Raw genomic sequence first — 56372 nt, forward strand, 5'->3', positions numbered from 1 at the left:
CTGCGCGAGGCGATTGCCAGCTACGACACCGCCCGCATCCAGGAAATCCTGTTTGCGACGATGCCGGAATTCTCGCCAATCGAACAGGATGCTTACATTTCATCCGCTAAAGTCGTGCCTTTTCCGGCACGTGAGGCCAACAGGCACCAATGAGCAAGCGAATTCGCAAAGCAGTTTTCCCGGTGGCAGGATTGGGGACGCGTTTTTTGCCAGCAACCAAGACTGTGCCGAAGGAGATGCTGCCGATCATTGATCGGCCGCTGATCCAGTACGCGGTGGATGAGGCGATCGAAGCCGGCTGTGACACGCTGGTGTTCATCACCAACCGCTACAAGCACGCCGTTGCCGACTATTTCGACAAGGCGTACGAGCTGGAGCAGAAGCTTGAGCGCGCTGGCAAGCAGGAGCAGCTGGAACTGATCCGGCACGTGCTCCCCAATGGTGTGCGCGCGATCTTCGTGACCCAGGCCGAGGCGCTGGGCCTCGGGCACGCGGTGCTGTGTGCCAGGTCGGTGATCGGTGACGAGCCGTTTGCCGTACTGCTGCCCGACGACCTGATCTGGAACCGCGGTGCGGGCGCGCTGAAGCAGATGGCCGACCTCAACGAAGCCAGTGGCGCCAGCGTGATCGCGGTGGAAGACGTGCCGCACGATAAGACCGCCAGTTACGGCATCGTCGCCACCGACGCGTTCGATGGCCGCAAGGGCCGTATTTCGCAGATCGTCGAGAAGCCGAAGCCGGAGGACGCGCCGAGCGACCTGGCGGTGGTGGGCCGTTACGTGCTCAGCCCGAAGATCTTCGAGCTGCTGGAACAGACCCAGACCGGTGCCGGCGGCGAGATCCAGCTGACCGATGCGATTGCCGAGCTGCTGAAGACCGAAGAAGTCGATGCCTATCGTTTCGAGGGCACCCGCTTCGACTGCGGCACGCACCTGGGTCTGGTGGAGGCGACGATCCGCTTCGCGCTGGACAACCCGAAGCTGGCTGGCCCGGCGCGGGAGAAGCTGGCGGCGATGCTGGCGGAATAAGGGTTTTATCAAGCGCTCCGTGCGGCGCCTTGATTGATACGTGGGGGAGGGGGCGGATGGCCCTCTCCAAAACACGCCAAAGCCCTTCCATGGTGCCAACGGTTTTGGAGAGGGCCATCCGCCCCCTCTCGACAGTTTCCGTGCGGCGCGGACGGGAAGGGCGGAATCAAAGGCAGAAGCAAAAGCAAAAAGGCAGCCACTGGCTGCCTTTTTTCGTGGGTTGGGGTCAGATCCCTTTGCGCAGCAAAGGGGTCTGACCCCAGCCTTTGACCCTGCCTTTGCTCATCCCTCCGCCGCGGGGAGGCTGGAAGGGCCGGGTTGGCAGGGCTGCCCGGGACCGTTGGCGCCATGGATGGCGCCATCGAGCCCCCATGGAAGGGTTCACGGCGTGTCCCGGGCAGCCCTGCCAACCCGGCCCACGCCATGAAGCCCAACGAGGCAACGCCTTGAACCTTACAGCGCCTCGAAAATACCCGCCGCACCCATGCCGGTGCCGATGCACATCGTCACCATGCCGTACTTCTGCTGGCGACGACGCAGGCCGTGCAGCAGGGTTGCGGTACGGATCGCGCCGGTCGCACCCAGCGGGTGGCCCAGGGCAATCGCGCCGCCCAGCGGGTTGACCTTGGCCGGGTCCAGGCCGCAGTCGCGGATCACCGCCAGCGACTGCGCGGCGAAGGCTTCGTTGAGCTCGATCCAGTCCAGCTGGTCCTGGGTCAGGCCGGCCTGCTTCAGTGCCTTCGGGATCGCGGCGATCGGGCCGATGCCCATCACTTCCGGACGCACGCCGGCCACCGAGAAGCTGACGAAACGGGCCAGCGGGGTCAGGCCGTAATCCTTGATCGCCTGCTCCGAGGCCAGCAGCACGGCACCGGCGCCGTCGCTCATCTGCGACGAGTTGCCGGCGGTGACGGTGCCGCCGAACTGGCCGTTGCGGAACACCGGGCGCAGCTTGGCCAGGCCTTCGGCCGAGGAGTCCGGGCGGGGGCCTTCGTCGGTGTCGGCGATCTTGTTGCGGGTGATGATGCGCTGGCCGTCGGCCAGGTCCGGCAGGTGCGAGACGATCTCGTACGGGCTGATCTCGTCCTTGAACTCGCCGTTCTGGATCGCGGCCATGGCCTTCTGGTGCGAGGCCAGGGCAAAGGCGTCCTGGTCTTCGCGCGAGACCTTCCACTCTTCGGCGACCTTCTCGGCGGTGATGCCCATGCCGTAGGCGATGGCAACGTGGTCGTTGTCGAACACGCTCGGCGCCATGGCGATCTTGTTGCCCATCATCGGCACCATCGACATCGACTCGGTGCCGCCGGCCAGCATCAGGTCGGCGTTGCCCAGGCGGATCGCGTCGGCGGCCTGCGCCACGGCCTGCAGGCCGGAGGAGCAGAAGCGGTTCACGGTCTGTGCGGCGATGGTGTTCGGCAGGCCGGCCAGCAGCACGCCGATGCGGGCCACGTTCATGCCCTGCTCGGCTTCCGGCATGGCGCAACCGATGATGGCGTCATCGATGCGGTTGACGTCCACGCCCGGGGCCTGGGCGACGACGCTGCGCAGCACGTGCGCAAGCATGTCGTCGGGGCGGGTGTTGCGGAACATGCCCTTGGGCGCCTTGCCAACCGGGGTACGGGTGGCGGCGACGATGTAGGCGTCCTGGATTTGCTTGGTCATTGCAGTGATCTCTTGAATTTTTTAGCCGGAGTGCCGACCAACGGTCGGCACCCACCGGAAGCAGGGATGGGCGATCAGTTACGCAGCGGCTTGCCGGTCTTCAGCATGTGCGCGATGCGGGCCTGGGTCTTTTCCTGCTGGGCCAGTTCGACGAAGTGCTTGCGCTCGAGGGTCAGCAGCCACTCTTCGTCGACCAGGGTGCCGCGGTCGACCTTGCCACCGCACAGCACGGTAGCGATGCGCTCGGCGATCTCGTAGTCGTACGGGCTGATGAAGCGGCCTTCCAGCATGTTGACCAGCATCATCTTGAAGGTGGCGATACCCACGTCACCGGCCACCTGGATGCGGCGTGCCGGCAGCGGCGGGCGGTAACCCGCTTCGGCCAGGGCGCGTGCTTCGGCCTTGGCGATGTGCAGGGCCTCGTAGCTGTTGAACACCACCTTGTCGGTGCTGCGCAGCAGGCCCAGTTCCTTGGCGTTGACCGCCGAGTTGGACACCTTGGCCATCGCCACGGTCTCGAAGGTCTTCTTCAGTTCGGCGAACACGTCGCCGCCCGGGCCCGCGGCCTGCGAGGCGCGCACGGCCAGTTCCTTCAGGCCACCACCGGCCGGCAGCAGGCCGACGCCGGCCTCGACCAGGCCGATGTAGCTTTCCAGGAAGGCCACGGTCTTGGCGCTGTGCATCTGGAACTCGCAGCCGCCACCCAGGGCCAGGCCGCGCACGGCGGCCACCACTGGCACCAGCGAGTACTTGATGCGCTGGCTGGTGCGCTGGAAGTTGGCAACCATTTCTTCGAACTGGTCGACCTTGCCGGCCTGCAGCAGGCCCAGCGCGCCGGCCAAGTCGGCACCGGCGGAGAAGGGTTCCTTCTGCTGCCAGATCACCAGGCCCTGGAAGTCCTTCTCGGCGCGGCTCACGCATTCCTGCAGGCCGTCCAGCACCTGGTCGGACACGGTGTTCATCTTGGTCTTGAAGCTGACCACGGCGATGCCATCACCGTCGTGCCACATGCGCAGGCCGTCGTTCTCGAACACGGTCTCGCCCGGCGCGAACGTCTCGCCCAGCAGCGGATCGGGGAAGCGCTGGCGCTGGTACACCGGCAGCGACGAGCGCGGCAGCTTGGCGTTGCGCGACGGGCTGTAGCTGCCTTCGGCGGCATGCACGCCGTCGCGGCCATCGAACACCCAGTCCGGCAGCGGCGCGTTGCTCATGCTCTTGCCGGCGACGATGTCATCGGCGATCCACTGCGCCACCTGCTTCCAGCCGGCGGCCTGCCAGGTCTCGAACGGGCCCAGCGACCAGCCGTAGCCCCAGCGGATGGCCAGGTCGACGTCGCGCGCGGTCTCGGCGATGTCGGCCAGGTGGTAGGCGCTGTAGTGGAACAGGTCGCGGAAAGTCGCCCACAGGAACTGCGCCTGCGGGTGCTGGCTCTCGCGCAGCTTGGCGAACTTCTCGGCCGGGTTCCTGATCTTCAGGATCTCGACCACTTCCGGCGCGGCAGCGCGATCGGCCGGACGGTAGTCCTGCTTCTCCAGGTCCAGCACCACGATGTCCTTGCCGACCTTGCGGAAGATGCCGGCACCGGTCTTCTGGCCCAGCGCGCCCTTGGCGATCAGCGCGTCCAGCCACTTCGGCGACTTGAAGAATTCATGCCACGGGTCATTCGGCAGGGTGTCGCCCATGGTCTTGATGACGTGGGCCATGGTGTCCAGGCCGACCACGTCGGAGGTGCGGTAGGTGGCCGACTTCGGGCGGCCGACCAGCGGACCGGTCAGGCCGTCCACTTCATCGAAGCCCAGGCCGAACTGCTGGGTGTGGTGGATGGTGGACAGGATCGAGAACACGCCGATGCGGTTGCCGATGAAGTTCGGGGTGTCCTTGGCGTACACCACGCCCTTGCCCAGGGTGGTGACCAGGAACTCTTCCAGGCCTTCCAGCACGGCGGCGTCGGTGGTGGTGGCCGGGATCAGCTCGGCCAGGTGCATGTAGCGCGGCGGGTTGAAGAAGTGCACGCCGCAGAAGCGGTGGCGCAGCTGCTCGGGCAGCACGTCGGCCAGCTTGTTGATGCCCAGGCCCGAGGTGTTGGAGGCCAGCACCGCGTGGTCGGCCACGAACGGCGCGATCTTCTTGTACAGGTCCTGCTTCCAGTCCATGCGCTCGGCGATGGCCTCGATGATCAGGTCGCAGTCCTTCAGCTGCTCCAGGCCGGACTCGTAGTTGGCCGGAGTGATGGCTTCGGCCAGCGACTTGCTGGCCAGCGGTGCCGGGCTCAGCTTGCCCAGGTTGGCGATCGCCTTCAGCACGATGCCGTCGGCCGGACCCTCCTTGGCGGGCAGGTCGAACAGCACGGTGTCGACGCCAGCGTTGGTGAGGTGGGCAGCGATCTGGGCACCCATGACGCCGGCACCCAGCACGGCGGCGCGGCGGACTAGCAGGGAATTGGACATGGTGTAGGGCCTTTGTTGGTCAGCAGTTACTGGGTGGAATCAAAGGGAAGCGGGCAGGGCGCTGGCGCGAGCGGCGGCGCGGAACCCGGCTTCGGCGAAATGGATCAGTTCGTGGGCGGCATGGGCACGATGCGCCGCTTCAGTGACACCGGCGGGACGCTTGATCAGCCCGAAGTCGGCCATGGCATAGGTGAGCGAGCCGGCCAGGAAATCCAGGCGCCAGTACAGCTCTTCCTTGCTCAGGTCGGGTACGCACTCGCCGATGGCCTTGCCGAACGCACGCAGCACATGGCCGTAGTGGTCGGACAGGAACTTGCGCAGGTTGTCGTTCTTCTCGGCGTAGGCGCGGGCGATCACGCGCACGAAGGCACCGCCGTTCTGGCGGTCCTGGGCCAGCGCCAATGCCGGCTCGACGAAGGCGGCCAGCACCGGGCGCAGCTGCCCGGGGTGTTCGCTGCGGGCGCGTTCGAGCTGCGACAGGCGGGCGCCGGTCATCTCGTCCATGCGGCGGCGGAACACCTCGTTGACCAGGTTCTCCTTGGAGCCGAAGTGGTAGTTGACCGCTGCGATGTTGACGTCGGCCTGGCTGGTCACCTGGCGCAGCGAAGTGCCGGCGAAGCCGTGCTGTGCGAACAGCTCCTCGGCCGCGCCGAGAATGCGGTCCTTGGTCGAGAAGTGGGCGGGTTTGGCCATCGGCGGGCGGACCTTAATCAAACGATTGTTTGATACTAGGACCAGACGGTAGCGTATGGCATTTTGCAGTGCAGCAAAAATGGCCCGGACGGTCAGAATCCACTCAGCTGGGTGAATGGGGTAGGGGTCGGATCCCCGCAGGGGCTCCGACCCCGACACTGGGCCCGGAATGGGGTCAGAGCCCCTGTGGGGATCTGACCCCTGCCATGAGGGTTTGCCGGCCGGCGACCGGCACTACCATGCCGCCGCTTTATCTTTTACAATTCGCCTACGTTTATCAGGCTAAGCCCGCGTCCCGACGCGGGTTTTTTTCATGTTACCCTTCGGGCCATCAGCGGCCCGATTCCATTGGAGACATCCCATGGCGCTGGAGCGCACCCTTTCGATCATCAAGCCGGACGCCGTTGCCAAGAACGTCATCGGCGAAATCTACGCCCGCTTCGAGAAGGCCGGCCTGAAAGTCGTGGCCGCCAAGTACAAGCAGCTGTCGCGCCGTGAAGCCGAAGGCTTCTACGCCGTGCACCGCGAGCGTCCGTTCTTCAACGCGCTGGTCGAGTTCATGATCTCCGGCCCGGTGATGATCCAGGCCCTGGAAGGCGAGAACGCCGTCCTGGCCCACCGCGACCTGCTGGGCGCCACCAACCCGAAGGAAGCCGCGCCGGGCACCATCCGCGCCGACTTCGCCGAATCCATCGATGCCAACGCCGCCCACGGCTCGGACTCGGTCGAGAATGCCGCGATTGAAATCGCCTACTTCTTCGCCGCCACCGAAGTCGTTTCGCGCTGAGAGTAATGCCGTGAACGAGGTCGTACAGTCCCCCGCCATCCAGCCGCTGCCGAAGTCGGCACCCACGGCTGGCAAGCAGAACCTGCTCGACCTCGATCGCGCGGGCCTGGAGAAGTTTTTCGTCGAGGTTCTCGGCGAAAAGAAGTTCCGTGCCCACCAGGTGATGAAGTGGATCCACCATCGCTACGTCACCGATTTCGATGAAATGACCGACCTCGGCAAGGTCCTGCGCGCCAAGCTGCAGGCCCATGCCGAGGTGCTGGTTCCGAACATCGTGTTCGACAAGCCCTCCGCCGACGGCACCCACAAGTGGCTGCTGGCGATGGGCGTGGATGGCAAGAACGCCATCGAGACCGTGTACATCCCGGACAAGACCCGCGGCACGCTGTGCGTGTCCTCGCAGGTCGGTTGCGGCCTGAACTGCACGTTCTGCTCCACCGCCACCCAGGGCTTCAACCGCAACCTGACCACCGCCGAGATCATCGGCCAGGTATGGGTTGCCGCGCGCCACCTGGGTAACGTGCCGCACCAGATGCGCCGCCTCACCAATGTGGTGATGATGGGCATGGGCGAGCCGCTGATGAATTTCGACAACGTCGTGCGCGCCATGAGCGTGATGCGCGACGACCTGGGCTACGGCCTGGCCAACAAGCGCGTGACCCTGTCGACCTCCGGCCTGGTGCCGCAGATCGACCGCTTGTCCGCCGAGAGCGACGTGTCGCTGGCGGTGTCGCTGCATGCGCCGAACGATGCGCTGCGCGAAACCCTGGTGCCGCTCAACAAGAAGTACCCGATCGCCGAGCTGATGGCCTCGTGCGCACGCTACCTGCGCGCCAACAAGCGCCGCGAATCGGTCACCTTCGAATACACCCTGATGAAGGGCATCAACGACAAGCCCGAGCATGCCCGCGAATTGGCCCGCCTGATGCGCCAGTTCGACAACGCGGTGCAGGCCAAGGATTCGGGCAAGGTCAACCTGATTCCCTTCAATCCGTTCCCGGGCACCCGCTACGAGCGTTCGGAAGAAGCGCACATCCGCGCCTTCCAGAAGATCCTGCTCGACAGCAACGTGCTGACCATGGTCCGCCGCACCCGTGGCGACGACATCGACGCCGCCTGTGGCCAGCTCAAGGGCCAGGTGATGGACCGCACCCGCCGCCAGGCGGAGTTCAACAAGACGCTGCAGGCGGGGAAGGGGAGCGATGCCGCGGCCTGACCGCCTCTGGCTGGCGCTTCTCGCAGGCGTGCTGGCCGTTGCGGTCGGCGGCTGCAAATCCCATCCCAAGGCCAAGCTCGGCCCGAGCCAGGCGCCGGTCTACTCGGTGGGTGACCCGGAAAGCGTGCGGCGCGAAGTGCGCTGGCGCGACCTGTTGACGCTGGCGACCCGCGACATGCAGGTCGGCAATCTCGATGCCGCCGAGCGCAAGGTGCGCGAAGCACTGAAGCTGGCGCCCGAGGCGCCCGATGCGCTGGTGCTGCAGGCCGGCATCGATGACCGTCGTGGCCGCACCCGCCAGGCCGGCGAGAACTTCCGCAAGGCCGCCGAACTGGCGCCGCAGCGCGGCGACGTGCTCAACAACTACGGTGCCTGGCTGTGCCAGCAGGGCCAGCCGGCCGAATCGCTGGTCTGGTTCGACCGCGCGTTGCAGGCGCCGGGTTATGCCACCCCGGGCGAAGCCCAGGCCAATGCCGGCAGCTGCGCACTGGATGTGGGCCAGCTTGAACGTGCCGAACGCGACCTGCGTGCCGCGCTCGTGGCGGCCCCGGCCAACCCGGTCGCGCTGGAGTCGATGGCCCAGCTGAGCTACCGCCAGGGCCGCTACATGGAGGCCCGGGCCTTCGCCGAACGTAGGATTGCGGCTGCACCCGCAACGCGTTCCGTGTTACAACTTGCGTCTCAAATCGAAGTGAAGCTGGGCGATCGGGCGGCATCTGATCGTTATCTGCAGCGGATTCGACAGGAATTTCCGCAGGACGCGGGCTCCTAACTCCAGGGTTGATGCATTGTGATTGATGACCAGACTGTGAGCGCTCTCGAGACTGCGGCCGGCTGCGGCACCCGCCTGCGCCAGGCCCGCGAAGCGGCCGGACTGACCCTCGAAGATGTCGGCTCGCGCCTGCGCATGCCGGTCCAGGTGGTCAAGTCGCTGGAAGAGGAACAATGGCAGAAGCTGGGGGCGCCGGTGTTCGTGCGTGGCCAGCTGCGCAGCTATGCGCGCCTGCTCGACGTGGATGTCGGCCAGCTGCTGGAACAGGCCCAGGTCGGCCCGGTGGTTCCGCCCACCCTGGTCAGCCATACCCATACCCCGCGTGCGCGCCGCATCGCCGAGAACCTCGGCCGGCGCGTGCTGTATGTCGGCATCACCGCCGTGCTGGCGGTGCCGGTGTGGTTCGCCACCCGTGGCCACTTCGACGGCAGCGCGACCCCGTCGCCGAGCACCGCCTCGCTGGATGTGATCCCGGCCGCCGTGCCGGTCACCCCGTCCACGGCCGGTGCCGAGGCTGTCGCGCCGGCCGAAGCGGCCACTGCCCCGGCCAGCAAGCCCGCGGCCACCCCGTACGTGGCCTCGCTGGCCCCGGTGCCGCGCCCGGCGCCGGCTCCGGCGGCTGCCGGCAACGCGCTGGAAATGCAGTTCAGCGGCGACAGCTGGGTCGACATCGGCGGCCCGGACGGCAGCACCGTCGAGAAGGCGCTGATCAGGTCCGGCGAGACCCGCAGCTTCACGCCGGGCCAGGTGACCCGGGTGACCCTGGGCAACGCCTCGGCGGTCCAGGTTCAGCAGAACGGCGCTATCGTCGATCTGACCCCCTACCAGCGAGCCAACGTGGCACGCTTTCAGGTATCCTCTGAAGGCTCCGTTGTCCCGGTTTCGCACTGAGGCGCGGTTTCACCACCTTCGATAATCCCAATGGTCCCTCCCGACGGGCGGGGCGAGAGTACGCATGGCGATCGACGATCTGCTCGACGAGCACGAACAAAGTGAACGCGTCCGCAGCTGGCTGCGGAAGAATGGCGCCAGCATCCTCGGTGGCGTAGTCATCGCCATCGGTGCCATTGCTGGCTGGCAGTGGTACCAGAAGGATCAGGGCGGCAAGCTGGCCTCGGCCAATGTCGAGTACCAGAAGGCCCTGCAGGGCCTGCAGCAGAACAAGCTTGACGACGCCGCCAAGGCGGTCAAGGCGCTCGAAGCCGGCCCGTCCAGCATCTACGGCGACCTCGCGGCGCTGCAGCTGGCCAAGGCCCAGGTCGACGCCGGCAAGAATGAAGAGGCACTGGCGACCCTGCGCAATGTGAAGGTCGAAGGTGACCTGCAGCGCGTGGTCGACCAGCGTGTGGCCCGCCTGCTGGTGGCCACCGGCAAGAGCGACGAGGCCATCAAGCTGCTGGGCAGCGCGACCGACAGCAGCAGCCTGGAAATCCATGGCGATGCGCTGATGGCGCAGGGCAAGCGTGATGAGGCCCGTGCACAGTACGAGAAGGCGCTGAAGACGCTGGACGTGGCAGCGCCGCAGCGGCGCCTGCTGGAAACCAAGGTTATGGACGCCGGCGGCACCGTCGCCGCCCCTGCGGAGTCGGTTTGATGAGTCAGAAGGTCATGATCACCCGCGTCGCCACCGTGCTCCTGATGGGCATGGCCCTGACCGGCTGCAGCACCATGAAGGGCTGGTTCGCCGGCAAGGACGCGGCCGCGAAGAAGGCACAGGAACCGGCTGAGCTGGTCAAGTTCGAGCCGACCGTGAAGGTCAGCAAGGCCTGGTCGGTCAACCTCGGCAAGGGCGAGCGCCGCATCGGCGTGCGCCAGGGCCCGGCGGTCGCCAACGGCCACGTGTTTGCTGCCGCGATCACCGGTGGCGTGCACGCCATCGACCTGCAGACCGGCAAGAAGGTCTGGACCTGGGAGCCGAAGAAGGAAAAGAAGAAGGCCAAGCTGCGCCTGTCCGGCGGCCCGGGTGTCGGTGAGAACCTGGTCGTGATCGGCACGCTGGATGGCCAGGTCATCGCGCTGGATATCAACGATGGCAGCGAGAAGTGGCGCGCCCGTGTTCCGGGTGAAGTCATCGCCGCGCCGGCCGTGGCCCAGGGCATGGTCTACGTGCGCAGCAACGACGGCCGCGTTACCGGCTTCGATGCCGGCAACGGCACCCAGAAGTGGTTCAACCCGAGCGAGCTGCCGGCGCTGACCGTGCGTGGCAACGCGCCGGTGGTGACCGGCCCGGGCGTGCTGTTCATCGGCAAGGACGAGGGCGCGGTTGCGGCCCTGGCCCAGCAGGATGGCCGCACGCTGTGGGAACAGAACCTCGGCAACGGCGAAGGCCGCACCGAGCTGGAGCGCATGGCCGACGTCGACGGCGCTCCGGTGCTGGAGGGCAACACCCTCTACGTGAGCAGCTTCAAGAACCAGACCATGGCCATCGAAGGCCCGACCGGTCGCCCGCTGTGGGCGCGCGACCATGGCGGTGCCGGTGGCGTGGCGGTGTCGTCGGGCAACGTGTTCGTCACCGACAACAAGGGCGGCGTGTTCGGCCTGGACAAGGCCAGCGGCGCGGCCATGTGGTCGCAGACCGCGCTGGCCCGTCGTTCGCTGACCGGCCCGGCGCTGCACGGCGACTACGTGGTGGTCGGCGACTACAAGGGATACGTGCACTGGTTGCAGGCGTCCGATGGTGCGATGGCGGCACGGGCAAAAAGTGGCGGCGACGCCCTGCTGGCCCAGCCGGTCGTCGCAGACGGGGTGCTGCTGGTGCAGAACGTTGATGGCAAGCTGACCGCCTTCCGGTTGGCAAATTAAAAATTGGAGTAATCGCGATGCTGCCTTTGGTCGCCCTGGTTGGACGGCCGAATGTCGGCAAGTCGACTATTTTCAATGCGCTTACCCGCACCCGTGACGCGCTGGTCCATGACCAGCCCGGCGTCACCCGCGACCGCAACTACGGTGTCTGCCGGCTGGACGAGGACAATCATTTCCTCGTCGTCGACACCGGCGGTATCGCGGAAGAGGAAGAGGGTCTGGCAGGGGCTACCACCCGCCAGGCCCGCGCCGCTGCGGCGGAAGCCGACCTGATCCTGTTCGTGGTCGACGCCCGTGAGGGTACCTCGGCGATGGACGACGAGATCCTGGCCTGGCTGCGCAAGCTGTCGCGCCCGACGCTGCTGCTGATCAACAAGATCGACGGCACAGACGAGGACACCGTGCGTTCGGAGTTCGCCCGCTACGGCTTCGGCGAGATGCTGACCGTGTCGGCCGCGCATCGCCAGGGCCTGGACGACCTGCTGGACGAAGTGATCCAGCGCCTGCCGGAAGAAGGCAGCGGCGAAGAGCTGGACAACGATCCGAACCGCATCCGCATCGCCTTCGTCGGCCGCCCGAACGTGGGCAAGTCGACCTTGGTCAATCGCATCCTCGGCGAGGAGCGCATGATCGCCTCCGACGTGCCGGGCACCACCCGCGACTCGATCGCGGTGGACCTGGAGCGTGACGGCCGCGAGTACCGCCTGATCGATACCGCCGGCCTGCGCCGTCGGTCGCGCGTGGACGAGGTCGTCGAGAAGTTCTCGGTGGTCAAGACCATGCAGTCGATCGAGCAGTGCCAGGTGGCCGTGCTGATGCTCGACGCCACCGAAGGCGTGACCGACCAGGACGCCACCGTGCTCGGTGCCGTGCTCGATGCCGGCCGCGCGCTGGTGATCGCCATCAACAAGTGGGATGGCCTGACCGAGTACCAGCGCGAGCAGGCTGAAACCATGCTGTCGCTGAAGCTGGGCTTCGTGCCGTGGGCAGAGTCGGTGCGCATCTCGGCCAAGCATGGTTCGGGCCTGCGTGAGCTGTTCCGCGCGGTGCACCGCGCGCACGAATCGGCGAACAAGACCTTCACCACCAGCGAAGTGAACAAGGCGCTGGAAGTGGCCTACGAGACCAATCCGCCGCCGACCATCCGCGGCCATGTCTCCAAGCTGCGCTACGTGCACCCGGCCGGTTCCAACCCGCCGACCTTCATCGTGCACGGCACGCGCCTGAAGGAACTGCAGGAGTCGTACAAGCGCTACCTGGAGAACTTCTTCCGCAAGCGCTTCAAGCTGATCGGCACGCCGGTGAGCTTCATCTTCCGCGAGGGTACCAACCCGTACGAGGGCAAGAAGAACGTCCTCACCGAGCGGCAGGTCAAGGCCAAGCGGCGCTTGATGAAGCACGTCAAGGGCAAGTGATTCACGAGAAGGCGGCCGCAGGGCCGCCTTTTTCGTTGCGGAGAATGGGGTCAGATCCCATTTCCTCCGGAAAAGGGATCTGACCCGGGGGCAGGGCGGGCGCTACCGCAGGCCTGCGGTGGACCCGTAGAGCCGAGCATAGGCTCGGCTCTACAGATGCTGGTCAAGGCGGCCTGCCGCCACGTGCGCGATAATGCCGCCATGAGCATCCAAGAGCTTTCCCCCGCGCAGGCACGCGAGCGCCTGGCCCATGGCGCGGTGCTGATCGATGTGCGCGAAGCGCACGAACGGGCCGGCGGGATGGCCGAGGGCGCGCGCGGCGTGGCCAAGGGCGAGCTGCAGGCCGACCCGGCCGCGCATCTGCCGCGGCATGACCAGGAGATCCTGCTGATCTGCCAGAGCGGCAAGCGCTCGGCCGATGCCGCGCAGTTCCTGCTGGAGGCCGGCTACACCCACGTGGCTTCCGTGACGGGCGGCACCGTGGCCTGGCGCGAGCAGTCGCTGCCGCTAGTGCAGCCGCTGGCCAGTGCTGCCGACCGTGACTTCTTTGATCGCTATTCGCGCCACCTGCTGCTGCCGCAGGTGGGCGAGGCCGGGCAGCGCCGGCTGCAGCAGTCGCGCGTGCTGGTGCTGGGCGCGGGTGGGCTGGGCGCACCGGCTGGGTTCTACCTGGCCGCCGCCGGGGTAGGGCACCTGCGCTTCGCCGACCACGACCGCGTGGAGCGCAGCAACCTGCACCGCCAGATCGTGCATACCGAAGCCAGCGTCGGCCAGTTCAAGGTCGATTCGGCGCGCGAGCGGCTGCTGGCGTTGAACCCGTCGATCGACGTCGAGGCGGTGCCTGAGCGGGTCACGTCCGAGAACGTGGATGCGCTGCTGGAGGGCGTGGACGTGGTGCTGGATGGGTCGGACAACTTCCCGCTGCGCTACCTGCTCAACGACGCCTGCATCAAGCACGCCACGCCGCTGGTGTATGCCGCCATCGAGCGCTTTGACGGCCAGGTAAGCGTGTTTGACGCTGGCCGCCAGCGCGGCGTGGCGCCGTGCTACCGCTGCCTGTTCCCGGAGCCACCGCCGCCGGAGTTCGCGCCGAACTGCTCCGAGGCCGGTGTGCTGGGTGTGCTGCCGGGATTGGCTGGTGTGCTGCAGGCCACCGAAGTGCTGAAGCTGCTGCTGGGCATCGGCGAGCCGCTGGTCGGCCGACTGCTGCGCTTCGACGCGCTGGGCATGCGCTTCCGCGAGACCGGCATCCGGCCGGACCCGCAGTGCCCGGTGTGCGCGCCGGGCGTGCCGTTCCCGGGATATATCGATTACGCCGCGTTCTGCCGGGGTGGGTGAGGCTGGCCGGCGAATGCCTTGGTAGATGCCGACCTTGGTCGGCGTTTTCGTGCCAACCAAGGTTGGCACCTACCGAAGCGGGTGCATGGGCTCGGGATCCGGCATCCGGCCGGACCCGCATTGCGCGGTGTGCGCACCGGGCGTGCCGTTCCCGGGGTATATCGATTACGCCGCGTTCTGCCGGGGTGGGTGAGGCTGGCCGGCGAATGCCTTGGTAGATCCGACCTTAGTCGGCGTTTTCGTGCCAACCAAGGTTGGCACCTACCGAAGCGGGTGCATGGGTTCGGGATCCGGCATCCGGCCGGACCCGCATTGCGCGGTGTGCGCGCCGGGCGTGCCGTTCCCGGGATATATCGATTACGCCGCGTTCTGCCGGGGTGGGTGAGGCTGGCCGGGGCGTCATCCGCGCATGGCGTGGATCTACTGTAGAGCCGAGCCCGTGCTCGGCTGCTTTTCGCACATAGCAGAAGCAGCCGAGCGTGGGCTCGGCTCTACAGTCACGTGCATGGTTTCGGGACGATGCGCGGGGTTTCTCCTGGCATCGTTCTACTTCCAAGACAATCCGGCGCAACATGCGTGCTATTGCCGTCATCGGCATTGCTCTATTGTTGAACGCGATTCTGGATCTTGGGGAACACACCGCATGGCGGTAGAAGCAGCGACCAGCGAGCTGGTCAAGGTCGTCGCCCTGTTGGGCGCGGCGGTGGTGATGGTGCCTTTGTTCCGTCGGGCCGGCCTGGGCTCGGTACTGGGCTACTTCGCCGCTGGCCTGGCGATCGGACCGTTCGGGCTGGGCTGGTTCTCCGACCCGCAGGCGATCCTGCATACCGCCGAGCTCGGCGTGGTGATGTTCCTGTTCGTGATCGGCCTGGAAATGCGGCCCTCGCACCTGTGGAGCCTGCGCAAGGAAATCTTCGGGCTGGGCACGCTGCAGATCGTCACCTGTGCGCTGGTGCTGACCAGCATCGCCAAGCTGTTCGGGTTGCCGTGGCAGGTGGCTTTCATCGGTGCCACCGGCTTTGTGCTGACCTCCACCGCAGTGGTGATGCAGTTGCTGGCCGAGCGCGGTGACATCGCGCTGCCGTCGGGGCAGAAGATCGTCTCCATCCTGCTGTTCGAGGACCTGCTGATCGTGCCGTTGCTGGCGCTGGTGGCCTGGATGGGTCCGAGCGCGGGCAGCGCCGACGGCGAAGGCTCACGCTGGCTGTCGGTAGCGATCGGCGTCGGCGCCATCGTCGGCCTGGTGCTGGTCGGCCGCTTCCTGCTCAATCCGCTGTTCCGCGTGCTGGCCGAATCGAAGGCGCGCGAGGTGATGACCGCCGCCGCGCTGCTGGTGGTGCTGGGCGCGGCGCTGCTGATGCAGCTGTCCGGCCTGTCGATGGCGATGGGCGCGTTCCTCGCGGGCGTGCTTCTGAGCGAGTCGACCTTCCGCCACCAGATCGAGGCGGACATCGAACCGTTCCGCGGCATCCTGCTGGGCCTGTTCTTCCTCAGCGTGGGCATGGCGCTGGACCTGGGCGTGGTGGCTGGCAACTGGCAGCTGATCCTCGGCCTGGTGCTAGCGCTGATGGTGGCCAAGGCGCTGTGCATCTACGTGGTCGCGCGCATCATGGGCAGCGACCACGCGCAGGCGCTGGACCGGGGCGTGCTGATGGCGCAGGGCGGCGAGTTCGCCTTCGTGCTGTTCTCCGCTGCTGCCTCAGCCGGCGTGATCAACCTGGAGATCAATGCCAACTTCACCGCCGTGGTGGTGCTGTCGATGGCGCTGACCCCGCTGGTGGTGCTGGTCTACAAGCGCATCGCGCCGAAGCCGACGGTGAACATGGACGGCGTGGACGAGGCCGAGGGCCTGTCCGGTAGTGTGCTGCTGATCGGCTTCGGCCGCTTCGGCCAGGTCGCCAGCCAGTCGCTGCTGGCGCGCGACGTGGACGTGACCATCATCGACAACGACGTGGAGATGATCCAGAGCGCCGCGCGCTTCGGTTTCAAGATCTACTACGGCGACGGTACGCGACTGGACGTGCTTCATGCCTCGGGCGCGGCCACCGCGCGTGCGATTGCGGTGTGCGTGGACAAGGCCGAGGCCGCCGACCGCATCGTCGAACTGGTGTCGCACGAGTTCCCGCAGGCCAAGCTGATGGTGCGCTCGTTCGACCGCGAGCATTCGCTGCGGCTGATCCATGCCGGTGTCGATTTCCAGATCCGCGAGACGTTTGAATCGGCGGTGTTGTTCGGCCAGGCCGCGCTGGTGGAACTGGGTGCGGATGAAGACGACGCGGTGGAGATTGCCGAGCAGATCCGGCGCCGCGATGCCGAGCGGTTCGAGCTGGAGATTGCCGGTGGTGGCTTGAATGCCGGCGCCAAGATGGTGTTCGGCAATTCAGGCCAGGGCGTGCCGACGCCGACGCCGTTCACCGCGCCGAAGCGGGCGAGCAAGACGTTGAACCCGCAGGACGTGCCGGAAGAGGAAGAATAACGTTTGCGGGTCGGATCCCTTTCCAGCGGAAAGGGCTCTGACCCGCTACGTCGTGCTGGGGTCAGAGCCCTTTGCCCGTGGCAAAGGGATCCGACCCCGTCAGGACCCCATCCTGCGGTGGGCGAGGGGGCCTGAATCAGGGACAATAGCGTCCCCGCCGCCCCACGCCTGCTCCCGATGACCGATTCCGCCCCCCAGCATCCTGCCCGCATCCTTGATGGCCGCCGCATCGCCGAGGACCTGCTCGATAGCCTGAAGGTGCGCGTCGATGCCCGCGTTGCCGCCGGTGGCAGCCGCCCGGGCCTGGCCGTAGTGCTGGTGGGGGGCGACCCGGCCTCGACCGTGTACGTGCGCAACAAGCGCCGCGCCGCCGAGAAGGTCGGCATCGAAGCACATGACTACGACCTGCCGGCCGGTACCACCGAGGCCGAGCTGCTCGACCTGATCGACCAGCTCAACGCCGATCCGAAGATCAACGGCATCCTGATCCAGCTGCCCCTGCCGGGCATCCCCGATGCGCGCCGGCTGATCCAGCGCATCGACCCGCGCAAGGACGTGGACGGCTTCCACCCGGAAAACGTCGGCCACCTGGCCCTGCGCGAGTTCGGCCTGCGCCCGTGCACCCCGCGCGGCATCACCACGCTGCTGGGCCACACCGACCAGCCGGTGCGCGGCCGCAACGCCACCATCGTGGGCGTGAGCAACCATGTGGGCCGGCCGATGGGCCTGGAGCTGCTGATTGCCGGCTGCACCGTGACCAGCTGCCACAAGTTCACCCCCAAGGACGTGCTGGAACAGGCCGTGCGCAACGCGGACATCCTGGTGGTGGCGGTAGGCCGCCCCGGCATCGTGCCGGGCGAGTGGGTGAAGCCGGGCGCGGTGGTGATCGACGTCGGCATCAACCGCTTGGATGACGGCCGCCTGGTGGGCGATGTCGGGTTTGAGGCGGCTGCCCAGCGGGCGAGCTGGATCACCCCGGTGCCGGGTGGCGTGGGCCCGATGACCGTGGCCACGTTGATGCAGAACACCCTGGAAGCGGCGGAAGCGCTGAGCTGACCTTTTGGGGTGGGGGCAACCGTTGGCCTGCTCCTGGTAGGTGCCAACCTTGGTTGGCACACATCCATCGGGGCCATCGGCCCATCTGGGGTGCCGGTGCCGGACGGATCGTGCCAACCAAGGTTGGCACCTACCAAAGGCGGTTCCGTGGGGGTTCCCAGGCGGCGCGTGGCCCCGGTTCGTCGCCCTGAACCAATCGCCGCCGGCGCGACACTGCGTCGCATCTACCCCCTGCCACGCGGCGCGAAAACAGGGTAAAATGTCGCGCTTCCCCACATCTCGGGTATGCCGATGCTGCGCATCCAGGCTGAAGCACTCACTTACGACGACGTCTCGCTCGTCCCCGCCCACTCGACCATCCTGCCCAAGGACGTCAACCTCGAAACGCGGTTGACCCGAGACCTGAAGCTGAAGCTTCCGATCCTGTCCGCCGCGATGGACACCGTCACCGAAGCCCGCCTGGCCATCGCCATGGCCCAGCTCGGCGGCATGGGCATCATCCACAAGAATCTCAGCCTGGAACAGCAGGCCGCGGAAGTGGCCAAGGTCAAGAAGTTCGAGGCCGGTGTCATCCGCGACCCGATCACCGTCGGCCCGGAAACCACCATCCGCGACGTGCTGGCCCTGACCCAGGCGCACAACATATCCGGCGTGCCGGTGGTGGGCAGCGACGGCCAGCTGGCCGGCATCGTGACCCACCGCGACATGCGCTTCGAGACCGAGCTGGACGATCCGGTCCGCCACATCATGACCAAGAAGGATCGCCTGATCACGGTCAAGGAAGGCGCCGCGTCTGACGAAGTGCTGCAGCTGCTGCACCGCAACCGCATCGAAAAGGTGCTGGTGGTCAATGATTCGTTCGAACTGCGTGGCCTGATCACCGTCAAGGACATCCAGAAGAACACCGACTTCCCCAACGCTGCCAAGGATCTGTCGACCCGCCTGCTGGTCGGCGCTGCCGTCGGCGTGGGTGGCGATACCGATCGCCGCGTGGAAGCGCTGGTCGCCGCCGGCGTGGACGTGATCGTGGTCGATACCGCGCACGGCCACTCGCAGGGCGTGCTGGACCGCGTCAGCTGGGTCAAGAAGAACTTCCCGAACGTGCAGGTCATCGGTGGCAACATCTGCACCGGCGAAGCCGCACTGGCGCTGCTGGACAGCGGCGCGGACGCAGTGAAGGTCGGCATCGGCCCGGGCTCGATCTGCACCACCCGCGTCGTCGCCGGCGTCGGCGTGCCGCAGGTCACCGCGATCGATCTGGTGGCCGAAGCGCTGCAGGACCGCATCCCGCTGATCGCCGACGGTGGCATCCGCTACTCGGGCGACATCGGCAAGGCGCTGGCCGCCGGTGCCTCGACCATCATGGTCGGTGGCCTGCTGGCCGGTACCGAGGAATCGCCGGGCGAGACCGAGCTGTACCAGGGTCGTTCGTACAAGAGCTACCGCGGCATGGGTTCGCTGGCTGCCATGGAGAAGGGGTCGAAGGACCGCTACTTCCAGGACGCCGCCACCGCCGACAAGCTGGTGCCGGAAGGCATCGAAGGCCGCGTGCCGTACCGCGGCCCGGTGGGCGGCATCATCCACCAGCTGATGGGCGGCCTGCGCGCCACCATGGGCTACGTGGGCTGCGCCACCATCGACGAGATGCGCAGCAAGCCCAAGTTCGTGAAGATCAGCGGCGCCGGCCAGCGTGAGAGCCACGTCCACGACGTGACGATCACCAAAGAGCCGCCGAACTACCGCGCCTGATGCGCTTGCGAACTGCTCTTGCGATCACGGGCAGCCTGCTGATGGCAGGCTGTTCGTTGTCCGAACCGCCGCCGCGCTCCGGGTCTCCGGGCGCGGCGGTTTCGCAATTGCAGGACGTACAGGCCTGCCAGAACGCATTCTCGCTGCCGAAGGGCTGGCAGGTGCAGGCCGCTGGCGAACAGCGCTGGCTGTTGAAAGGCACCGGCGAGCGCCCGCTGCAGGTCACCTTGCAATGCATTACCGAGCTGTGGGCTGGCCCGGAAGATCCGGTGACCGATTCGGTGCTGGGGCCGTTGGAGCCGAAGCGGATGAGCGCAGCGATGGCCGATTGGGGTACTGCGAAAGCATCTGGTTACCCGATGCACGCCTTTCAACGGCGCATCGTGCCCGGCACCGAGGTGCAGGAAATCGCCGAGCTGCCGCGCGCCGACCGCGCCAACCCCAACGCACCGCACGGCCTGCTGATGCTGCGCTGGGATGAGGAAGACCCCTCACATATTCAACAACGCGAGGCGTTCATCGCCACGCTGACGCAGAGCCTTGAAGCGCCGGGCGCTGCGAAAAACACCACTGGAACGGCACCATGACCAACATCCATAACGACAAGATCCTCATCCTCGATTTCGGCGCGCAGTACACGCAGCTGATCGCCCGCCGCATCCGCGAACTGGGCGTCTACTGCGAAATCTGGGCCTGGGACCACAATCCGGCCGAGATCGCCGCGTTTGGCGCCAAGGGCATCATCCTGTCCGGTGGCCCGGAATCGACCACGCTGCCGGGCGCCCCGGCCGCGCCGCAGGAAGTGTTCGACAGCGGCCTGCCGATCTTCGGCATCTGCTACGGCATGCAGACCCTGGCCGCGCAGTTGGGCGGTGCCACCGAAGCCGCTGACCAGCGCGAGTTCGGCCACGCCGAAGTGAACGTGATCAACCCCGATGCACTGTTCAAGGGCCTGAGTGACCACGGCGGCGAGCCGAAGCTGAATGTCTGGATGAGCCACGGCGACCACGTCTCCGTTGCGCCGCCGGGCTTCACCATCACCGCCACCACCGACCGCATTCCGGTGGCCGCCATGGCCAACGAAGAAAAGCGCTGGTACGGCGTGCAGTTCCACCCGGAAGTGACCCACACCCTGCAGGGCCAGGCGCTGCTGCGCCGCTTCGTGGTGGACGTGTGCGGCTGCCAGACCCTGTGGACCGCCGCCAACATCATCGACGACCAGATTGCCCGCGTGCGTGAGCAGGTGGGCGATGACGAAGTGATCCTGGGCCTGTCCGGTGGCGTTGACTCGTCCGTGGTGGCTGCGCTGCTGCACAAGGCCATCGGCGAGAAGCTGACCTGCGTGTTCGTGGATACCGGCCTGCTGCGCTGGCAGGAAGGCGACCAGGTGATGGCGATGTTCGCCGAGCACATGGGCGTAAAGGTTGTGCGCGTGAATGCCGCCGACCGTTACTTCGCCGCGCTGGAAGGCGTGAGCGACCCGGAAGCCAAGCGCAAGATCATCGGCAACCTGTTCGTTGAGATCTTCGACGAAGAGTCGAACAAGCTGAAGAACGCCAAGTGGCTGGCGCAGGGCACCATCTACCCGGACGTGATCGAGTCGGCCGGCAGCAAGACCGGCAAGGCGCATGTGATCAAGAGCCACCACAACGTGGGCGGCCTGCCGGAGCACATGAAGCTGGGCCTGGTGGAACCGCTGCGCGAGCTGTTCAAGGACGAAGTGCGCCGCCTGGGCGTTGAGCTGGGCCTGCCGCGCACCATGGTCTACCGCCATCCGTTCCCGGGCCCGGGCCTGGGCGTGCGTATCCTGGGCGAAGTGAAGCGCGAATACGCCGAGCTGCTGGCCAAGGCCGATGCCATCTTCATTGATGAGCTGCGCAAGGCGGATCTGTACGACAAGACCAGCCAAGCGTTTGCCGTGTTCCTGCCGGTGAAGTCGGTGGGCGTGGTGGGTGATGCGCGCGCTTATGAGTGGGTGATTGCGCTGCGGGCCGTGGAGACGATTGATTTCATGACCGCGCATTGGGCGCATCTGCCGTATGAGTTCCTGGGGACGGTGAGCAACCGGATCATCAATGAGTTGCGGGGGGTGTCGCGGGTTGTTTATGACATCTCGGGGAAGCCGCCGGCTACTATTGAGTGGGAGTGAGTTGAAAGAACGAGGGCGCCGAGAGGCGCCCTTGTCGTTCTAGGGGAGGGGCGAGCCTATCAGTTGAGTTTAATGGGCGGGCCTAGCTGGGGCGTTGACGACCGTTGAGCGCTGATACAATCTCGCGGGTAACCACTTCGCCAAGGTCCTGACTCGTAGAGCCACAGCTTGCGAAGTATCAAGCCCGTCGTGCTGACAGCCGAGTTTTGGGGCGGGCTGGATTAATGGCTTCGAGAATGGGAGGAGGCGCGATGGAACGGATGTGGATGGTTCGCGGCGATGGCGGCAACTTGTATGACGCTTTTCGAGAGCGCGGTGTCGTTGCTGTGGGTTGGAATCAGCTCGCTGCTCACGCCAAACCTGGCGTTGGTCGAAAACAGCTGATCGCCCTCTATCAGGCAGCTGAGCCCCAGGCCAAGCATGGTACGGTAGTGTCAGGCGCTTCTCAGGTGTGGCGCTTCGTCAACGACATTCGAGATGGCGATTGGGTTGTTACCTATTCTCCTTCAAACCGCATTTACTCGATCGGTAGGATTGCTGGTCCCGCTACGCATCATGCCGATTGGGCAGAGCAGGGCTTGCCTTTAGCCCGAGATGTTGACTGGCGCGCGCAGGAATTGCCGCGCGATCGTTTGGGCACCGGTACAAAGAATAGTCTTGGTTCCACCTTGACGTTGTTCGAGGTGCCGCGAGTTGCTGCTGCCGAAGTTCTCGCCGCTCTTCAGGGGCAGCCGGCCCCGATAGCTGATGATGAGGCTGAGGAGGTCGTGACAGACCCCTTGGCTGACATCGACTCTCAGGCGGTGGAGCGAATCAAAGATCGTGTGAACGAACTTGATTGGGACGATATGCAGCAGTTGGTGGCCGGTATCTTGCGCGCCATGGGCTACAAGACCCAGGTCTCTCCGCCCGGTTCAGACCGAGGCAAAGACATTGTTGCCTCGCCGGATGGGTTTGGCTTCGAACATCCGCGCATTGTCGTAGAGGTTAAGCATCGTAAGGGGCAGATGGGGAGTCAGGAAGTTCGCAGCTTCCTTGGTGGTCGGCATAAGGATGATCGCGGGCTCTACGTAAGTACTAGTGGCTTCACCAAGGACGCACAGTACGAAGCAGATCGCGCCTCCATTCCGCTGGCCATGTGGACGCTGGAACATGTGGTTCGCGCGCTGATTGAGCACTACGACGCTACCGACGCCGAGACCAAACGAATTATTCCGCTAAAGCGGCTGTACTGGCCCGCCTGACACCGGAGAAAGGATAGGTAATTCCCATAGAACAGAAGATCGAACAACGCATCGAAAGATCCGTTGCCATTGACCGTGACTCTCTCAATCGGGGTCTGCTTGAAGCGCTGGTTCGGCACGGCAGTATCTTCCAACGCCCTAAGCGGTATCTCTGGGTGAAGGCCCGGCCGCCTTGAACGAGAACGTTTTATCCTTGCGCAAATCGATCGCCGAGCCATAAGCGGCTACCAAGCGAGAAGCCAGTGAAACTAGCAAGGAAGACAGACATGACGCAACACGGGACAAAAGCATGAAACCCATAGAACAACAATTCTTCAACGACCTGGAAAAGAAGCTCTGGACTGCCGCCGACAAGCTGCGCTCCAACCTCGATGCCGCCGTATACAAGCACGTCGTGCTCGGGCTGATCTTCCTCAAGTACGTCTCCGATACTTTCGAGGAACGGCAGCGCGAATTGCGCGAACAGTTCACCAACCCGGATCATGACTACTACATGGATCCGGACGAGTACGGCGGAGCAGACACCCAGGAGTACGAAGAAAACATCGCCGTCGAGCTGGAAGTACGTGACTACTACACCGAGAAGAACGTGTTCTGGGTCCCGGTGGAAGCGCGTTGGCAAACCCTGCGCGATTGCGCGCAACTGCCGCCCAAAGCGGCGCTACCGTGGAACAAGCCGGGCAAGGACGAGCCGGAGGAAATGCGCTCGGTCGGCTGGCTGATCGACAACGCCATGGAGGCTGTCGAACGCGAGAACGCCCGCCTGAAGAACGTGCTCAACAAAGACTTCGCCCGCGTGCAGCTCGATTCCAGCAAGCTGGCCGGGCTGATCAGCCACTTCTCGGGTACCGACTTCAGCGCCAAGGAGTACAAGGGCCAGCCGCTGGACCTAAAATCCAAGGACATCCTCGGCCACGTCTACGAATACTTCCTCGGCCAGTTCGCCCTGGCCGAAGGCAAGAAGGGCGGCCAGTACTACACTCCAAAGAGCATCGTCACCCTGATCGTGGAAATGCTCCAGCCGTTCAAAGGCCGCGTTTACGACCCGGCCATGGGCTCCGGTGGTTTCTTCGTGCAAAGCGAGGAGTTCATCGAGCAGCACGGCGGCAAGGCAGCCAACGGCAAGAGCGGGCAGATCAGTGTCTACGGGCAGGAGAGCAACCCTACCACTTGGCGATTGGCCGCGATGAATATGGCCATCCGTGGCATCGACTTCAACTTCGGCACTGGCCCGGCCGATACCCTGTCAAACGACCTGCACCCGGACCTGCGCGCCGATTTCGTCATGGCCAACCCGCCCTTCAACATGAAGGAATGGTGGAACGAAAAGCTGGCCGCCGATCCGCGCTGGATCGCCGGTACGCCGCCGCAGGGCAACGCCAACTTCGCCTGGTTGCAGCACATGCTCTGGCACCTGGCTCCCACCGGCAGCATGGCGCTGCTGCTGGCCAACGGCTCTATGAGTTCCAACACCAACAACGAGGGCGAAATCCGCAAGCGGTTGGTCGAGGACGACTACGTGGAATGCATGGTCGCGCTGCCCGGCCAGTTGTTCACCAACACCCAGATTCCGGCTTGTATCTGGTTCCTGACCCGCGACAAGCAGAACGGCTTTGCGCTGGACAAGAAGAAGCGCGACCGGCGCGGTGAGTTCCTGTTCATCGACGCCCGCCAGTTGGGCTACATGAAGGATCGCGTGCTGCGCGACTTGACGCCTGACGACACTCAGAAAATAGCCGATACCTTCCATGCCTGGCAGCAGGGCGAGGAGTATGAAGATGTCCCGGGATTTTGCCATTCTGCCAAGCTAGACGAAATCCGCAAGCATGAGCATGTGCTGACGCCGGGACGGTACGTGGGCACAGCGGAGCAGGAAGAAGACAGCGAGCCCTTTGCCGACAAGATGCAGCGGCTGACGGCGCAACTGGCGGAGCAGTTTGTGGAAAGCTCCAAGTTGGAGGCGGCAATCAGGAAAAATCTGGAAGGATTGGGCTATGCAGTCTGATGATAGTTGGAAAGAGTTCAATCTGGGTGATGTGATTGAGTTGAAGCGTGGTTACGACCTTCCAAAAGGAAAGCGATCTGTAGGGGCTGTTCCTATAGTTTCATCATCTGGCATATCAGATTTCCATTCAGAAGCAATGGTCAAGGGTCCTGGCGTTGTGACGGGGCGATATGGAACGATAGGTGAAGTCTATTATATTGATGGCGATTTTTGGCCGCTAAACACGACGCTCTATGTTCGCGACTTCAAAGGGAGCGATCCTCGCTTCATTAGTTATTTTCTAAGAACTCTGGATTTTCAGGCTTACTCAGATAAGGGGGCCGTTCCGGGGATTAACAGAAATCACCTTCACTCAGCAAAGGTGAGGATTCCTGCGCTGCCTGTACAAAAGGCGATCGCTAGGATTCTGGGCGCGCTTGATTCGAAGATTGATCTCAATCGCCGCATCAACCAAACCCTCGAAGCCATGGCGCAAGCCATCTTCAAGTCCTGGTTTGTCGATTTCGACCCGGTAAAGGCCAAGATCACCGCCATCGAACAAGGCCAAGACCCGCTGCGCGCCGCCATGCGTACCATTAGCGGCAAGTCCGACGCCGAACTCGACCAGATACCCCGCGAGCAGCAGGACCAACTCGCCGCAACCGCCGCCCTGTTTCCCGATTCAATGCAAGAGTCGGAGTTGGGGGAGATTCCGAAGGGGTGGGCAACAAGCGCACTTGGTAGCGTCACAGATTATCTGAATAGAGGGATTTCTCCGAAGTATCTGGAGAATGGTGGCGTTCTTGTTCTCAATCAAAAGTGCATTCGTGATTTCAGGGTGGATGAGTCGAAAGGGCGGCGGCACGATCCAACTCAAAGGAAAATTGATGGTCGAGCACTCGAATTGGGAGATGTGCTCGTTAACTCAACTGGCGTCGGCACGTTGGGTCGAGTTGCGCAAGTGCTTTGTTTGAATGAATTAACAATTGTGGACTCTCACGTTACAGTTGTTCGAGCGAGCCACCAGCTCAATGCCTCATATCTGGGCCAATACATCATCTGGAAGCATCCTGATATCGAAGCGATGGGGGATGGCTCTACGGGCCAGACCGAACTATCAAGAGCGAAACTTTCTGAGTTGCCTGTTCTGACGCCGCGCGAGAATGTATTGAAGGCGTTTGATAATCTGATTTCGCCGCTAAATAATGAAATTTCGGTAAACGATCGTGAATCTGTGAAACTCACCGAGCTGCGCGGCATTCTCCTCCCCAAGCTCCTCTCTGGCGAGCTGTCTGTCAGTGATGTGAGTAAACTTTCTAGTACCACCGGAGCTGCCTGATGGACATCAAGAAGCTCCGCGAAAACAAACTAATCGTCGACAAGGTCGAGGAGGCTTTGCAGGCGGCGTACTCATCCAACGGGGGTTTTAACGCCGTGCTGGACGAAGCGGATCCTCTTGCATTCAGGAGCTTGAAAGACCCCGAGAATCTGTACGCCTATCCGATCAGTGAGATACTGTACTGGGCAGATCGCGATGCCTATCTCGATGAATTAGACCATTGGGAAGGTCGGTGTCAAGTCAGTCAACATGAAGAAGCAAGCCAGTTCATCAAGCAGTCTGATCAAGTAGCTGTGTTTCTCGATCTGGTAGATGCTGTTCGTTTAGGACGAATCGCCCCCTTTGTCGGGGCCGGGATATCCAAAGCGTGCGGCTATCCTATGTGGGGTGAGGCATTACGCAAAATAGCGCAAAAGCTTAATGGCGTAGAGAAGCAGGATGTTGAGCCTTTGATGGCGCAATTCGAATACCTGCAAGCTGCACAATTACTATACGACGCAGCAGCAGATCAGGTAAAGCACTTCATCAAGACGGAGTTCCGCCAACGTGCAGGAGCGATTGCAGGGCCAGTCCTTCTATTGCCCGAATTGGCACAAGGTTGCATCGTCACGACCAACTTCGACTCAATGATCGAAGATCTTTTCCAACAACGTGGTCAGGCGCTAGATGGGTATATGTATGGAATGCAGCCTGGGAATGCTTTCGTTCAGCGTTTGCTGCGCGGTGAGCGATGCATCTTAAAGCTGCATGGCGATGCGCGTCAGGACAACACATATGTCTTTACACAAGAGCAATACCGGATTGCCTACGGCGAGCCTCTTTCATTCCAAAATCAGTTGCCGCGGGCACTGCGACAGATTTTCATAAGCCATTCCTTGTTGTTCCTTGGTTGTAGTTTGGAGCAAGACAAAACTCTTGAATTGTTCAAATCAGTCGTTGACGAGGCTGCATTCGAAATACCTGATCACTTCGCCCTGCTCAATGAGCCGGCTACACCGCAAGAGCGCGCTCAGAAAGAGGCTCGGTTACTACAGCTGAAAATTCGGCCTATATGGTATTCAGTATCTGTTTCTGACGATGGAAGCCGCGATCACGGTTTGTTGGAGCAAATTTTGAGGCTTGCGATTGCTGTGTCGCGCCGGCAAGTAGCATTTGAATGAGTCACTTAAACATAGGTTTTCCCATGGTAAATGAACAGCGGCTCGAAGAATTATGTTTGGAGTGGTTTCAAGCAATCGGCTGGCGTTTTGAAGCCGGCCCCGATCTCGCTCCAGATGGCGAGCAGCCCGCACGCGCCGACTACCGCCAAGTGGTGCTGCGTGAACGCCTGCTGGCGGCGCTATCCCGCATCAACCCCCATGTTCCCGCCGCGGCGCTGGAGCAGGCGGCGCACGAACTTCTGACGGTTAGCGAGCCCCTGCTGATCGCCCGTAACCGCCGCGTGCATCGGCTGCTGCTGTCCGGCGTCCCCGTCGAGTTCTCCGAAGGCGACGAAAAGCGCACCGATCTGGTCAACCTGATCGACTTTGCCGAGCCACGCAACAACGATTTCCTGTTGGTTAGCCAGTTCACCGTAACCGGTACCAAACAGCCGCGCCGCCCCGATCTGGTGGCTTTCGTCAACGGCCTGCCGCTGGCGGTGATCGAGCTGAAGAACCCGGCCAACGAGCAGACCGACATCTGGGATGCCTTCAATCAGATCCAGACCTACAAGGAAGAGATCGGCGACCTCTTTAACACCAACGTGGCGGTGGTGGTCAGCGACGGCTTCACGGCGCGCCTGGGTTCGTTGACGGCCAACCAGGAGCGCATGCAGCCCTGGCGGGCGATTGCCAATGAGGACAACCGGCCGCTGCTGGAGTTTGAACTGGAAACCATGGTGCGTGGCTTCTTTGAGCCTGCACTATTCCTGGATTATGTCCGCCACTTCGTGCTGTTCGAGCAGGATGCCGATCAGATCATCAAGAAGATTGCGGGCTACCACCAGTTCCATGCCGTGCGCGAGGCGGTGAAAGCCACGGTGATCGCCGCCAGCAACCCGAACAAGGGTCTTCTGGAAGTGCAGGAGCCGCGTGCCACCTATGGAAAGGAAGTACAGCCCGGCAGCCGCAAGGCCGGTGTGGTGTGGCATACGCAAGGCTCGGGCAAGAGCATCACCATGGCCTGCTACGCGGGCAAGCTGTTGCAGCAGCCAGAGATGAAGAATCCAACGCTGGTGGTGGTGACCGACCGCAACGATCTCGACGGTCAGCTTTTCGGAACTTTCTGCGCCGCCGAGGACCTCCTTAGGCAGGCGCCGGAGCAGGCCGGCAGCCGCGAGGAGCTGCGCGAGATGCTGGCTTCGCGTGAGGCCGGCGGCATCATCTTCACCACGGTCCAGAAGTTCGCCCTGCTGGACGATGAGGCACTTCACCCGTTGCTGTCGGATCGCAGCAATATTGTTGTGATCTCCGACGAGGCACACCGCAGCCAGTATGGCATGAAGGGACGGCTGGATACCAAGACCGGCAAATACGTGTTCGGCTATGCCAAGCACATGCGCGACGCGCTGGCCAATGCCACCTTCATCGGCTTTACCGGCACGCCCATCGCCCTGGAAGACAAAGACACTCGGGCAGTGTTCGGCGACTACGTCAGCATCTACGACATTCAGGACGCGGTAGACGATGGCGCCACGGTCCCAATCTTTTACGAAAGCCGTCTAGCTAAGCTGGACGTGAACCAGGCCGAGATCGACGCACTCAATGCCCAGGTAGATGAGGTCATCGAGGACGAGGAAGACATCACTGCCCGCGAGAAGACCAAGAGCGATTGGGCGGCGCTGACCAAGCTGGTTGGTGCGCGATCGCGTCTGGAACAGGTTGCTGCCGACTTGGTGCAGCACTTTGAGACGCGCACGGCCACGCTGGAAGGAAAGGCGATGATCGTGTGCATGAGCCGCGACATTTGCGTGGAGCTGTACGATGCTATCGCGGCCCTGCGCCCCGACTGGCACGATGCCGACCCGGAGAGGGGCGTCATCAAGGTAGTGATGACCGGGTCGGCAGCGGACAAGCCCTTGCTGCAGCCACATCTGTACAGCCAGCAGGTGAAGAAACGCCTGGAAAAGCGCTTCAAAGACCCGGCAGACCCGTTGAAACTGGTGATTGTACGCGACATGTGGCTGACTGGCTTCGACGCGCCCTGCTGTCACACCATGTATGTGGACAAGCCCATGAAGGGCCACAACCTGATGCAGGCCATCGCCCGCGTCAACCGGGTGTTCCGCAACAAGCCCGGTGGATTGGTCGTAGATTACATCGGCATTGCCAACGAGCTGAAAGCGGCGCTCAAGACCTACACCGAATCCAAGGGCAAGGGCGATCCTGCGCACAGCGCGGCGGAGGCCCTGGCTGTGTTGCTGGAGAAGCTGGACATCGTGCGCGGGTTGATGCACGGCTTTGATTACAGCGAGTTCGAAACGGATGCGCTGCAACTATTGGTGCCAGTGGCCAACCATATCCTGGGTCTGAAGGACGGCAAGCAGCGCTTCCTGGATGCCATGCTGGCGGTGAGCAAGGCGTTTTCCCTGTGCAGCACGTTGGACGATGCTGGCACCCTGCGCACGGAAATTGCCTTCTTCGCTGCCGTCAAGGCTGCCATCGTCAAGTTCACCACGGTGGATCGCAAGCGTTCCGACGCGGACAAGAACAGCGCGCTCAAGCAGATTCTGGACAACGCCATCGTGGCGGACGGGGTGGCAGACATCTTTGCGCTGGCGGGCCTGGACAAGCCCAACATCGGCCTGCTTTCAGACGAGTTCCTAGAAGACGTGCGGCAGCTGAAGAGCCGCAATCTGGCGGTGGAACTGCTGGAGAAGCTTTTGCGCGACGAGATCAAGGCGCGGGCGCGCAACAACGTGGTGCAGGAGAAGAAGTACGGCGACCGGCTGCTGGAAACCTTGCGCAAGTACCACAACCGGGCGGTAGAGACGGCGCAGGTCATCGAGGAGTTGATCCAGATGGCCAAGGACTTCCAGGCGGCCCTAGACCGCGAGGCGGTATTGGGGCTGAGTCAGGATGAGATAGCCTTCTATGATGCCTTAGCCAACAACGAAGGTGCGGTTCGGGAGTTGGGTGACGACACTCTAAAGAGCATTGCAATCGAGATCACGGAGAAGCTGCGCCATAGCACCACGGTGGATTGGCAGGTGCGTGAAAGCGTCCGCGCTAAGTTGCGGATTCTGGTGCGACGTACCCTGAAGAAATGGAAGTACCCACCGGTAGGTGAGGATGCCGCGATCGAACTGGTGCTTAAGCAGGCGGAATCACTGTCAGACGCGTGGTCAAAGTAGACGCATGTTTAAAGAATCAGGGCACCGATAGGCGCCCATGTGATCTAGCGAGGATCTGGTGGATCACTCCGGCCTAACCTCCCGACAAGCCCACTCAACCAACCCCCGGCAAGCCAGAAATAGCCCATCCACCACCCCCTCATCCAAATGCCGCTCCGGCTCCGCTGCCACTCGGCAGCGATCCGCCGCGTGCAGCACCTCCAGCACCGTAAGCGCCCCCACCATCGCGCGCTCGCTCTTCGCCAGGCTCACACGGCGGCCGGGTGACACATCGTTCTCCGGCCAGGGCAGCCCGTCGGCTCCCTCACCCGCGCGAATGCGCTTGAGGATGCCGAGCAGGGAGTTCAGGTCGGGCAGGGGGGTGTCGTCGTTGATGGGCTCAACAACGGTGTACGAGGAAAAGGTGTCGGATTCGTTCATGGCGTCGGCTTCCGTGGCTGTGCTTAACAGCGCCACCGCGAAGGGTGGCGGACGATGCGTGGCTGCAAACCGGAAGAAGCGACGTCATAAGACCGGCGGGCCCGAGGGCCCCCACGCACCGCCCGCCATACAGGCCGACGGATTGCCCGCCAGCACCGGTTAAGGACGGTGCCGACGGGCAAGCGCAAACTACAGACATCGCTTTCTTCGGGTTTGCAGACCCGACCACCCTTTGTCGGTGGCGCGCCATGGTGTTTACGCCGCCGCTTCGAATGCCAATAGAAATTCGCGAAGGAATCGCGGAATCCGAGAGCGAAGAACTATTGTTGCACGCACCATTCGTGCAGCACGCGACGCCAGCAGACGCATTCGCGCAGCTGCTCTGCTGATGGCGAATCAAACTGGCGCAATCGCCCACGCCACAAGCGAATAGCGCGACAGCCTTCTTTGCAACAGTTCTTAATCCGCACCGAGTGGCAACGGCGCGTGATCAGCCACACGCCCCAAAAAGCGGTTCAAACCCGACATCGCCAGCGAACCTCGCGGCCTCAGCCAGCGCCATCCTCAGCAGGCCCCGCATTCCCTACCAGCAACTCAATCATCGCCCGCGCCGCGGCCGACTGCCGCCGATGCGGTGCATAGATCACCGAGAACGGCCGCGATCTCCCCCGCAGCTGCGGCAGCACCTCCACCAGCTGCCCACGCTGCAATCGCTCCCGCACGATGAACGCATAGCTCTGGCAGATGCCGATGCCCTGTTCGGCCAGCGACACCACGCCCAGCACATCGTCGGAGGTCTCGATGGACGAACGCGGCAGCCAGTCCACGTCGCGCCCGCCGTCGCGGAAGATCCACGGCGCCAACCGCCCGGTGCGCGGCATCACGAAGGGCAGGCACAGGTGCTGCTGCAGGTCGTCCAGCGTCTGCGGCGTGCCGCGGCGCTGCAGGTAGTCCGGCGCGGCCACCAGCAGCAGTGGGGCGTCTTCCAGCTTGCGCGCCACCAGCCCGCTGTCCGGCAGCTGGCCCAGGCGGATGGCCAGGTCGAAGCCTTCGGCCACCAGGTCCACGTTGCGGTTGGTGATGTTCAGTTCCACCTGCACCTGCGGGAATTGCTGCGCAAAGCGCGCCAGCACGGGCGGCAGCCGGTAGTGGCCATAGGTGGTGGGCACGCTCAGGCGCACGCGGCCGGCCAGCGCACCGTCCTGGCCCAGTACGTCGCGCTCGGCGTCGTCCAGCAGGCCGAAGGCGGTGCGCACCTGTTCCAGATAGAGCCGCCCGGCGTCGGTCAGGCCCACGCGGCGGGTGGTCCGCTGCAGCAGCTGCCGGCCCAGCCGCGCTTCCAGGCGGGTGACCGCGCGGCTCAGCACCGAGGGCGTGGTGGACAGCGCCACGGCGCCGGCCGTGAACGAGCCGTGCTCGACCACCGCCAGGAACACCTCCACATCGCCGAGGTAGTCGAACTTGCGGCTCATTTGGCTCTCCGGAGAACAGATGTTTTGCAGTGGGGCCAATTTATCGCCGCTGGGGCGATGAATAAAGTGGCGGCCATTGCCCGATAGGAGTCCCCATGAACCTGATGACCCGGCTGGCCGCAGCGCTGGCCCTGACCCTGGCCGCCAGCGGCGCGCATGCCGCCAACGTGCTGGTGGTGCTGTCCGACGAAAACCACCTGGACCTGAAGGACGGCAAGGTGCTGTCCACCGGCTTCTATCTCAACGAGCTGATGCAGCCGGTAAAGCTGCTGCTGGACGCGGGCCACGAGGTGACCTTCGCCACGCCGCAGGGGCGGGCGCCGACGGTGGATGCGTCCTCGGTGACGCCGGCGTACTTCGGCAACGATGCCGCGCAGCTGAGACTACACAAGGACCTGCTGGAGAAGCTGGCGCTGACCTCGCCGACGGCCTCGCCGGTGGTCAGCCTGGCGCGCATTGAGCAGCAAGGCTACGCGCGTTTCGATGCGGTCTATATTCCCGGTGGCCACGCGCCGATGCAGGACCTGCTGAAGAGCCCGGCGCTGGGCCGGCTGCTGGCCGACTTCCACCAGCGCAACAAGACCACCGCGCTGGTCTGCCATGGGCCGATCGCACTGCTGTCCACGCTGCCGGATGCGGCGGGTTTCGTGGCGAAGCTGGAAGCGGGTGCGATGCCGGCTACCCCGAAGTGGATCTACAGCGGCTACCAGATGACGGTGATCAGCAACCAGGAAGAGGAGCAGGCCAAGCCGCTGCTGGGCGGCGGTGAGATGAAGTTCTACCCGCAGACCGCGTTGGAGCGGGCGGGTGCGCGGTTCAGCAGCAACACTACGCCGTGGACCGGACATGTGGTGGTGGACCGCGAGCTGATTACCGGGCAGAACCCGGCTTCTGCGCTGGAGGTGGGGCAGCGGTTGGTGGAGCGGTTGAAGTAAGGGGGCTACGAAGCAGGGTGCCGGCCTTGTGGGCCGAGGGGCCAGCGCCTCGGCCTGTCTGTGGAAGTGCCAGCGTGGTCGGCAGAGCGGGCATCAGCCCTTCGCGAGCGCTGCCCCTGACAGATCTTCAATCTGGGAAAGCGCGTGACGCGTCGCAGCCCAATCGCCGGCGTGCCTGATTGCCACGCCGCCCGCTGCTGTCCAGGCATCACAGTTCGCTTCGAAATCGTCGATCAGAACATCGCCTGGCTGGTGCATGAAAAGAGGCTTGTGCCTGCCGCCGAGCACAGGCAAGACCAGGCAGGTTGCTGACAGGTGTTCGCGGACCCACTGCCGCTTCTGCATGGCAGCGAGTGGATAGTTCGATTTCGGGCAGGCCGTGAGAATCACCGGGTTCAAGTGGTGGATGCTGTGGAAGAACTCTACTGCACCGTGCATCGGCGGAAGGTCGCGGAAAAATGACGGGTGGTTGTTGATGTGCCCCCACATTTCATCGTCGGCAAGCACGCGGTGGTCCAGGCCAAACAGAGCGGGAAATGCCGCGTCGAAGTCGGCCATCACGCCATCAAGATCTACGTAGATGGTGCGTCGGGATGCACTCGATCCACCGGTGTGCCAGTTCGCGAGCGGGTCCATCATCGGTATTGACTTCACATCATCAGCGTTCATTTACGCGCTCTCCTCTCAAGAGTGGGCTTTCATCTTCATCCGTTCCCCAGGAGCGGGGCAAAGTGTTTGGCGATCGCGACAGATATGGCAGCAATCGCGATGCTGCCGGCGTCGGTCCAGAGCGAAAGAGTGATGGCCTGCAACCCCGCCAATGCGGAACGCCAGAGTGACTTTTGAGTCCATCAGGCGCTGCTGCAGCGGGACGGTGCACCGCGCCGTAACAAAACAATATGGGCGCCACCAACCAGAATTGAAACTGAGATGGGCATCGCCTCACGGCGACTCCGGGCGGTTGAAACCGCAACCGGCACGCTTGAAACGCGGTATATATCGCGGCGATTCTTCAAAGGCATGCCGAGTGGCTGCTCTGGCCGTTGGCCAAGACGCATGGCCCCAGCCACTGGTTCATTTCGCCAACCAAGGAGCAATCTGGCGCGCTGGTGATTGGATAATCCCCAAGCGCCACGGAAAGGCCGAATGGGGATATGCCTGTGGCGCTCGTTCCAGGCTGATCCAGGAACGTCACTGAACATGGATGTTCAGGCGCACTCAATATATCACGCCGACCAGCGCCAGCGACTTGAACCCGCTCGATCTCCAGCAGTTTGATTGGGCAGGGCAGGGCAGGGCCGGCATGGCACCATGATGGGCTGGCCTCGTCCTTCCGGCCGGGGCCGTTTTCCCAGGGAAGCCCACCAACACGACATGCGAACGTCCATCCTCTTCACCTTCTCCGCCCTGTGCCTTGGCCTGCTGTCCGGCTGTGCCAGTGGCCCGGAGGAGCACGCCTCAAGCCGCGAGATCACGAGTGCGTTCGTGGCCGACGACGGCCAGCTGTACCTGTTGCCGCGCTATGACGAGCCGATGCGCTTCAATGCAGCGCCGTTCCGCGAGTACCGGGCGCTGATGGACAGCCCGCTGCGCGAGGCGGTGGCCTGCGCGCAGATGTACTTCCATGAGGATTGGCGCGACCCGGCCAACAAGGCCAAGGTGCACGGCAGCTATGCGCTGCTGCTGCGGCCGGAGCAGGTAACGGCAGAGCAGGCCGCACAGTTCAGGCTGGAGCGGATTGAGGTCCCCCCGCGTGAGGCAAAGGCCGTGGAGGAGCGGTCGCGCTACTACCTGCCGATGGACCGGACCCGCTACGCGCTGGCGTTTGACCGCGCCTGCAATCTTTCAAGGAAGGGCGGCAGCTATTACAGCGCGCTGTTCGAGGGCGAAGGCGAGCGGGTGCAGTTGCCGGATGCTGCGGCGCTGGCGGAGAAGGGGAAGCTGGCACAGCCGATCAATGCGCGGGCGCAGCGGATCCTGCCGGAGAGGGAGGACAAGCCGGGTGCGGGTTCGGCGGCGGGCAAGGTGCTCGGCGCGGCGCTGATCCCTGTGGCCGTGCCGGTGTTTGTGCTAAGCCTGCCGTTCCTGGGGCCGGATCATTGGAAGTGAAAAGGCGTTGGGGGAGAGTCATCCACGCATGGCGTGGATCTACTTGGGTATCGCCTGAAAGTTCATCCTGGAGATCTGTGTGCCTAGCACGCTGGAAACTGTTTTGAAGACTGTAGGTTTCATTGTCCTCGCGGCCCTTCCGTTGGTGATCCTCTGGTTCACCCTTCGGCGGATGTCAGCAACTGCTCGCTCGTCCGTGAAATCGGGGCTGCATTTGCATGCCCCGCGCCGGATTTCCGGCAGGTCCATGACCTTGGTGATGGTGGATGGAAAAGAGGATCGGGAGCACTACTTCTTTGATGCGGAGTCCTTCTACCTGCGGCGTGGGCCGGTGCCCACGGCGGTTCCGCTTTCGCAGATCAACTCAGTCACTCGCACCTCCGATAAGATCTACGGACGTTATGTCTGGCAGGTGTGCTTCAGCAAAGCATCGGGCAGAAAGTGCGTGACGTTTACCAACAATCTGACGCTGTTCAATCGGGATTTCCTGCTGTTCCTTGAGGCCGTGCGGAAGGCCAACCCGCTGGCGACCGTTGATCGGGCAGGCATCCGCTTCTAGCTGTGGGCCGACTTGAGGGTGTCAGTTAAAGCGGCGAGCCGGTGACGCTACACTGGCTGCCTGTGCCCGATGGAAGCTCACCCATGTTCAGTGGCAAGGTTGCGGTGGTCACCGGCTCCACCAGCGGTATCGGTCTTGGCATTGCGACCGCGCTGGCCCGGCAAGGCGCGGACATCGTGCTGAACGGCTTCGGCGATGCGGCGGAAATCGAACGCATCCGTTCCAAACTGGAAGCCGAGTTCGGCGTGCGCGTGGCGCATGACGGCGCCGACCTTTCCCATGGCGAGGCGGTGCGCGGGATGATCGATCGCGCCGTCGCGACGATGGGGCGCATCGACATCCTGGTAAACAACGCGGGCATCCAGCACACCGCGTCGATCGAGGAATTCCCGGTCGAAAAGTGGGATACGATTCTGGCGCTGAATCTCTCGGCGGTGTTCCATGCAACGGCGGCGGCCTTGCACCACATGAAGCAGCAGGGCGCCGGCCGCATCATCAACATTGCGTCGGTGCACGGGCTGGTGGGCTCGGTGAACAAGTCGGCCTACGTGGCGGCCAAGCATGGCGTGGTGGGGTTCACCAAGGTGACCGCGCTGGAGAATGCGGGTACGGGCATTACCGCCAATGCGATCTGCCCGGGCTGGGTGCGGACGGCGCTGGTCGAGCAGCAGATCACCGCGTTGGCCGAGCGCGAAGGCACGGATCAGGAGACCGCCGCGCGTGAGCTGCTGGCTGAGAAGCAGCCGTCGTTGCAGTTCGTGACGCCCGATCAGCTGGGTGAGACGGTGGTGTTCCTGGCCTCGGACGCGGCGGCGCAGATCACCGGAACGGCGCTGCCGGTGGATGGGGGCTGGACGGCGCGCTAGCTGGCTGGCTGCGCCTTGCGCTGCAGCATCGGCAGTGCCACCAGCGTGGCGAGGAGGGTGAACAGCACCAGCGACGAGCCTACTGTGCCGAAGCCCAGGCCGCCCTTTTCCAGCGGTTTGGTGAGCAGGTCGCCGAAGGTGGCGCCAAACGGGCGGGTGAGCACGAAGGCGATCCAGAACAGGATGACCCGGTTGATGCCCTTGATGCGGCTGGCCAGTGCGGTAAGCGCGATGAGGCTGCCGATCAGCAGTGCGCCGCCGGTGAAGCCCAGCCCGGAATCGTCGGCGAGGAAATCACCCAGCGCGGTGCCGAGCGTGTTGGAGAACAGCACGGCGGTCCAGTAGAAGCCTTCGGCGCGGCGCGATGCGATGTTGCTGACCGAGATCGACTTTTCCGACACCTGCCAAGCCAGCAGCACCAGCGCCAGGCAGCCGGCCAGCAGACTGGCGCCGGCGGCGTAGCCCAGGCCGAGCGTGCGGTCGATCAGGTCGGACAGGGTGGTGCCGGCAGTGCTGGTCGCCAGCACCACCGACCAGAACAGCACCGGATGGAAGCGCCGCGCCGACAGTTGCAGGCCCAGCAGGCCGGCGAAGATCGCCAGCAGGATGGCCGAGCTGGCCACGTAGCCCAGGTTGAGCGTCATCGACAGCAGATCGCCCGCAGTCTCGCCGAGGGTGGTGGCGGCGATCTTCATCACCCAGAAACCGAGGGTGACCGCCGCCACTTTGCTGCGCAGGGAATCTGCGTCTGAAGCGCGCATCGAACGTCGCCTGGGGAGCCCGCGGGTGATGCTGTGGCGGGCGGCGTCGGAGTGCAGTCGGAACCAGGTTTGGCGAGGGTGAGCGTGGGGGCGGCGTTCAGCCGGCGCTGGCGGGGGCCGAAAGGCGCGGCAGCAGGGCGCCCCAGTCGGCCACGAAGCAGCCGTCGCGGCCGCGGTTGCATTCGGTGATCCACGCGTCCAGCGATTCGCTCTGTGCGCGGTAGCCGCTGACATCGCCCAGGACGGCGAAGTGCAGGCGGTAGTTCACCAGCATTTGCAGCCATTGCCCGGCCATGCCGGAGCGCAGCTCGAAGAAGTCTGCCGAAAGGCGCTGCACCGGCACGGCGATCCACTCGGCCTGGTGCCCAAGGGCATCGCCGACCAGGTCGCGTAGGGCGCCGGCATCAAGCATCGGGCCCTGCGGGTCGACGCGCAGGATGCGGGTGGTGCCGATGTGTTCCAAGTGTGGGTGCATGACGCTCTGAAGTCCGTATCGTCCTTCCAGTATGGCCGTGGAAGGGGAGCGACGGCGAGCGGTTGCAGCATGAATCTGGCGAACGAACGCGCTAGGCTGCGCCCGGCACCTGCACGACGCAGGTTCATCGAAACGGGGAAGGGCATGGCAGGGTGGAGGAGTCGTTCGTTGTTGATGGCGGTGCTGGTGTGCTCGGGTCTGCCGGCTGCGGCCGCCGAGCTATGCACGGCCAGTGCCTACGGTGACGGACAGGGCAACATCGTGGTGCTCGGCGCACCCGCTGCGGCACCGGCCACGGGGCAGCGCTATCTGATGCTGGACGGGCGACGTGGCGCCACCGGTGATGCCAACGCGCCGGTGAGCTGCAGCGACGATGTGGTCAGCTTCAGGTCGTCTGCGGGAGGCAAGCAGCGCTGGCAGCGACTGCCGACCCGCGATACCGATGCACCTTTCATCAGCGCGGGAACCAAGCTGGTTGGGCAGTTGATCGAGCCGGCAGGGCCGGCCGACCCGACGCGACCGCTGGTGGTGCTGGTGCACGGCTCGGAACGCACGATGGCGGCGGCGGCCATCTACCAGCGCATGCTGGTGGCGCAGGGGATTTCGGTCTTCGCTTACCAGAAGCGTGGGACCGGCGATTCGGAAGGCGAGTACACACAGAACTTCGAGCTGCTGGCCGACGACGCGGCGGCGGCGCTTGCCAAGGCGCGCGAACTGGCGAGAGGCCGGTTCGGCCGCGCCGGCTACTTTGGTGGCAGCCAGGGCGGCTGGATCGCGCCGCTGGCGGCGACCCGCTCGCAGGCGGATTTCGTGGCGATCGGCTTCGGGCTGGTGGTGTCGCCCATCGAGGAGGACCGCGAGCAGTTGTTCGACGAGGCACGGCGCATGCAGCTGGATGCAACGGCGATGAAGCAGGTCGGCCAGCTTTCAGACGCGACCGCGCAGTTGATGCGCACGCATTTCACTGAAGGGTTCGAGGCGCTGGCGAAGGTGCGTACGCAGATCGGTGCCGCACCGTGGGCAAAGAACATCAGCGGCGAGTACAGCGGCGACATGCTGCGCATGAGTGACGCTGACCTGCGCCGGATCGGTCGCGCGCGATTCGACAACCTGGAACTGATCTGGGACTACGACGCCGAGGCCGCGCTGCGCCGCCTGAAGGTGCCGTTGCTGTGGGTGCTGGCCGAGCAGGACCGCGCCGCGCCGATTGCCGCCACGCGTTCGATCCTGTCGCGCCTGCGCGCGTCGGGGCAACCGATCGACACCTACCTGTTCCCGGATACCGACCACGGCATGGTCGAGTTCCGCACCGATGCCGAGGGCAACCGCGTGTCGACGCGGATCACCGACGGCTACCTGCGCCTGCTGGCCGATTGGATCAAGCAGGATGTGCGTGGCAGTTATGGGCGTTCGCGCAGATTGAGCGATTGACCGGCCAGGGAGCGCTGGCGGCGGGTGGCGCTCCGCCGCCGATTGCGGCACGACTCAGTTCGGCTTCGCAAACACATCCAGCCCCTTGCCGGTCTCCAGCAGCGACTTCAGGCTCGACAGCACGATCGGCCAGCCCTGGCGGATGCCGGTATCCATGCCGCTGCCAGGTTCCAGCTCCTCATGGGTAACCGTCAGCCGCACCATGTCCTGGTAGGGCACGATCTCGAAGGTCACCCGGCTGTAGGCGTCCGGGTTGTCGGCCTGCGAGGCGGCGGCCCAGGTGATGACCAAGCGCGAGGGCGGGGTGCTTTCCACCACTTCGCCGACCAGCTCGACCGAGCGCGTTTCGTTGGCGCGCACGTGCTGCCAGCGCGAGCCCGGTTTCCAGTCCGAGACGTTCTCGTGACCCCAGTAGCGACTGGCGATCTCGGGGCGGGTGATGGCCTCGAACACCTTCTGTGGCGTGGACGCGATATAGATCACGTGGATGAAGCGGGTTGACTCTGCGGACATCGTCATTCTCCTTCCAGTTCGCGTTTCAGGTCATGCAGCAGGCTCAGGCGCTGCTGCTCGAACTTGCGTACCCAGCGCTCATAGACTTCATGCAGCGGCACCGGATTGATGAAGTGCAGCTTCTCGCGGCCACGGCGCACGGTGCTGATCAGGTTGGCGTCTTCCAGCAGGCCCAGGTGCTGGGTGACCGATTGCCGGGCCATGTCCAGGTGTTCGCACAGCTGGCCCAGCGTCTGCCCGTTGTCCTTGCAGAGCAGATCCAGCAGCGTCCGGCGCGTGGGATCGGCCAGTGCCTTGAACACCTTGTCTGCGTCGCGCAGGTGGTCTACCGCCATGGGGAGGTCTTCAATTCCAGTTGTCGATCCTGACGTCGTGTGGGTTGGGCTGGCCCTTGCCGGTTTCCAGCAGTGCCTTCAGGCTCATCAGGAACACCGCCCACTTGGTGCTGCAGTGGGAGGTGAACTCGACACGCTCCTTCCAGCCTTCGTGCGTGAACAGCACGATGCAGTAGTCGCCTTCCTGCTTCAGCGCGAAGCGCGCGTAGGTGCCGATCCATTCGGCGGGGCCGGCGAGGAACCGCCACAGCACGAGCTCGCCTCGAACAAGCTGCTCAAGCTTCATCTCCATGGCGCCGATTTCCTGGCCGTTGTTGGTGAAACGGACCTTGACCGTGCCGCCGGCTTCGCGGTCGCCGTGCGCGTCTTCGGCCCACCAGGCGGCCACGCCTTCGGGGGTGGCCAGCGCCTGGTACACCTGGCTTGCGGGGGCCTTGATGCCGACCCTGTGTGCGATATCCACCATTGCAGGTTCCTCGCGATGGGCCGGCAGGCGCCGCCCTTGAGTGGACTATATGCAGGTAAATGCCTGCATGTCAAACCCCGCCACGAACGCCCGGGCGTGGTAGTGCCGGCATCCCGGTGGCGTTGGGTGCGTGCAGTTGCCGGCCAGCGGCCGGCACTACCGGGGCGATGCTTCAGTTCTCGCCGTCCTGAAGGGCGGCATGCAGTTTGTCGGTGATCCGCTGCAGTGCGGCACGATCATCCGCGGAGAGATGGTCGAGAAAATACCGGCGGACACCGGCGGCGTGTACCGGCCGTGCCGCGCGCAGCTGCGCGTGCCCTTCTGTGGTCATGCGGATCACTACGACGTTTTCGCTGTCGGTATCGCGTTCGATCAGGCCACGGCCCGCCATGCGGGTCAGCTGGTGCGAGAGGCGCGTCTTGTCCCATTCCAGGTAGTCCAGCAGTTCGCGCTGGCGGCGGCAGCGATCCTTGGACTGGTTCAGCTCCATCAGCACGATGAAGTCGGCCCTTGAGAGCCCGGTGCTGCGGGTGATGTCCTGGACGATGCGGCCGGAGGTGATTTCTGCCATGCGCCGGAAGCCGCGCCAGGTGGCCCATTCGTCGGGTGTGATGCTGGGGGAGGTCATGGCCGAACGTTGCCGGGCAATGGTTGACATGTCAACCTTTGCGGCATACGGTTGACGTATCAACTAACGTGGATCGCGCCATGCAGCACCCTCCCCGCATCGCCGTCATCGGCGCAGGCCCCGCTGGCCTCACCGCTGCGCTCATCCTGCATCGGGGCGGTCACCGCGTGAGCGTGTACGAGGGCGAAGCATCCGGGCAGCAGCGCACACAGGGCGGCACGCTGGATCTGCACGACGATTCCGGGCAGGTGGCGCTGCAGCGCGCGGGCCTGCTGGAGGCCTTCCGTGCGGTCGCACGGCATGAGGGGCAGGAGGCGCGGATGGGCGATCCGTGGTCCGGGGAGATCACCACCGGCGGGTTCGGGCCGGAAGGGAGCAAGGACAAGCCGGAGATCGACCGCGGCGACCTGCGCCAGCTGCTGCTGGACGCGCTGCCGGCGGACACGGTGCAGTGGGGCCACAGCCTGACCGCGCTGGTATCTGCACAGGCGAACGGCCACGGCCTGCGATTCGCCAACGGCGTGCAGCGCGAGGCGGACATCGTGATCGGTGCCGATGGTGCGTGGTCGAAAGTGCGCGCGGACTTGAGTACGTGCCAGCCGCTGCCCACCGGCATTACCTTCTTCGAAGGTTGGATTGCACAGCCTGCTGCGGACATCGCAGCGATGGTCGGGCAGGGCAGCCTGTTCTGCTTTGGCGGCGAGGAGACCTTGTTCGTGCAACGCAACAGCCGCGATCGGCTCTGCGTGTATGCGGCGCTGAAGCGCTCTTCCGAATGGCTTGATGCACAGATCGCGCAGCACGGCATACGGACGCTGGTGACAGGCTGCTATACCGGGTGGGCCACGAACCTTCGGCGCCTGCTGGAGGCCTGCACGGACTTCGTGCGGCGGCCGATCTACAGCCTGCCAGCGGATTTTTGCTGGGCCCCGCGCGATGGCGTGACCTTGATCGGCGATGCGGCGCATCTGATGCCGCCGGTGGGCGTGGGCGTGAACCTGGCGATGCTGGACGCGTCGGATGTGGCGATGGCGTTGTGCGCGCGGCCGGATGCGATCAGCGCGATGCGCGACGCCGAAGTGCTGGTGCGTGAACGCGCCCGCGCCCTGATGCCGGATGCGATCGAGGGGTTCCAGCGCTGGTTCACTACCGGAGGGGATGCTCCACGCGGTTGATGAAGCATCGAGTCTGTACGCACCTGCGACACTGGGAACAGCAGCAGATTCCTGGCGGCGCGCTGGAAGTCACATGGACTTCCGACTGCTTTGGTCCGGTACAGGTGGCCACGCTGGGGCACGCGCTAGACTGGTTGAACCGGCCGACGCTCCCCCTGTTTTCCAGGGTTGGGGAGCGTGGTATGACAGGAGCGGAACGCATGACTGAAACCGGAAAGGACGCCTTGAACATCCGCCGCGCCAGCGCGGCCGATGCCCCCGCAGTGTTGGGGCTCTTTGACGAGGTGATCGAGTGGTTCGTGTCGATCGGCAATGTGCAGCAATGGGGCAGCGAACCGTGGTCGACGATGCCGCGCCGGATTGCCCAGGTCACCGAGGCGTGTGCACTGCCAGGCGCATGGGTGGCGCAGAACGAGCAGGGCGACGTGCGGGCGTTCCTTGCACTGGGCGAGTCGATGCCCTATGTGCCGGCGCCCACCGGGCCGGAGCTGTATGTGCGGGTTCTGGTGGCCTCGCGTGATGTGCGCGTGCGTGGCATCGGCCGCCGCCTGATGGCGTTTGCCGACGAGCAGGCGCGCGCTGCCGGTGTCGACCATCTGCGTGTGGACTGCTACGCCGGAGGCAGCGGCGACCTGGTGCGCTTCTATGAATCCTGCGGGTATACGCGCATCGCGCCGTTCAACGTGGACGGCTGGCCAGGCATGCTGCTGGGAAGGACGCTCTGACGCGGCTGCGTCATTCCGTCGCAGCCTGCGTGCAGGAAACGATACATCGGTTCGGCGCTAGAGTAGGGGCATGACCTGCATCGGATGGCTGTGTCATTCCGCTGCCGGTTCCTGATGACCCCCTCCAGGAAGGTGCAACGCATGTATTACAGCAGTGGCAACTACGAAGCTTTCGCGCGCCCGCGCAAGCCGGCCGGTGTGGATGGCAAGCGCGCCTGGTTTGTGGGCTCGGGCCTGGCCTCGCTGGCCGGCGCCGCGTTCCTGGTGCGCGACGGCCGCATGGTCGGTGAGCGCATCACCATTCTCGAGCAGCAGCAGATTCCCGGCGGCGCGCTGGATGGCCTGAAGGTGCCGGAGAAGGGCTTCGTGATCCGCGGCGGCCGCGAGATGGAAGACCACTTCGAGTGCCTGTGGGACCTGTTCCGCTCGATTCCGTCGCTGGAGATTGAAGATGCCAGCGTGCTGGACGAGTTCTACTGGTTGAACAAGGACGACCCGAACTATTCGCTGCAGCGTGCCACCATCAATCGCGGCGAAGATGCGCACACCGATGGCCTGTTCACGCTGACCGAGCAGGCCCAGAAGGACATCATCGCGCTGTTCCTGGCCACCCGGAAGGAGATGGAGAACAAGCGGATCGACGAGGTGCTGGGCCGCGACTTCCTGGACAGCAACTTCTGGCTGTACTGGCGCACCATGTTCGCGTTCGAGGAATGGCATTCGGCGCTGGAGATGAAGCTGTACCTGCATCGCTTCATCCACCACATCGGCGGCCTGCCGGATTTCTCGGCGTTGAAGTTCACCCGGTACAACCAGTATGAATCGCTGGTGCTGCCGCTGGTGAAGTGGTTGCAGGAGCAGGGCGTGGTGTTCCAGTACGGCACCGAGGTGACCGACGTCGACTTCGATCTGCAGCCGGGCCGCAAGCAGGCCACGCGTATCCACTGGATGCGTGATGGTGTAGCCGATGGCGTGGATCTGGGCGCCGATGATCTTGTTTTCATGACGATCGGTTCGCTGACCGAAAACTCGGATAATGGCGATCACCACACCGCGGCGCGTTTGAACGAAGGACCGGCGCCGGCCTGGGACCTGTGGCGCCGCATCGCCGCGAAGGATGCGGCGTTCGGGCGCCCGGACGTGTTCGGCGCGCATATCCCGCAGACCAAGTGGGAATCGGCGACAGTGACGACGCTGGATGCGCGCATTCCGGCTTACATCCAGAAGATCGCCAAGCGCGACCCGTTCAGTGGCAAGGTGGTGACCGGCGGCATCGTCAGCGTGCGCGACTCGCGCTGGCTGATGAGCTGGACGGTGAACCGCCAGCCGCATTTCAAGAACCAGCCCAAGGACCAGATCGTGGTCTGGGTGTACTCGCTGTTTGTGGATACGCCGGGCGACTACGTGAAAAAGCCGATGCAGGAGTGCACCGGCGAGGAGATCACCCGCGAGTGGCTGTACCACCTGGGCGTGCCGGTGGAAGAGATTGATGCGCTGGCCGCGACCGGTGCGAAGACGGTGCCGGTGATGATGCCGTACATCACGGCGTTCTTCATGCCACGCCAGGCCGGTGACCGCCCGGACGTGGTGCCGGACGGCGCGGTGAACTTCGCCTTCATCGGCCAGTTTGCCGAATCGAAGCAGCGCGACTGCATCTTCACCACCGAATATTCGGTGCGCACGCCGATGGAAGCGGTGTACACCCTGCTGGGGATCGAGCGCGGCGTGCCGGAGGTGTTCAATTCCACGTATGACGTGCGCTCGCTGCTGGCCGCCACCGGTCGCCTGCGCGATGGCAAGGAACTGGATGTTCCCGGGCCTGCGTTCCTGCGCAATCTGCTGATGAACAAGCTGGACAAGACCCAGATCGGTGGCCTGCTGCGCGAGTTCAAGCTGGTGCAGGAAGACTGAGCGGGCAGGGGGAGGCCGCCGGTGAGGGCATCGGCGGCCTCAAGATCTCACGCTACGCCGTCGGTCGAACGGCTCAGCTGTTCCCACGCGTCGATGCTACCGGCCATCGATGCCAGCTTTGCCCTCACCAGCTGCAGTGCATCACTGCCCAGCAGCAAGTGGCGGGGAGGAGCGTCGCTGTCGATGACCTGCAGCATGGCCTGCGCAGCCTTCACTGGATCACCGGGCTGGTGGCCACTCTTCGCCTCACGCGCGCTGCGGATGGGATCGAACAATGCGTCGTAGTCGTCAATGCTGCGCGGTGCCCGCACCATCGAGCGGCCTGCCCAGTCGGTGCGGAAGGAACCCGGCGCGACGGCCGTGACGTGGATACCAAACGGCGCGACTTCCTTGCCAAGCACTTCACTGATGCCCTCCAGCGCGAACTTGCTGCCGCAGTACCACGCGATGCCCGGCATCGTGATGAAACCGCCCATGGAGGTGATGTTGAGGATATGGCCGCGGCGCCGGGCGCGCATGTGCGGCAGCACGGCCTTGATCAGCGCGGCTGGAGCGAATACGTTCACCTCGAATTGCTGCCGCAGCTCGGCGAGCGTGGATTCCTCGAGGATGCCTTCGTGGCCGTAGCCAGCGTTGTTGACCAGCACGTCGATGCTTCCGATGTTGGTTTCGATATCGGCGACGAGCGCATTGATGGCGGCGGTATCGGTTACGTCCAGCAGGCGGCCGAATGCGCGGCCGGGAGCGAGCGCTTCGAGTACCTGGCGGTCGGTTTCGTTGCGCACGGTGCCGACCACGCGGTGGCCGGCCAGCAGGGCCTGCTGGGCAAGGGCGCGGCCGAATCCACTGCTGACACCGGTGATGAGGAGAAAGCGGGAAGGGGGCATGAGGGGGCGTTCGTGGTGGGCAGGGCTTGCACGTTAGTTCTTGAACGACCGGGGTCACAGGCCTAGGATTCGGCCATTCTTGCCTATTCCTCTGGAGTGCCTGTGCCTGTGGTCGATTCCCTGCAACGGCAGGTGCAGGCGCGCATGGTCGGCCTGCTGAAGACGCTGGCGGTGGAGGAGGGCTATACGCTCACGCGCCTGCCGGGGGTGCGGTTGCTGCGATCGGACCGGCCACTGGCGCGCACGCCGGTGTTGTACGACCCCGGCATCGTGATCGTCTGCCAGGGCGTGAAGCGTGGCTATCTGGGCGGGCAGGTCTACCAGTACGACGCCCAGCACTACCTGGCAGTGTCGGTGCCGGTGCCGTTCACGATGGAAACCGATGCGTCGGCCCAGGCGCCGCTGCTGGCGATCTACCTGCACCTGGATCTGCAGCTGGCGGCTGATCTGCTGATCGAACTGGGTGAACAGGAGGGCACCCCGGCGACACCGGCGCAGTGATGTCCAGCCCGATGCAGGCGCCGATGCAGGCCACGGTGCTGCGCCTGCTGGAGGCACTGGCTGAACCGTTGGAGGCTGCCGTGCTCGGCCCTGCGTTGGTGCGTGAGGTGTACTTCCGCGTGCTGACGGGTGCACAGGGCGGCGCAATGCGCGAGGCGCTGGCCATGCGCGGGCGCTTCGGCAGCATCGGCAGAGTGCTGCGGACGATCCATGCCGGATATGCCACCACCCTGGACGTGGGGCAACTGGCCACCGAAGCGGGCATGAGTGTGGCGACCTTCCACGACCACTTCCGCGCGATTACCGGCACGTCGCCGATGCAGTACGTGAAGTCGACCCGCCTGCACCAGGCACGGTTGCTGATGCTGCGGCAGGGGATGACCGCCGAAGCGGCATCGCTGGCGGTGGGGTATGCCAGCCCATCGCAGTTCAACCGTGAGTTCAAGCGCCTGTTCGCGTTGCCGCCGGCGGCCGAGGTCGCGCGGATGCGGCGCAGTTTCGCGCTGCCACCTCCGCCAGCCGATGCGGTGTACGTGTCTTCGCATTGAGGGGCAATCGAAGGTCACGTTGCCAGCGGCCGGCTCTGCCGGGAATGATGCCTGGCGGGTGCAGCAGAGAGGGGTTGACAGGATGTCTACCTACTAGTAGGTTTATTACCATGAAGGAATCGCTCTCGCCCAAGGCCCAGGAAATCCTGGCCCATGCCCGTGCGCTGCTGGAAGCCGGTGGCTACAACGGCTTCAGCTACGCCGACGTGTCGGCGCGGGTGAACATCAGCAAGGCCAGCATCCATCACCACTTCCCCAGCAAGGCGGAGCTGGTGCGCACGGTGGTCGAGCTGTACCGGGCCGAGGCGCGCGAAGGCCTGGCGCTGCTGGACCGGCAGTTGGCCGATCCGCTGCAGGAGCTCAACGCCTATGTGGAGTACTGGTCCAGCTGCATTGCAGGGGGTACGTCCTCGTTCTGCATCTGCGCGATGCTGGCCGCCGAAGCGCCGATGATTCCGGCAGAGATCGCTGAGGAAGTGCGCGGCCATTTCGAGGACCTGAGCGGCTGGCTGGCAGTGACGCTGGAGAAGGGCGTTTCGATGGGCCAACTGCAGTTGCAGGGCTCGGCGGCCGATGAGGCCAAGGCGTTCATGTCATCGGTGCACGGCGCGATGCTGGCCGCGCGCGGTTTCGGTGATGCGGCGACCTTCGCGGCACTGGCGCGGTTGGCGATCGCGCGGGTGAGCGCGGCGTCCTGAGAGATGTGTGGTGGGCCTGCGGCGACGCGGGCCTTCTTTTTGAGTCCAATGCCTACCTACTAGTAGGTTCATTTTGTCCCTGGAGATGTCCCATGTCCCACCCTCTGTCCACACTTGGCGTGATCCATACCGCTGTCAGCCTGATCCCGGTGTTGAGTGGCCTGTATGCCTTCATTCGCCATCGCGCAATCGATCCCGCCACGCGCGCGGGCAAGCTGTACCTGGTGGGGCTGGTGCTATCGGTGGCCACCTCGTTCACCGTGTCCAGCACGGGCGGGATCAACCCCGGCCACGCATTCGGGGTGATCGTGCTGCTGGTGGCATTCGGCGGCGTGCTGGCCGCGCGGCTGCGCTGGCTGGGGCGCGCCGCGCGTTACCTGTCGACCTTCGCACTGTCGTTCAGCTTCCTGCTCTCGTTGGTGCCCGGCGTCAACGAAACGCTGACCCGCCTGCCGGCAGCGCATCCGATTGCGGCGGCACCGATGGCCCCGGTGGTGCTGCACACGCTGCTGGCCTGCCTGGTGGTGTTCGTGATCGGCTTTGCCGCGCAGTGCTGGAGGCTGCGAAACCGTGCCTTTGCAGGACGATCCTGAGACGCCGCCGGTCACCCCGGCGCGGCAAGTGCGCCCAGCAGTGCCGCCGTTTCGATCAGTGCAGCCGAGCGCGCCGGATCGAGTTGAATGTGCCGGCTGCAGAAGCAGAACGATTGGCCCGCTGCAGGCTCGGGGGTGTTCGCGCTCGCGTCCGGCGTCTCGATCTCCAGCACTTCGTCCACGGCCAGCGCCAGGGTTGCGGTGCCGGCGTTGATCAGCAGCATGGCCGGGCTGCCACCCTCGAATGCCGGTTGGCCGCTCATGCGGCGCAGGTCGACGACGGGTAATGGCTGCCCACGGACATCCAGGGTAGGCCTGCCGTTGCGGTCTGCAGGGCCGAATGCCTCCGGACCGCGGATTTCGACCGCAGCCTGGATGTCGATGGCGAACAGGACGGTACCTGCACGCACGACGACGATCTCGAACAGGTCGGCAGGCGATGCGCGTGTTTCCGTTGCAGGGTGGGCGGGTACGGGCATGCGATGGGCGTGGCGAAGACGATGGGAAAGGAGATCTGGATGATGACGCCTGGACGCAACGCGCGGCCGCGTCGGCGTGCGCGTGCAAGGCGATGGTTCAGTGTCTATCAGGCGGCTGCGCGTGGCGCGCCGACGGTGCCGACGCGTGGAAAATGCGGACGCAGCAGGCCGACGAGCTGGTCCATGCCCGGAATGGAGTGGCCGAACTCGTCCCAGCGCGCATTCACCAGGCCGGACACCACGATCTGCCCGGTCTCGATGTGGGTCATTGCCCAGTACGGAACGGCACGCGCGCTGATGGCCATGTCCAGTACCGGCACGACGGCAGAATGCGAGCGGCTGTCATGGATGCGGCGCTTGACTGCTTCCAAGGCGTCGGGCGGGCCTTCGATGTACTGGAAAAACCGCTGCCCGTCGACGATCAGCGCACCGGTAACGTCCACCCGGCGATTGAACGTGGCAGATTGCGAGACGATCTGGTGGAGGGCTTGATTGGACAGCTCAGCCGACATGCGGCTGGAGTAAGCAAATGCATGGAGCATGGAAGGGGCTTCTTGTGACGCACGTCACTATACGCACGCAAGCCCGGACCGTCGTGAGGCTTTGCTCACGCCGCGATTGGCTCCGCGCACTGGATCAACAGCCCACCAACCGGTCGGCACCGAGACCGCCGCGATGCTGGCTGCGGTACTCGGTAGGGCTCGCGTCGACCTGACCGCGGAAGTGCCGACGGAACGATTCCTGCGAACCAAAGCCGGCCTGTTCTGCAATCCACTGCAGCGGCCGGTCAGTGGTTTCCAGCAGCTCGCGCGCGAAAGCCACGCGCTCGCGGATCAGCCAGTCGATCGGCGACAGGCCGGTGGCGTCCAGGAACTGCCGCTGCAGCGTGCGTTGGCTGAGCGCGGCCTGCTCGGCGAGGCTGCCCAGCGAGTGGGGCTCGCGCAGGTTGCGGCGCATCCATTCCATCAGCTTTGCCAAGCGGGTGGGCTCGCCGTGGGGAATGGCGCGGCTGACGCGCTGGCTGCGCCCGGCATCACGCCACGGTGCCAGGACCAGCCGTTCGGCCACCAGGTTGGCCACGCGCGCGCCGTAATCCTTGCGCACCATGTGCAGCATCATGTCCATGCCGGTGGCCGAGCCGGCCGAAGTGATGATGCTGCCGGTATCCACGTACAGCGCATCCTCGCGCACATCGATGCGTGGGAACTCGCGTGCCAGCGCTTCGGTGAGGCGCCAGTGGGTGGTGGCCTGGCGGCCATCGAGCAGCCCGGCCCAGGCCAGCACGAAGGCACCGGAGCAGATCGAGGCGATGCGCGCGCCACGTGCGTGGGCACGGATCAGTGCATCGAGCAGTGCCTGCGGTGGGCGCTCGCTGGGTTCGCGCCAACCGGGAATGACGATGATGTCGGCGTCATCAACCGCGCTGAGATCGTAGGGAAGCTGCACCTGCGCATTGCCGAGCATGCGCAGCGCACCGGGTTCGCCCGCGCACAGCTGGGTGCGGTACCAGGCCACGCCGAGTTCCGGCCGCACCGGCGCGAACAGGCCAACCGCGCAGCCGAACTCGAACAGCCCCTGGCCGTGGCAGGCGACGATGGCAACGAGCGGCGCGGTGGGATCGGCGGGTGGGCTGGGCATGGCTTGATGCTACGGGTGGCGGTGCGTGGCGTTGCGTGATGCGCGGGCATGAGGTGATGCCGGGCGGGCATATGGGAACCGGGGTCGGATCCCTTCCGCAGGAAGGGCTCTGACCCCGTGGTGGGGAGGCGTGCGTGGGGTCAGAGCCCTTTCCTATGGAAAGGGATCCGACTCCGTGGGGGACCCTGTGCGTGTGCGCCGCCTAACGTCATTACCAGCGGTCATGTGGGTGGCCGGATGTTACGGCTGGGTGACGCGATCGTGCCTGTCGCACCAGGTGAACAGGCCCTTGAATGGAAGCGTGTTTCCGGCCCCCCCACGAGCCCCCATGCCTGCCGCCCACGCCCCTGTCCTGAGCACTCTCGCTGTTCTGATCACAGCCATCCTTGCCGCCTCGCCCAGCCATGCGGCTGAAGCAGACGCAGATCCTGCTGCCACCGCCGCGACAGCCAACGTGGCAGCGTCCACGCTGGATGCGGTGGTGGTCACCGGCTCACGCACCAGCACGCGCACGGTGAAGAACAGTTCCACGCCCATCGATGTGATCTCTGCAGAGGACCTCGCCGCGACCGGGCAGGGCAACCTGCTGGAAGCGCTGCAGCGCAGCCTGCCGTCGCTGAGCCAGATCGGCGGCTACCAGAGCGACCAGGAGAGCCTGATCCGTGGCTACCAGCTGCGCAACCTGTCGCCGGGCTACACGCTGGTGCTGGTGAACGGCAAGCGCCGCAATGCCAGCGCTTACGTGAGTGGCGCAAACGGTGGTGGCTTTCCGGGCCACGCCTGGGCCGACCTGGCGTTGATTCCGGTCTCGGCCATCGACCACGTGGAAGTGCTGCGCGATGGTGCGTCGGCCATCTATGGCTCGGACGCGATCACCGGCGTGGTCAACGTGATCCTGAAATCGCAGGCGCACGGTGGCGATGTGTCGGTGGAGAGCGGGCAGAGCATCGATGGTGATGGTTCGCGTACCAGCGTGCGCGCCAATGTCGGCCTGCCGTGGGGCCAGGATGGCTTCGTCAACCTGTCCGGCGAGAACACGCGGCAGCACCACGCGATCCGCACCCGTCGCTACATCGATGGCTACCTGAGCTATCCGGCAGTAGATGCCAACGGCAACCGGGTCGCACTGCGCCCGAACAATCGCTTGCCGACGGGTGCATCGCCGAACCCGGCCGAGGCCAACCGCGATGCCGAGGCCAACACCATCCTCAGTTCGCCGTCGTACGCGTTGAAGGCTTTCGCAGTGAATGCAGGCCATGGCCTGGGCGAGAGCGCGCAGTTCTACGCCAACGCCACGGCCAGTGACCGCACCGCGCAGGCGATCCAGAACTTCCGCCTGCCGGCGACCATCTTCACCACCTACAAGGCACCCGGCGTGCTGAGCGTGTTTCCCGATGGCTTCCTGCCGGTGCTGGAGACCAAGGAAAAGCAGTACACCGGCACTGCGGGCGTGAAGGGGCAGATCGCGGGCTGGGATTACGACGCCAGCCTGACCGGCAACCGCAGCACGGTGCGCACCTATACCCGCAATTCGGTGAACTACTCGCTGCCGTATCCCGGTTCGCCCACTGACTTCTATGACGGCAAGCTGGACTACCAGCAGGGGATCGCCAACCTCGACCTGCGCCGTGGCTTCGAGGTGGCGGCCTTTGCGTCGCCGCTGGAAGTGAGCGCAGGCGCCGAGTACCAGCACGAACAGTACGAACGCGGGGCCGGGCAGTGGGAGTCGTACACCGGCTTCGGTGCCGCGGCGTTCGTGGGCTACTCCACAGCCGATGCGGCGAAGGCGACGCGCAACAGCAAGGCGGTCTATGTGGGCGCGGCCAGCAACATCACCTCGCGCTGGTATCTGGATGCGGCGGCGCGCTGGGAAGATCATTCCGACTTCGGCAGCGTGTCCACTGGCCGCCTGACCACGCGCTTCGACTTCACCGACGCGTTGGGTGTACGCGCGACGGTCAGCAACGGCTTCCATGCGCCCAGCCTGGGCGCACAGTTCTACCAGGCCACGGGCAGCTGCCCGTGCGGGACCACGCTGGTGGCGCAGGTGTCTTCACCGGCGGCGGTTGCGCTGGGTGCCACGCCGCTGAAGCCCGAGAAAGCCACCAACTACAGCCTGGGCGTGACCTGGGACCCGAGCCCTGCATTCCATCTGGCCGTGGATGCGTACCAGATCGACATCCGTGGCCAGCTGGGCCAGTCCAGCCAGATCGGCTACAACGCGCAGGATCCGGCGCGCATCACCGACAACAGCGGTACGGTGTTGAGCGCGGCGCAGAAGAACACCATCGATGCGCTGCTGGGTTCGGCCGGCATCAGCATCCTGCCGGGTGATGCGTTCTACGCCAGCTACTTCACCAATGTGGGCAATACCCGCACGCGCGGTGTCGAGCTGACCCTGGAAGCCAACCAGGACACTGCGTGGGGCAAGCTGCGCTGGAGCTACGCGGCCAACGTCGGCCGTACCACCATCCAGAAGGTGAGCGACATTCCGGCGGCGCTGCAGGGGCTGCCGAACATCAACCTGCTGACCAAGAGCAGCGAATACGCGCTGCGCTTCCGCACGCCCAGCTACACCCAGGTAGCCGGGCTGGGCTGGCAGAACGGGCGCTGGCGCTCGAACGTCGATTTCACCTACTACGGCCCGATCAAGCGCCTGAACAACGGCGTGGAGTACAAACAGCCGCCGGTGCTGGTGACCAACCTGTCCGGCGGCGTGGAGCTGGGGGCGGGCTGGAGCGCGGCGCTGGGGATCAACAATGTGTTCGACAAGCGCACGCGCAAGGTGCCGGAGTACGCGCGCAGTGCTACCGATGTGGCCAGCATCGAGACGACCTGGGACAACGGCGACGTGTTGGGCAACGTCGGGGCGTATTGGTATGGGCGGATCAGTTACCGGTTCTGATCTGGGGCAGCCGAGCATGGCTCGGCTCTACAAAGGCGGGAAGCAGCCGAGCATGGCTCGGCTCTACAAAAGACGAAGTGCGGCCGGAGGTAGTTCGGCATTATCGAGGAGCAGTTCATGTCTTCTGCATTGAAGGTGGTTGCATTGGTGGGGTCACCGACCAGTTCGGCGACATCGCGCACGTTGCTGCTGGTGCGGCATCTGCTGGCGTCGCTGCAGCAACGCGTGCATGCCAGCGTGGAGCTGGTGGAGCTGGCGCCGATCGCGCGCTCGCTGGGCCAGTCGTTGTCGCGCGATGAGGCGGGGCCGGAGGTGGAGCAGGCGCTGCAGAGCATCGAGGCCGCAGAGCTGCTGGTGGTGGCCGCGCCGGTCTATCGCGGCTCGTATCCCGGGTTGTTCAAGCACCTGGTCGACTTCGTCGGGCTGGAGGCGCTGGTGGATACGCCGGTGCTGCTGGCGGCGACCGGTGGCAGCGAGCGCCATGCGCTGGTGATCGACCACCAGTTGCGGCCGTTGTTCAGTTTCCTGCAGGCGCACACGCTGCCGATCGGGGTGTATGCCACGCCTGCCGACTTCGACGGCGAGCACATCAACAGTGCTGCCTTGCAGGCACGCATCGCGCTGGCAGCCGAGCGTGCGGCCGGCCACCTGGCGACGCAGGCGCTGGCGGTAGCGGCGCCGCTGCGACGCATCGCCTGACGCCATAACCGGCGGCGCTTTGCTTATGGCCACGCTGCATCTGCATGGCCGGATCTGACCGCCGATTGTCGCCAGGCGTCGCTGCCGCAGCCGCAGGCATCTCTAGCATCGATATCGAAGCGGCATCGCATTGCCGGCCCAGATGAGGACCCCCCCAGTGAAGCTCGACGCAGCAAGCAAACCCATCCTGTTCCTGCTCGACCGCGAGTTCGAGGACGGCCAGATTCCCGGCCAGCGCTTCTTCTGCCGGCACAGCCTGTTACTGGAAGGTGCACTGTCGAGCATCGACGGCCTTGATGCGCAGCTGGACGTACGTCGCATCGGCTTCGCGCGGCCGCGCCGCGAGGTGATCGCCGAGATCGGCGAGCAGGACCAGTCGTTGCCCAAGCTGGTGCTGCCGCAGGGCGTACGCAGCGACCTGGCCAGTGGCGCGCACCAGGACCGGCAGTACATCTCCGGTGCCGAACCGATCCTGGCCGCACTGAACGGATTGCTCGGCATTCCCGTGGCCCACCCCTGAGCGAGGACGCGACCGTGAGCTATCAGATCAGCGTGCTGGACAAGAGCCCGGTAGCCGAGGGCGCTTCGCCGGAGCAGGCGCTGCGCAACAGCCTGCAGCTGGCGCAGCGCGCCGAACAGCTGGGCTATCACCGCTACTGGTTTGCCGAGCACCATGCCGCACCGACGTTGGCCAGCCCTGCACCGGAAGTGCTGGCGGCCTGGGTGCTGGCGCAGACCCGGCGCATCCGCATCGGCAGTGGCGGGGTGATGCTGCGCCACTACGCGCCGTACAAGGTGGCGGAGAACTTCAACCTGCTGGCGGCGCTGGCGCCGGGGCGCGTGGATCTGGGCGTGGGCAAGGCCCCCGGCGGCCTGCCGGCCTCGACTGCCGCGCTGGCAGCCGGGCGTCCGCCGTTCGCTGATTTCGACCAGCAACTGCGCGACCTGGAGGGTTATCTGGCCGGCGCCGAAAGCGAGGCGCTGGCGCGGCCGCTTCCGCAGCAGGCGCCGGAGCGTTTCCTGCTCGGCGCAAGTCCACAGAGTGCAAAGCAGGCGGCCGAACTGGGCTGGCGCTTCGTCTACGCCGCGCACTTCGATGGTGACCCGAAGCACATCGAGGCCGCGTTCGACGCCTACCGCAGCGTCGCCTCGCAGCCGCCGCTGCTGGCCACGGTGGCATTCGCCGCACCGACTGCGGAAGCCGCTTCGCGTCATATCGGTGCGCTGCGCGTCTACAAGCTGCACCTCGGTCCCGGGCAGGCGGTGAACCTGCCCAGCGCCGAGGCAGCTGCCGAGTACGCGCGCCAGGTGGGGGTGGCCGACTTCCGCATCGAGGAAACGCGCCCCAGCGTGCTGTCCGGTGATGCGCAGCACGTGCGCGGCGAACTGGATGCGCTGCACCGGCGTTTCGGCGTGGGCGAGTTCATCCTCGATGCGCCGGTGGCCGACCTCGACGCACGCCTGACATCCCTTGAACTGCTGTCGCCCGCGCCGCGCGCGGCGGTGGCCTGACCTGCAGGAGCGTTTCCCATGAGCACGACCCCGCGCCACGTTCCGTTCGGCATCATGCTGCAGGGCCCCGGCAGCCACATGCATGCCTGGAAGCACCCGTCCAACCCGGCCGATGCCAGCGTCAACCTGCAGTTCTACATCGACATCGCTCGCACCGCCGAAGACAATGGCATCGCCTTCGGCTTCGTGGCCGACGGCCTGTACATCAACGAGAAGTCGATCCCGCATTTCCTCAACCGCTTCGAGCCGATCTCGCTGCTGTCGGCGCTGGCCACGGCCACGAAGAAGATCGGCCTGGCCGGCACGCTGTCGACGTCCTACAGCGACCCATTCACCGTCGCCCGCCAGTTCGCCTCGCTGGATCTGCTCAGCGGCGGCCGCGCCGGCTGGAACGTGGTGACGTCGCCGTTGGAGGGCTCGGGTCGCAATTATGGCCGCCCACATCCCGAGCATGCACTGCGCTACCAGATCGCCGACGAGTACCTGGAGGTGGTGCAGGGGCTGTGGGATTCCTGGGATGACGATGCCTTCGTGCGCGAGCGCGACAGCGGTACGTTCTTCGCGCCGGAAAAGTTCCGCCGCCTCGACCACAAGGGCCGCTTCTTCCAGGTGGAAGGCCCGCTCAACATCCAGCGTTCGCC

At 64.8% G+C, this 56372-nt stretch carries 53 protein-coding genes (2 of these 53 only partly in view); 37 read left to right on the forward strand and 16 right to left on the reverse strand.

Going from position 1 to position 56372, the window contains the following annotated elements:
* Both AC5P5W_RS03960 and galU read left to right on the forward strand, forming a co-directional pair.
* Window positions 1–153, forward strand: partial view of a polysaccharide biosynthesis protein gene (locus tag AC5P5W_RS03960; RefSeq protein WP_014646852.1) — the 3' end only. It extends 1761 nt beyond the left edge of the window; the window shows 153 of its 1914 coding nt (coding positions 1762–1914); its start codon lies beyond the left edge, outside the window; the stop codon is at window positions 151–153.
* On the forward strand, window positions 150–1028 hold the full coding sequence (gene galU, locus AC5P5W_RS03965) for a UTP--glucose-1-phosphate uridylyltransferase GalU (RefSeq protein ID WP_032960751.1): 879 nt from the start codon (window positions 150–152) through the stop codon (window positions 1026–1028). The genes AC5P5W_RS03960 and galU overlap by 4 nt, the downstream gene beginning before the upstream one ends.
* A 453-nt stretch (window positions 1029–1481) precedes the next feature.
* Here galU and AC5P5W_RS03970 read toward each other — a convergent pair whose 3' ends face one another.
* From AC5P5W_RS03970 to AC5P5W_RS03980, 3 genes are all read right to left on the reverse strand, one after another.
* The gene (locus tag AC5P5W_RS03970; protein ID WP_019661304.1) at window positions 1482–2690 is read right to left on the reverse strand and encodes an acetyl-CoA C-acyltransferase; all 1209 of its coding nucleotides are present in this window, start codon (window positions 2688–2690) and stop codon (window positions 1482–1484) included.
* Window positions 2691–2764: 74 nt separating this feature from the next.
* Window positions 2765–5137 carry a 3-hydroxyacyl-CoA dehydrogenase/enoyl-CoA hydratase family protein gene (locus AC5P5W_RS03975; protein ID WP_133934445.1) on the reverse strand — a complete coding sequence of 791 codons (2373 nt, stop codon included), beginning with the start codon at window positions 5135–5137 and terminating at the stop codon, window positions 2765–2767.
* Window positions 5138–5176: 39 nt separating this feature from the next.
* Complete coding sequence (locus AC5P5W_RS03980) at window positions 5177–5830, reverse strand: TetR/AcrR family transcriptional regulator (protein WP_014646856.1); 654 nt, start codon at window positions 5828–5830, stop codon at window positions 5177–5179.
* Between the two features lie 361 nt (window positions 5831–6191).
* On the opposite strand from AC5P5W_RS03980, the gene ndk reads away from it, so the two are divergent.
* From ndk to AC5P5W_RS04070, 18 genes are all read left to right on the forward strand, one after another.
* Window positions 6192–6617 carry a nucleoside-diphosphate kinase gene (ndk, locus tag AC5P5W_RS03985; RefSeq protein ID WP_005409295.1) on the forward strand — a complete coding sequence of 142 codons (426 nt, stop codon included), beginning with the start codon at window positions 6192–6194 and terminating at the stop codon, window positions 6615–6617.
* Between the two features lie 10 nt (window positions 6618–6627).
* The gene (gene rlmN, locus AC5P5W_RS03990; RefSeq protein WP_005409296.1) at window positions 6628–7833 is read left to right on the forward strand and encodes a dual-specificity RNA methyltransferase RlmN; all 1206 of its coding nucleotides are present in this window, start codon (window positions 6628–6630) and stop codon (window positions 7831–7833) included.
* Window positions 7820–8605 (forward strand): type IV pilus biogenesis/stability protein PilW, encoded by a 786-nt coding sequence (pilW, locus tag AC5P5W_RS03995; RefSeq protein ID WP_197575007.1) that lies wholly within the window; start codon window positions 7820–7822, stop codon window positions 8603–8605. The genes rlmN and pilW overlap by 14 nt, the downstream gene beginning before the upstream one ends.
* An 18-nt stretch (window positions 8606–8623) precedes the next feature.
* Entirely contained in the window at window positions 8624–9496 is an 873-nt protein-coding gene (locus tag AC5P5W_RS04000) for a RodZ domain-containing protein (protein ID WP_032960759.1), read from the forward strand.
* Between the two features lie 64 nt (window positions 9497–9560).
* The gene (locus tag AC5P5W_RS04005; protein ID WP_014646859.1) at window positions 9561–10199 is read left to right on the forward strand and encodes a YfgM family protein; all 639 of its coding nucleotides are present in this window, start codon (window positions 9561–9563) and stop codon (window positions 10197–10199) included.
* Complete coding sequence (gene bamB / locus AC5P5W_RS04010; protein ID WP_046430197.1) at window positions 10199–11407, forward strand: outer membrane protein assembly factor BamB; 1209 nt, start codon at window positions 10199–10201, stop codon at window positions 11405–11407. The genes AC5P5W_RS04005 and bamB overlap by 1 nt, the downstream gene beginning before the upstream one ends.
* 17 nt (window positions 11408–11424) lie before the next feature.
* Window positions 11425–12822, forward strand: coding sequence for a ribosome biogenesis GTPase Der (gene der, locus AC5P5W_RS04015; protein WP_014646861.1), 1398 nt, complete (start codon window positions 11425–11427; stop codon window positions 12820–12822).
* Window positions 12823–13023: 201 nt separating this feature from the next.
* The gene (gene moeB / locus AC5P5W_RS04020) at window positions 13024–14160 is read left to right on the forward strand and encodes a molybdopterin-synthase adenylyltransferase MoeB (RefSeq protein WP_032960765.1); all 1137 of its coding nucleotides are present in this window, start codon (window positions 13024–13026) and stop codon (window positions 14158–14160) included.
* A gap of 643 nt (window positions 14161–14803) precedes the next feature.
* Window positions 14804–16636: a monovalent cation:proton antiporter-2 (CPA2) family protein gene (locus tag AC5P5W_RS04025; protein ID WP_046430199.1), complete on the forward strand. Its 1833-nt coding sequence runs from the start codon at window positions 14804–14806 to the stop codon at window positions 16634–16636.
* A gap of 177 nt (window positions 16637–16813) precedes the next feature.
* Window positions 16814–17692, forward strand: coding sequence for a bifunctional methylenetetrahydrofolate dehydrogenase/methenyltetrahydrofolate cyclohydrolase FolD (gene folD, locus AC5P5W_RS04030; protein ID WP_049402332.1), 879 nt, complete (start codon window positions 16814–16816; stop codon window positions 17690–17692).
* A 291-nt stretch (window positions 17693–17983) separates the two neighbouring features.
* Complete coding sequence (gene guaB, locus AC5P5W_RS04035) at window positions 17984–19441, forward strand: IMP dehydrogenase (RefSeq protein WP_032958143.1); 1458 nt, start codon at window positions 17984–17986, stop codon at window positions 19439–19441.
* Window positions 19442–19548: 107 nt separating this feature from the next.
* On the forward strand, window positions 19549–20028 hold the full coding sequence (locus tag AC5P5W_RS04040; RefSeq protein WP_197576143.1) for a hypothetical protein: 480 nt from the start codon (window positions 19549–19551) through the stop codon (window positions 20026–20028).
* Complete coding sequence (guaA, locus tag AC5P5W_RS04045) at window positions 20025–21590, forward strand: glutamine-hydrolyzing GMP synthase (protein ID WP_005413109.1); 1566 nt, start codon at window positions 20025–20027, stop codon at window positions 21588–21590. Before AC5P5W_RS04040 ends, guaA begins: the two co-directional genes overlap by 4 nt.
* Before the next feature lie 251 nt (window positions 21591–21841).
* Window positions 21842–22834 (forward strand): restriction endonuclease, encoded by a 993-nt coding sequence (locus AC5P5W_RS04050; protein ID WP_197574351.1) that lies wholly within the window; start codon window positions 21842–21844, stop codon window positions 22832–22834.
* A gap of 289 nt (window positions 22835–23123) precedes the next feature.
* Complete coding sequence (locus AC5P5W_RS04055) at window positions 23124–24839, forward strand: class I SAM-dependent DNA methyltransferase (RefSeq protein WP_197574352.1); 1716 nt, start codon at window positions 23124–23126, stop codon at window positions 24837–24839.
* Complete coding sequence (locus AC5P5W_RS04060; protein ID WP_197574353.1) at window positions 24829–26157, forward strand: restriction endonuclease subunit S; 1329 nt, start codon at window positions 24829–24831, stop codon at window positions 26155–26157. Before AC5P5W_RS04055 ends, AC5P5W_RS04060 begins: the two co-directional genes overlap by 11 nt.
* A complete protein-coding gene (locus AC5P5W_RS04065; RefSeq protein WP_197574354.1) occupies window positions 26157–27317 on the forward strand; it encodes an SIR2 family protein in 1161 nt (386 codons plus the stop codon). The genes AC5P5W_RS04060 and AC5P5W_RS04065 overlap by 1 nt, the downstream gene beginning before the upstream one ends.
* 23 nt (window positions 27318–27340) lie before the next feature.
* Window positions 27341–30490 carry a type I restriction endonuclease subunit R gene (locus tag AC5P5W_RS04070; RefSeq protein WP_197574355.1) on the forward strand — a complete coding sequence of 1050 codons (3150 nt, stop codon included), beginning with the start codon at window positions 27341–27343 and terminating at the stop codon, window positions 30488–30490.
* Between the two features lie 63 nt (window positions 30491–30553).
* Here AC5P5W_RS04070 and AC5P5W_RS04075 read toward each other — a convergent pair whose 3' ends face one another.
* Together AC5P5W_RS04075 and AC5P5W_RS04080 are read right to left on the reverse strand one after the other, a co-directional pair.
* Window positions 30554–30910, reverse strand: a complete 357-nt coding sequence (locus tag AC5P5W_RS04075; RefSeq protein WP_197574356.1) for a hypothetical protein — start codon at window positions 30908–30910, stop codon at window positions 30554–30556.
* A gap of 548 nt (window positions 30911–31458) precedes the next feature.
* Window positions 31459–32382, reverse strand: coding sequence for a LysR substrate-binding domain-containing protein (locus AC5P5W_RS04080; RefSeq protein ID WP_197574357.1), 924 nt, complete (start codon window positions 32380–32382; stop codon window positions 31459–31461).
* Between the two features lie 95 nt (window positions 32383–32477).
* Here AC5P5W_RS04080 and AC5P5W_RS04085 point away from each other — a divergent pair, with 95 nt between their 5' ends.
* A complete protein-coding gene (locus tag AC5P5W_RS04085; protein WP_197574358.1) occupies window positions 32478–33317 on the forward strand; it encodes a type 1 glutamine amidotransferase domain-containing protein in 840 nt (279 codons plus the stop codon).
* A gap of 93 nt (window positions 33318–33410) precedes the next feature.
* Here the strand turns inward: AC5P5W_RS04085 and AC5P5W_RS04090 are convergent, their stop codons facing one another.
* On the reverse strand, window positions 33411–33986 hold the full coding sequence (locus AC5P5W_RS04090) for a 5' nucleotidase, NT5C type (RefSeq protein ID WP_197574359.1): 576 nt from the start codon (window positions 33984–33986) through the stop codon (window positions 33411–33413).
* Between the two features lie 705 nt (window positions 33987–34691).
* Here AC5P5W_RS04090 and AC5P5W_RS04095 point away from each other — a divergent pair.
* The 3 genes from AC5P5W_RS04095 (at window position 34692) to AC5P5W_RS04105 (ending at window position 36851) form a co-directional block, all read left to right on the forward strand.
* The gene (locus AC5P5W_RS04095; protein ID WP_197574360.1) at window positions 34692–35426 is read left to right on the forward strand and encodes a hypothetical protein; all 735 of its coding nucleotides are present in this window, start codon (window positions 34692–34694) and stop codon (window positions 35424–35426) included.
* 79 nt (window positions 35427–35505) lie between these two features.
* Entirely contained in the window at window positions 35506–35985 is a 480-nt protein-coding gene (locus AC5P5W_RS04100) for a hypothetical protein (RefSeq protein ID WP_481440653.1), read from the forward strand.
* Between the two features lie 83 nt (window positions 35986–36068).
* Window positions 36069–36851: a 3-hydroxybutyrate dehydrogenase gene (locus AC5P5W_RS04105; protein WP_197574361.1), complete on the forward strand. Its 783-nt coding sequence runs from the start codon at window positions 36069–36071 to the stop codon at window positions 36849–36851.
* Here AC5P5W_RS04105 and AC5P5W_RS04110 read toward each other — a convergent pair.
* Together AC5P5W_RS04110 and AC5P5W_RS04115 are read right to left on the reverse strand one after the other, a co-directional pair.
* On the reverse strand, window positions 36848–37612 hold the full coding sequence (locus AC5P5W_RS04110) for a COG4705 family protein (RefSeq protein WP_197574362.1): 765 nt from the start codon (window positions 37610–37612) through the stop codon (window positions 36848–36850). The two genes, AC5P5W_RS04105 and AC5P5W_RS04110, sit on opposite strands and share 4 nt — an antisense overlap.
* Before the next feature lie 97 nt (window positions 37613–37709).
* A complete protein-coding gene (locus tag AC5P5W_RS04115; protein WP_197574363.1) occupies window positions 37710–38087 on the reverse strand; it encodes a DUF4180 domain-containing protein in 378 nt (125 codons plus the stop codon).
* 144 nt (window positions 38088–38231) lie between these two features.
* Between AC5P5W_RS04115 and AC5P5W_RS04120 the strand changes: the two genes are divergently transcribed.
* Window positions 38232–39518 carry an alpha/beta fold hydrolase gene (locus tag AC5P5W_RS04120; RefSeq protein WP_197574364.1) on the forward strand — a complete coding sequence of 429 codons (1287 nt, stop codon included), beginning with the start codon at window positions 38232–38234 and terminating at the stop codon, window positions 39516–39518.
* A 54-nt stretch (window positions 39519–39572) separates the two neighbouring features.
* On the opposite strand, the gene AC5P5W_RS04125 is transcribed toward AC5P5W_RS04120, so the two are convergent.
* The 4 genes from AC5P5W_RS04125 to AC5P5W_RS04140 form a co-directional block, all read right to left on the reverse strand.
* Complete coding sequence (locus AC5P5W_RS04125) at window positions 39573–40031, reverse strand: SRPBCC family protein (RefSeq protein WP_049440748.1); 459 nt, start codon at window positions 40029–40031, stop codon at window positions 39573–39575.
* A 2-nt stretch (window positions 40032–40033) separates the two neighbouring features.
* Complete coding sequence (locus AC5P5W_RS04130; RefSeq protein WP_014646883.1) at window positions 40034–40366, reverse strand: ArsR/SmtB family transcription factor; 333 nt, start codon at window positions 40364–40366, stop codon at window positions 40034–40036.
* Between the two features lie 10 nt (window positions 40367–40376).
* Entirely contained in the window at window positions 40377–40832 is a 456-nt protein-coding gene (locus AC5P5W_RS04135; protein WP_111205497.1) for an SRPBCC family protein, read from the reverse strand.
* A gap of 172 nt (window positions 40833–41004) precedes the next feature.
* A complete protein-coding gene (locus AC5P5W_RS04140) occupies window positions 41005–41460 on the reverse strand; it encodes a MarR family winged helix-turn-helix transcriptional regulator (RefSeq protein WP_032958112.1) in 456 nt (151 codons plus the stop codon).
* Between the two features lie 80 nt (window positions 41461–41540).
* Between AC5P5W_RS04140 and AC5P5W_RS04145 the strand changes: the two genes are divergently transcribed.
* The 3 genes from AC5P5W_RS04145 (at window position 41541) to AC5P5W_RS04155 (ending at window position 45271) form a co-directional block, all read left to right on the forward strand.
* Entirely contained in the window at window positions 41541–42635 is a 1095-nt protein-coding gene (locus AC5P5W_RS04145) for an FAD-dependent oxidoreductase (RefSeq protein WP_197574365.1), read from the forward strand.
* 200 nt (window positions 42636–42835) lie between these two features.
* Entirely contained in the window at window positions 42836–43360 is a 525-nt protein-coding gene (locus tag AC5P5W_RS04150; RefSeq protein WP_014646887.1) for a GNAT family N-acetyltransferase, read from the forward strand.
* Window positions 43361–43501: 141 nt separating this feature from the next.
* On the forward strand, window positions 43502–45271 hold the full coding sequence (locus tag AC5P5W_RS04155) for an oleate hydratase (RefSeq protein ID WP_197574366.1): 1770 nt from the start codon (window positions 43502–43504) through the stop codon (window positions 45269–45271).
* Between the two features lie 47 nt (window positions 45272–45318).
* Here the strand turns inward: AC5P5W_RS04155 and AC5P5W_RS04160 are convergent, their stop codons facing one another.
* A complete protein-coding gene (locus AC5P5W_RS04160; protein WP_046430252.1) occupies window positions 45319–46158 on the reverse strand; it encodes an oxidoreductase in 840 nt (279 codons plus the stop codon).
* Window positions 46159–46266: 108 nt separating this feature from the next.
* Here AC5P5W_RS04160 and AC5P5W_RS04165 point away from each other — a divergent pair, with 108 nt between their 5' ends.
* From AC5P5W_RS04165 to AC5P5W_RS04180, 4 genes are all read left to right on the forward strand, one after another.
* Window positions 46267–46659, forward strand: coding sequence for an AraC family transcriptional regulator (locus AC5P5W_RS04165; RefSeq protein WP_495220851.1), 393 nt, complete (start codon window positions 46267–46269; stop codon window positions 46657–46659).
* Window positions 46659–47207: a helix-turn-helix transcriptional regulator gene (locus AC5P5W_RS04170; protein WP_495220852.1), complete on the forward strand. Its 549-nt coding sequence runs from the start codon at window positions 46659–46661 to the stop codon at window positions 47205–47207. The genes AC5P5W_RS04165 and AC5P5W_RS04170 overlap by 1 nt, the downstream gene beginning before the upstream one ends.
* 110 nt (window positions 47208–47317) lie before the next feature.
* Window positions 47318–47905: a TetR/AcrR family transcriptional regulator gene (locus tag AC5P5W_RS04175; RefSeq protein ID WP_014646891.1), complete on the forward strand. Its 588-nt coding sequence runs from the start codon at window positions 47318–47320 to the stop codon at window positions 47903–47905.
* A 92-nt stretch (window positions 47906–47997) separates the two neighbouring features.
* On the forward strand, window positions 47998–48498 hold the full coding sequence (locus AC5P5W_RS04180) for a hypothetical protein (RefSeq protein WP_014646892.1): 501 nt from the start codon (window positions 47998–48000) through the stop codon (window positions 48496–48498).
* Between the two features lie 11 nt (window positions 48499–48509).
* Here AC5P5W_RS04180 and AC5P5W_RS04185 read toward each other — a convergent pair whose 3' ends face one another.
* The 3 genes from AC5P5W_RS04185 to ftrA all read right to left on the reverse strand — a co-directional run bounded on the left by AC5P5W_RS04185 (window position 48510) and on the right by ftrA (window position 50615).
* Window positions 48510–48977, reverse strand: a complete 468-nt coding sequence (locus AC5P5W_RS04185) for a chemotaxis protein CheW (protein WP_197574367.1) — start codon at window positions 48975–48977, stop codon at window positions 48510–48512.
* Between the two features lie 107 nt (window positions 48978–49084).
* Window positions 49085–49519: a BLUF domain-containing protein gene (locus AC5P5W_RS04190; RefSeq protein ID WP_049440768.1), complete on the reverse strand. Its 435-nt coding sequence runs from the start codon at window positions 49517–49519 to the stop codon at window positions 49085–49087.
* A 94-nt stretch (window positions 49520–49613) separates the two neighbouring features.
* Window positions 49614–50615, reverse strand: coding sequence for a transcriptional regulator FtrA (ftrA, locus tag AC5P5W_RS04195; RefSeq protein ID WP_014646895.1), 1002 nt, complete (start codon window positions 50613–50615; stop codon window positions 49614–49616).
* 328 nt (window positions 50616–50943) lie between these two features.
* On the opposite strand from ftrA, the gene AC5P5W_RS04200 reads away from it, so the two are divergent.
* From AC5P5W_RS04200 to AC5P5W_RS04220, 5 genes are all read left to right on the forward strand, one after another.
* Window positions 50944–53520 (forward strand): TonB-dependent receptor plug domain-containing protein, encoded by a 2577-nt coding sequence (locus AC5P5W_RS04200; protein WP_111206781.1) that lies wholly within the window; start codon window positions 50944–50946, stop codon window positions 53518–53520.
* A 117-nt stretch (window positions 53521–53637) separates the two neighbouring features.
* A complete protein-coding gene (gene msuE, locus AC5P5W_RS04205) occupies window positions 53638–54219 on the forward strand; it encodes an FMN reductase (RefSeq protein ID WP_032960012.1) in 582 nt (193 codons plus the stop codon).
* A gap of 157 nt (window positions 54220–54376) precedes the next feature.
* Window positions 54377–54739, forward strand: a complete 363-nt coding sequence (locus AC5P5W_RS04210; RefSeq protein WP_197574368.1) for a DUF3088 family protein — start codon at window positions 54377–54379, stop codon at window positions 54737–54739.
* Window positions 54740–54753: 14 nt separating this feature from the next.
* Complete coding sequence (locus tag AC5P5W_RS04215) at window positions 54754–55731, forward strand: MsnO8 family LLM class oxidoreductase (RefSeq protein WP_197574369.1); 978 nt, start codon at window positions 54754–54756, stop codon at window positions 55729–55731.
* An 18-nt stretch (window positions 55732–55749) separates the two neighbouring features.
* On the forward strand, window positions 55750–56372 hold the beginning of the coding sequence (locus AC5P5W_RS04220) for an NtaA/DmoA family FMN-dependent monooxygenase (RefSeq protein ID WP_197574370.1). Its footprint extends 721 nt past the window's final position; the window shows 623 of its 1344 coding nt (coding positions 1–623); the start codon lies at window positions 55750–55752; the stop codon falls past the right edge of the window.

This window comes from Stenotrophomonas sp. YJH_SMC_123 (assembly GCF_059368215.1).

Excerpts from the sequence above, each read along its gene's own strand:
- galU (WP_032960751.1), top strand. The coding sequence starts at position 150 with ATGAGCAAGCGAATTCGCAAAGCAGTTTTCCCGGTGGCAGGATTGGGG.
- AC5P5W_RS03970 (WP_019661304.1), bottom strand. The coding sequence starts at position 2,690 with ATGACCAAGCAAATCCAGGACGCCTACATCGTCGCCGCCACCCGTACC.
- AC5P5W_RS03975 (WP_133934445.1), bottom strand. The coding sequence starts at position 5,137 with ATGTCCAATTCCCTGCTAGTCCGCCGCGCCGCCGTGCTGGGTGCCGGC.
- AC5P5W_RS03980 (WP_014646856.1), bottom strand. The coding sequence starts at position 5,830 with ATGGCCAAACCCGCCCACTTCTCGACCAAGGACCGCATTCTCGGCGCG.
- ndk (WP_005409295.1), top strand. The coding sequence starts at position 6,192 with ATGGCGCTGGAGCGCACCCTTTCGATCATCAAGCCGGACGCCGTTGCC.
- pilW (WP_197575007.1), top strand. The coding sequence starts at position 7,820 with ATGCCGCGGCCTGACCGCCTCTGGCTGGCGCTTCTCGCAGGCGTGCTG.
- AC5P5W_RS04005 (WP_014646859.1), top strand. The coding sequence starts at position 9,561 with ATGGCGATCGACGATCTGCTCGACGAGCACGAACAAAGTGAACGCGTC.
- bamB (WP_046430197.1), top strand. The coding sequence starts at position 10,199 with ATGAGTCAGAAGGTCATGATCACCCGCGTCGCCACCGTGCTCCTGATG.
- der (WP_014646861.1), top strand. The coding sequence starts at position 11,425 with ATGCTGCCTTTGGTCGCCCTGGTTGGACGGCCGAATGTCGGCAAGTCG.
- moeB (WP_032960765.1), top strand. The coding sequence starts at position 13,024 with ATGAGCATCCAAGAGCTTTCCCCCGCGCAGGCACGCGAGCGCCTGGCC.
- AC5P5W_RS04025 (WP_046430199.1), top strand. The coding sequence starts at position 14,804 with ATGGCGGTAGAAGCAGCGACCAGCGAGCTGGTCAAGGTCGTCGCCCTG.
- folD (WP_049402332.1), top strand. The coding sequence starts at position 16,814 with ATGACCGATTCCGCCCCCCAGCATCCTGCCCGCATCCTTGATGGCCGC.
- guaB (WP_032958143.1), top strand. The coding sequence starts at position 17,984 with ATGCTGCGCATCCAGGCTGAAGCACTCACTTACGACGACGTCTCGCTC.
- guaA (WP_005413109.1), top strand. The coding sequence starts at position 20,025 with ATGACCAACATCCATAACGACAAGATCCTCATCCTCGATTTCGGCGCG.
- AC5P5W_RS04050 (WP_197574351.1), top strand. The coding sequence starts at position 21,842 with ATGGAACGGATGTGGATGGTTCGCGGCGATGGCGGCAACTTGTATGAC.
- AC5P5W_RS04055 (WP_197574352.1), top strand. The coding sequence starts at position 23,124 with ATGAAACCCATAGAACAACAATTCTTCAACGACCTGGAAAAGAAGCTC.
- AC5P5W_RS04060 (WP_197574353.1), top strand. The coding sequence starts at position 24,829 with ATGCAGTCTGATGATAGTTGGAAAGAGTTCAATCTGGGTGATGTGATT.
- AC5P5W_RS04065 (WP_197574354.1), top strand. The coding sequence starts at position 26,157 with ATGGACATCAAGAAGCTCCGCGAAAACAAACTAATCGTCGACAAGGTC.
- AC5P5W_RS04070 (WP_197574355.1), top strand. The coding sequence starts at position 27,341 with ATGGTAAATGAACAGCGGCTCGAAGAATTATGTTTGGAGTGGTTTCAA.
- AC5P5W_RS04075 (WP_197574356.1), bottom strand. The coding sequence starts at position 30,910 with ATGAACGAATCCGACACCTTTTCCTCGTACACCGTTGTTGAGCCCATC.
- AC5P5W_RS04080 (WP_197574357.1), bottom strand. The coding sequence starts at position 32,382 with ATGAGCCGCAAGTTCGACTACCTCGGCGATGTGGAGGTGTTCCTGGCG.
- AC5P5W_RS04085 (WP_197574358.1), top strand. The coding sequence starts at position 32,478 with ATGAACCTGATGACCCGGCTGGCCGCAGCGCTGGCCCTGACCCTGGCC.
- AC5P5W_RS04090 (WP_197574359.1), bottom strand. The coding sequence starts at position 33,986 with ATGAACGCTGATGATGTGAAGTCAATACCGATGATGGACCCGCTCGCG.
- AC5P5W_RS04095 (WP_197574360.1), top strand. The coding sequence starts at position 34,692 with ATGCGAACGTCCATCCTCTTCACCTTCTCCGCCCTGTGCCTTGGCCTG.
- AC5P5W_RS04105 (WP_197574361.1), top strand. The coding sequence starts at position 36,069 with ATGTTCAGTGGCAAGGTTGCGGTGGTCACCGGCTCCACCAGCGGTATC.
- AC5P5W_RS04110 (WP_197574362.1), bottom strand. The coding sequence starts at position 37,612 with ATGCGCGCTTCAGACGCAGATTCCCTGCGCAGCAAAGTGGCGGCGGTC.
- AC5P5W_RS04115 (WP_197574363.1), bottom strand. The coding sequence starts at position 38,087 with ATGCACCCACACTTGGAACACATCGGCACCACCCGCATCCTGCGCGTC.
- AC5P5W_RS04120 (WP_197574364.1), top strand. The coding sequence starts at position 38,232 with ATGGCAGGGTGGAGGAGTCGTTCGTTGTTGATGGCGGTGCTGGTGTGC.
- AC5P5W_RS04125 (WP_049440748.1), bottom strand. The coding sequence starts at position 40,031 with ATGTCCGCAGAGTCAACCCGCTTCATCCACGTGATCTATATCGCGTCC.
- AC5P5W_RS04130 (WP_014646883.1), bottom strand. The coding sequence starts at position 40,366 with ATGGCGGTAGACCACCTGCGCGACGCAGACAAGGTGTTCAAGGCACTG.
- AC5P5W_RS04135 (WP_111205497.1), bottom strand. The coding sequence starts at position 40,832 with ATGGTGGATATCGCACACAGGGTCGGCATCAAGGCCCCCGCAAGCCAG.
- AC5P5W_RS04140 (WP_032958112.1), bottom strand. The coding sequence starts at position 41,460 with ATGACCTCCCCCAGCATCACACCCGACGAATGGGCCACCTGGCGCGGC.
- AC5P5W_RS04145 (WP_197574365.1), top strand. The coding sequence starts at position 41,541 with ATGCAGCACCCTCCCCGCATCGCCGTCATCGGCGCAGGCCCCGCTGGC.
- AC5P5W_RS04150 (WP_014646887.1), top strand. The coding sequence starts at position 42,836 with ATGACTGAAACCGGAAAGGACGCCTTGAACATCCGCCGCGCCAGCGCG.
- AC5P5W_RS04155 (WP_197574366.1), top strand. The coding sequence starts at position 43,502 with ATGTATTACAGCAGTGGCAACTACGAAGCTTTCGCGCGCCCGCGCAAG.
- AC5P5W_RS04160 (WP_046430252.1), bottom strand. The coding sequence starts at position 46,158 with ATGCCCCCTTCCCGCTTTCTCCTCATCACCGGTGTCAGCAGTGGATTC.
- AC5P5W_RS04170 (WP_495220852.1), top strand. The coding sequence starts at position 46,659 with ATGTCCAGCCCGATGCAGGCGCCGATGCAGGCCACGGTGCTGCGCCTG.
- AC5P5W_RS04175 (WP_014646891.1), top strand. The coding sequence starts at position 47,318 with ATGAAGGAATCGCTCTCGCCCAAGGCCCAGGAAATCCTGGCCCATGCC.
- AC5P5W_RS04180 (WP_014646892.1), top strand. The coding sequence starts at position 47,998 with ATGTCCCACCCTCTGTCCACACTTGGCGTGATCCATACCGCTGTCAGC.
- AC5P5W_RS04185 (WP_197574367.1), bottom strand. The coding sequence starts at position 48,977 with ATGCCCGTACCCGCCCACCCTGCAACGGAAACACGCGCATCGCCTGCC.
- AC5P5W_RS04190 (WP_049440768.1), bottom strand. The coding sequence starts at position 49,519 with ATGCTCCATGCATTTGCTTACTCCAGCCGCATGTCGGCTGAGCTGTCC.
- ftrA (WP_014646895.1), bottom strand. The coding sequence starts at position 50,615 with ATGCCCAGCCCACCCGCCGATCCCACCGCGCCGCTCGTTGCCATCGTC.
- AC5P5W_RS04200 (WP_111206781.1), top strand. The coding sequence starts at position 50,944 with ATGCCTGCCGCCCACGCCCCTGTCCTGAGCACTCTCGCTGTTCTGATC.
- msuE (WP_032960012.1), top strand. The coding sequence starts at position 53,638 with ATGTCTTCTGCATTGAAGGTGGTTGCATTGGTGGGGTCACCGACCAGT.